At 68.9% G+C, this 45,242-nt stretch carries 49 protein-coding genes and 1 pseudogene; 19 read left to right on the top strand and 31 right to left on the bottom strand.

Annotated elements, in window-relative coordinates; translation table 11 throughout:
* Positions 1-186: 186 nt before the first annotated feature.
* The 3 genes from A5648_RS02120 to A5648_RS02110 all read left to right on the top strand — a co-directional run bounded on the left by A5648_RS02120 (position 187) and on the right by A5648_RS02110 (position 2,758).
* Positions 187-1,518 carry a DUF349 domain-containing protein gene (locus A5648_RS02120; RefSeq protein WP_082966285.1) on the top strand — a complete coding sequence of 444 codons (1,332 nt, stop codon included), beginning with the start codon at positions 187-189 and terminating at the stop codon, positions 1,516-1,518.
* Positions 1,519-1,607: 89 nt separating this feature from the next.
* Positions 1,608-2,066, top strand: a complete 459-nt coding sequence (locus A5648_RS02115) for an SRPBCC family protein (RefSeq protein WP_065022962.1) — start codon at positions 1,608-1,610, stop codon at positions 2,064-2,066.
* Positions 2,066-2,758: a phosphodiesterase gene (locus A5648_RS02110; RefSeq protein ID WP_065022961.1), complete on the top strand. Its 693-nt coding sequence runs from the start codon at positions 2,066-2,068 to the stop codon at positions 2,756-2,758. The genes A5648_RS02115 and A5648_RS02110 overlap by 1 nt, the downstream gene beginning before the upstream one ends.
* Here A5648_RS02110 and A5648_RS02105 read toward each other — a convergent pair.
* Both A5648_RS02105 and miaB read right to left on the bottom strand, forming a co-directional pair.
* On the bottom strand, positions 2,724-3,329 hold the full coding sequence (locus tag A5648_RS02105; RefSeq protein ID WP_065022960.1) for an Rv2732c family membrane protein: 606 nt from the start codon (positions 3,327-3,329) through the stop codon (positions 2,724-2,726). The two genes, A5648_RS02110 and A5648_RS02105, sit on opposite strands and share 35 nt — an antisense overlap.
* Positions 3,326-4,819, bottom strand: a complete 1,494-nt coding sequence (gene miaB, locus A5648_RS02100; RefSeq protein WP_065022969.1) for a tRNA (N6-isopentenyl adenosine(37)-C2)-methylthiotransferase MiaB — start codon at positions 4,817-4,819, stop codon at positions 3,326-3,328. The genes A5648_RS02105 and miaB overlap by 4 nt, the downstream gene beginning before the upstream one ends.
* Positions 4,820-4,887: 68 nt before the next feature.
* Between miaB and A5648_RS02095 the strand changes: the two genes are divergently transcribed.
* The 5 genes from A5648_RS02095 (at position 4,888) to A5648_RS02075 (ending at position 8,277) form a co-directional block, all read left to right on the top strand.
* Entirely contained in the window at positions 4,888-5,637 is a 750-nt protein-coding gene (locus tag A5648_RS02095) for an amino acid ABC transporter ATP-binding protein (protein ID WP_065022959.1), read from the top strand.
* Positions 5,637-6,437, top strand: a complete 801-nt coding sequence (locus tag A5648_RS02090; protein WP_065022958.1) for a glutamate ABC transporter substrate-binding protein — start codon at positions 5,637-5,639, stop codon at positions 6,435-6,437. The genes A5648_RS02095 and A5648_RS02090 overlap by 1 nt, the downstream gene beginning before the upstream one ends.
* Positions 6,434-7,111: an amino acid ABC transporter permease gene (locus tag A5648_RS02085; RefSeq protein ID WP_065022957.1), complete on the top strand. Its 678-nt coding sequence runs from the start codon at positions 6,434-6,436 to the stop codon at positions 7,109-7,111. Before A5648_RS02090 ends, A5648_RS02085 begins: the two co-directional genes overlap by 4 nt.
* Complete coding sequence (locus tag A5648_RS02080; protein WP_065022956.1) at positions 7,108-7,992, top strand: amino acid ABC transporter permease; 885 nt, start codon at positions 7,108-7,110, stop codon at positions 7,990-7,992. The genes A5648_RS02085 and A5648_RS02080 overlap by 4 nt, the downstream gene beginning before the upstream one ends.
* Before the next feature lie 63 nt (positions 7,993-8,055).
* Positions 8,056-8,277, top strand: a complete 222-nt coding sequence (locus A5648_RS02075) for a hypothetical protein (protein WP_065022955.1) — start codon at positions 8,056-8,058, stop codon at positions 8,275-8,277.
* Positions 8,278-8,280: 3 nt separating this feature from the next.
* On the opposite strand, the gene recX is transcribed toward A5648_RS02075, so the two are convergent.
* The 3 genes from recX to A5648_RS02060 all read right to left on the bottom strand — a co-directional run bounded on the left by recX (position 8,281) and on the right by A5648_RS02060 (position 11,223).
* Entirely contained in the window at positions 8,281-8,811 is a 531-nt protein-coding gene (gene recX, locus A5648_RS02070; RefSeq protein WP_109470654.1) for a recombination regulator RecX, read from the bottom strand.
* Positions 8,777-9,829, bottom strand: a complete 1,053-nt coding sequence (gene recA, locus A5648_RS02065; RefSeq protein ID WP_207511577.1) for a recombinase RecA — start codon at positions 9,827-9,829, stop codon at positions 8,777-8,779. The genes recX and recA overlap by 35 nt, the downstream gene beginning before the upstream one ends.
* Before the next feature lie 161 nt (positions 9,830-9,990).
* Positions 9,991-11,223, bottom strand: coding sequence for an oxygenase MpaB family protein (locus A5648_RS02060; RefSeq protein ID WP_065022952.1), 1,233 nt, complete (start codon positions 11,221-11,223; stop codon positions 9,991-9,993).
* 72 nt (positions 11,224-11,295) lie between these two features.
* On the opposite strand from A5648_RS02060, the gene A5648_RS02055 reads away from it, so the two are divergent.
* Positions 11,296-11,946 carry a TetR/AcrR family transcriptional regulator gene (locus tag A5648_RS02055; protein WP_065022951.1) on the top strand — a complete coding sequence of 217 codons (651 nt, stop codon included), beginning with the start codon at positions 11,296-11,298 and terminating at the stop codon, positions 11,944-11,946.
* Here the strand turns inward: A5648_RS02055 and A5648_RS02050 are convergent.
* Positions 11,937-12,131 carry a DUF3046 domain-containing protein gene (locus tag A5648_RS02050; protein ID WP_064855124.1) on the bottom strand — a complete coding sequence of 65 codons (195 nt, stop codon included), beginning with the start codon at positions 12,129-12,131 and terminating at the stop codon, positions 11,937-11,939. The genes A5648_RS02055 and A5648_RS02050 overlap by 10 nt on opposite strands.
* A 10-nt stretch (positions 12,132-12,141) precedes the next feature.
* Positions 12,142-13,314, bottom strand: a complete 1,173-nt coding sequence (locus tag A5648_RS02045; RefSeq protein WP_065022950.1) for a glycosyltransferase — start codon at positions 13,312-13,314, stop codon at positions 12,142-12,144.
* 42 nt (positions 13,315-13,356) lie between these two features.
* Here A5648_RS02045 and A5648_RS02040 point away from each other — a divergent pair, with 42 nt between their 5' ends.
* The gene (locus tag A5648_RS02040; protein WP_065022949.1) at positions 13,357-13,797 is read left to right on the top strand and encodes a limonene-1,2-epoxide hydrolase family protein; all 441 of its coding nucleotides are present in this window, start codon (positions 13,357-13,359) and stop codon (positions 13,795-13,797) included.
* Between the two features lie 6 nt (positions 13,798-13,803).
* Positions 13,804-14,217: a DUF5313 domain-containing protein gene (locus A5648_RS02035; protein WP_065022948.1), complete on the top strand. Its 414-nt coding sequence runs from the start codon at positions 13,804-13,806 to the stop codon at positions 14,215-14,217.
* Here the strand turns inward: A5648_RS02035 and pspM are convergent.
* The 4 genes from pspM to pgsA form a co-directional block, all read right to left on the bottom strand.
* Positions 14,214-15,056 carry a phage shock envelope stress response protein PspM gene (gene pspM / locus A5648_RS02030; RefSeq protein WP_065022947.1) on the bottom strand — a complete coding sequence of 281 codons (843 nt, stop codon included), beginning with the start codon at positions 15,054-15,056 and terminating at the stop codon, positions 14,214-14,216. The genes A5648_RS02035 and pspM overlap by 4 nt on opposite strands.
* Positions 15,057-15,059: 3 nt before the next feature.
* Complete coding sequence (gene pspA / locus A5648_RS02025) at positions 15,060-15,884, bottom strand: phage shock protein PspA (protein ID WP_064855129.1); 825 nt, start codon at positions 15,882-15,884, stop codon at positions 15,060-15,062.
* Between the two features lie 82 nt (positions 15,885-15,966).
* Positions 15,967-16,290, bottom strand: coding sequence for a transcriptional regulator ClgR (clgR, locus tag A5648_RS02020; protein ID WP_065022946.1), 324 nt, complete (start codon positions 16,288-16,290; stop codon positions 15,967-15,969).
* 90 nt (positions 16,291-16,380) lie between these two features.
* Positions 16,381-16,974, bottom strand: a complete 594-nt coding sequence (gene pgsA, locus A5648_RS02015; protein WP_065022945.1) for a CDP-diacylglycerol--glycerol-3-phosphate 3-phosphatidyltransferase — start codon at positions 16,972-16,974, stop codon at positions 16,381-16,383.
* 55 nt (positions 16,975-17,029) lie between these two features.
* Here pgsA and A5648_RS02010 point away from each other — a divergent pair, with 55 nt between their 5' ends.
* Complete coding sequence (locus A5648_RS02010) at positions 17,030-17,554, top strand: amino-acid N-acetyltransferase (protein ID WP_065022944.1); 525 nt, start codon at positions 17,030-17,032, stop codon at positions 17,552-17,554.
* 63 nt (positions 17,555-17,617) lie between these two features.
* Here A5648_RS02010 and A5648_RS02005 read toward each other — a convergent pair whose 3' ends face one another.
* Positions 17,618-18,124, bottom strand: a complete 507-nt coding sequence (locus A5648_RS02005) for a DUF421 domain-containing protein (protein ID WP_065022943.1) — start codon at positions 18,122-18,124, stop codon at positions 17,618-17,620.
* Positions 18,125-18,286: 162 nt separating this feature from the next.
* Here A5648_RS02005 and A5648_RS02000 point away from each other — a divergent pair, with 162 nt between their 5' ends.
* Positions 18,287-19,642: a wax ester/triacylglycerol synthase family O-acyltransferase gene (locus A5648_RS02000; protein WP_065022942.1), complete on the top strand. Its 1,356-nt coding sequence runs from the start codon at positions 18,287-18,289 to the stop codon at positions 19,640-19,642.
* Here the strand turns inward: A5648_RS02000 and A5648_RS01995 are convergent.
* Entirely contained in the window at positions 19,639-22,137 is a 2,499-nt protein-coding gene (locus tag A5648_RS01995; RefSeq protein ID WP_207511575.1) for an FtsK/SpoIIIE family DNA translocase, read from the bottom strand. The two genes, A5648_RS02000 and A5648_RS01995, sit on opposite strands and share 4 nt — an antisense overlap.
* A gap of 150 nt (positions 22,138-22,287) precedes the next feature.
* Between A5648_RS01995 and A5648_RS01990 the strand changes: the two genes are divergently transcribed.
* Entirely contained in the window at positions 22,288-22,605 is a 318-nt protein-coding gene (locus A5648_RS01990) for a putative quinol monooxygenase (RefSeq protein ID WP_065022941.1), read from the top strand.
* Complete coding sequence (locus A5648_RS01985) at positions 22,605-23,414, top strand: mycofactocin-coupled SDR family oxidoreductase (protein ID WP_065022940.1); 810 nt, start codon at positions 22,605-22,607, stop codon at positions 23,412-23,414. Before A5648_RS01990 ends, A5648_RS01985 begins: the two co-directional genes overlap by 1 nt.
* Position 23,415: 1 nt before the next feature.
* Here the strand turns inward: A5648_RS01985 and A5648_RS01980 are convergent, their stop codons facing one another.
* The 4 genes from A5648_RS01980 to A5648_RS01965 all read right to left on the bottom strand — a co-directional run bounded on the left by A5648_RS01980 (position 23,416) and on the right by A5648_RS01965 (position 27,517).
* The gene (locus A5648_RS01980; RefSeq protein ID WP_065022939.1) at positions 23,416-25,092 is read right to left on the bottom strand and encodes a ribonuclease J; all 1,677 of its coding nucleotides are present in this window, start codon (positions 25,090-25,092) and stop codon (positions 23,416-23,418) included.
* A 7-nt stretch (positions 25,093-25,099) separates the two neighbouring features.
* Positions 25,100-25,948 (bottom strand): 4-hydroxy-tetrahydrodipicolinate synthase, encoded by an 849-nt coding sequence (dapA, locus tag A5648_RS01975; protein WP_428844298.1) that lies wholly within the window; start codon positions 25,946-25,948, stop codon positions 25,100-25,102.
* 86 nt (positions 25,949-26,034) lie between these two features.
* Positions 26,035-26,787 carry an FAD-dependent thymidylate synthase gene (gene thyX / locus A5648_RS01970; protein WP_065022937.1) on the bottom strand — a complete coding sequence of 251 codons (753 nt, stop codon included), beginning with the start codon at positions 26,785-26,787 and terminating at the stop codon, positions 26,035-26,037.
* Positions 26,788-26,818: 31 nt separating this feature from the next.
* A complete protein-coding gene (locus tag A5648_RS01965) occupies positions 26,819-27,517 on the bottom strand; it encodes a sensor domain-containing protein (protein WP_082966286.1) in 699 nt (232 codons plus the stop codon).
* 258 nt (positions 27,518-27,775) lie between these two features.
* Between A5648_RS01965 and A5648_RS01960 the strand changes: the two genes are divergently transcribed.
* Positions 27,776-28,012: a CsbD family protein gene (locus A5648_RS01960; protein ID WP_065022935.1), complete on the top strand. Its 237-nt coding sequence runs from the start codon at positions 27,776-27,778 to the stop codon at positions 28,010-28,012.
* Positions 28,013-28,102: 90 nt separating this feature from the next.
* Positions 28,103-28,825, top strand: a complete 723-nt coding sequence (locus tag A5648_RS01955) for a DoxX family protein (protein WP_065022967.1) — start codon at positions 28,103-28,105, stop codon at positions 28,823-28,825.
* A gap of 14 nt (positions 28,826-28,839) precedes the next feature.
* On the opposite strand, the gene A5648_RS01950 is transcribed toward A5648_RS01955, so the two are convergent.
* From A5648_RS01950 to A5648_RS01940, 3 genes are read right to left on the bottom strand one after another with little or no spacing between them, the layout of a single operon-like run.
* Positions 28,840-30,063 (bottom strand): winged helix-turn-helix domain-containing protein, encoded by a 1,224-nt coding sequence (locus A5648_RS01950; protein WP_065022934.1) that lies wholly within the window; start codon positions 30,061-30,063, stop codon positions 28,840-28,842.
* Positions 30,063-30,545: a dihydrofolate reductase gene (locus A5648_RS01945; RefSeq protein ID WP_065022933.1), complete on the bottom strand. Its 483-nt coding sequence runs from the start codon at positions 30,543-30,545 to the stop codon at positions 30,063-30,065. Before A5648_RS01945 ends, A5648_RS01950 begins: the two co-directional genes overlap by 1 nt.
* Positions 30,542-31,342: a thymidylate synthase gene (locus A5648_RS01940; RefSeq protein ID WP_065022966.1), complete on the bottom strand. Its 801-nt coding sequence runs from the start codon at positions 31,340-31,342 to the stop codon at positions 30,542-30,544. The genes A5648_RS01945 and A5648_RS01940 overlap by 4 nt, the downstream gene beginning before the upstream one ends.
* A gap of 23 nt (positions 31,343-31,365) precedes the next feature.
* Between A5648_RS01940 and A5648_RS01935 the strand changes: the two genes are divergently transcribed.
* Positions 31,366-32,106 (top strand): dienelactone hydrolase family protein, encoded by a 741-nt coding sequence (locus tag A5648_RS01935; protein WP_065022932.1) that lies wholly within the window; start codon positions 31,366-31,368, stop codon positions 32,104-32,106.
* Between the two features lie 14 nt (positions 32,107-32,120).
* Here the strand turns inward: A5648_RS01935 and A5648_RS01930 are convergent, their stop codons facing one another.
* The 11 genes from A5648_RS01930 to A5648_RS01880 form a co-directional block, all read right to left on the bottom strand.
* Complete coding sequence (locus tag A5648_RS01930) at positions 32,121-33,473, bottom strand: MFS transporter (protein ID WP_065022965.1); 1,353 nt, start codon at positions 33,471-33,473, stop codon at positions 32,121-32,123.
* Positions 33,470-34,543, bottom strand: a complete 1,074-nt coding sequence (locus A5648_RS01925) for a phosphotransferase family protein (RefSeq protein ID WP_065022931.1) — start codon at positions 34,541-34,543, stop codon at positions 33,470-33,472. Before A5648_RS01925 ends, A5648_RS01930 begins: the two co-directional genes overlap by 4 nt.
* Positions 34,488-35,264 carry an SDR family oxidoreductase gene (locus tag A5648_RS01920; protein ID WP_065022930.1) on the bottom strand — a complete coding sequence of 259 codons (777 nt, stop codon included), beginning with the start codon at positions 35,262-35,264 and terminating at the stop codon, positions 34,488-34,490. The genes A5648_RS01925 and A5648_RS01920 overlap by 56 nt, the downstream gene beginning before the upstream one ends.
* Positions 35,261-36,478, bottom strand: coding sequence for an acyl-CoA dehydrogenase family protein (locus A5648_RS01915; protein WP_065022929.1), 1,218 nt, complete (start codon positions 36,476-36,478; stop codon positions 35,261-35,263). Before A5648_RS01915 ends, A5648_RS01920 begins: the two co-directional genes overlap by 4 nt.
* Positions 36,479-36,500: 22 nt before the next feature.
* On the bottom strand, positions 36,501-37,316 hold the full coding sequence (locus A5648_RS01910; RefSeq protein WP_065022928.1) for an SDR family oxidoreductase: 816 nt from the start codon (positions 37,314-37,316) through the stop codon (positions 36,501-36,503).
* A gap of 61 nt (positions 37,317-37,377) precedes the next feature.
* Positions 37,378-38,028: a TetR/AcrR family transcriptional regulator gene (locus A5648_RS01905; protein WP_065022927.1), complete on the bottom strand. Its 651-nt coding sequence runs from the start codon at positions 38,026-38,028 to the stop codon at positions 37,378-37,380.
* Positions 38,029-38,037: 9 nt separating this feature from the next.
* Entirely contained in the window at positions 38,038-39,282 is a 1,245-nt protein-coding gene (locus A5648_RS01900; protein WP_065022964.1) for a DNA recombination protein RmuC, read from the bottom strand.
* A 29-nt stretch (positions 39,283-39,311) separates the two neighbouring features.
* The gene (locus A5648_RS01895; RefSeq protein WP_234787258.1) at positions 39,312-42,461 is read right to left on the bottom strand and encodes an acetyl-CoA carboxylase family protein; all 3,150 of its coding nucleotides are present in this window, start codon (positions 42,459-42,461) and stop codon (positions 39,312-39,314) included.
* Entirely contained in the window at positions 42,440-43,966 is a 1,527-nt protein-coding gene (locus A5648_RS01890; protein WP_065022926.1) for a class I adenylate-forming enzyme family protein, read from the bottom strand. Before A5648_RS01890 ends, A5648_RS01895 begins: the two co-directional genes overlap by 22 nt.
* Before the next feature lie 10 nt (positions 43,967-43,976).
* Positions 43,977-44,426, bottom strand: a complete 450-nt coding sequence (locus A5648_RS01885) for a hypothetical protein (protein WP_065022925.1) — start codon at positions 44,424-44,426, stop codon at positions 43,977-43,979.
* 47 nt (positions 44,427-44,473) lie between these two features.
* On the bottom strand, positions 44,474-44,902 hold the full coding sequence (locus A5648_RS01880) for a VOC family protein (protein WP_065022924.1): 429 nt from the start codon (positions 44,900-44,902) through the stop codon (positions 44,474-44,476).
* A gap of 152 nt (positions 44,903-45,054) precedes the next feature.
* On the opposite strand from A5648_RS01880, the pseudogene A5648_RS01875 reads away from it, so the two are divergent.
* A pseudogene (locus A5648_RS01875) lies at positions 45,055-45,242 on the top strand (hypothetical protein); the annotation flags it as partial.

The raw sequence follows: 45,242 nt of genomic DNA, 5'->3' as shown, positions 1-45,242 counted from the left end.
AAAGCGGCGGCCGCAGCGACGGTTGCGGCCGCCGCTTCCCCCTGCCCACTTGACAAGATGTCCCCCATATCAGCGGCACAGCGTGGCGGGTACCTGCTTGAATACGCTTGGATACTTCTAGAGGCAAGGCGCCGCGGTGCGCGGCAGGTGCGCGGGTCTCCCGCGAAGGGTGAGGTGACGACAGCGATGACCATCGACAGCGGTTCCTCCGCCCCCGCTCCCCGCCCGGGCCCGCGCCCGGGCCCGCGACCCGGTCCCAAGCCGGGTGCCCGCCCCGGCCCGGTGATCGCCGGCCCGCCGGCCAGCGATCCGCACCGCTTCGGACGGGTCGACGACGACGGCACGGTGTGGCTGATCACCTCCTCCGGCGAGCGGCAGATCGGCTCGTGGCAGGCCGGTGACCCCGAGGCCGCATTCGCGCACTTCGGCCGGCGGTTCGACGACCTGAGCACCGAGGTGACCCTGCTCGAGGAGCGGCTGACCTCCGGAAGCGGCGACGCCCGCAAGATCAAGGCGTCCGCGGCGGCGCTGGCCGAGACGTTGCCGACGGCAAGTGTTCTCGGTGACGTGGACGCGCTGGCGGCACGCATCACCACGGTCAGCGAGCGTGCCGGCGCCGCCGCCGCCGCCAACCGGGCACAGCGCGATGAGCAGCGGGCCGCCGCGACCGCCCGCAAGGAGGCACTGGCCGCCGAGGCCGAGGAGCTGGCCGCGAATTCGACGCAGTGGAAAGCCGCCGGCGACCGGCTGCGCACCATCCTCGAGGAGTGGCGCACGATCACCGGCCTGGACCGCAAGACCGACGACGCGCTGTGGAAGCGCTACGCGGCGGCCCGGGACGGCTTCAACCGGCGGCGCGGGTCGCACTTCGCCGACCTCGACCGCGGGCGTGCCGGGGCGCGCGAGGAGAAGGAACGGTTGTGCAAGCGCGCCGAGGAGCTGGCCGGCTCGACGGACTGGGCGGTCACCAGTGCCGCATTCCGGGAGCTGCTCAACACCTGGAAGGCGGCCGGGCGGGCCAGCAAGGATCTCGACGAGGCGCTGTGGCAGCGGTTCAAGGCCGCCCAGGACAGTTTCTTCAGCGCGCGCAATGCCGCCAACGCCGAACGCGACGCCGAGCTGGTGGCCAATGCCACGGCGAAAGAGGCGCTGCTGGCCGAGGCCGAGCGGATCGACCCGGCCAACCAGAATGCGGCACGCGCCGCGCTGCGGTCGATCGTCACCAAGTGGGACGCGACCGGCAAGGTGCCCCGGGAGCGCTCCGCCGAGCTGGAGCGGCGGTTGCGGGCGGTGGAGAAGAAGGTCCGGGATGCCGGCGCCGCCGCCGAGGCGTCCGTGGTGGATCCCGAGGCCGAGGCCCGCGCTGCCCAATTCCGTACCCGCGCCGAACAATTCGAACGTCAGGCGCAAAAGGCCCAGGCCGCCGGCCGGGACAAGGAGGCCGCGGAGGCCACCGCCAGCGCCGAGCAGTGGCGGCAATGGGCGCAGGCCGCCGAGCAGGCACTCAACCGACGCTGACCCGGCGATGTTTGGCGCTCGGGTGCACCGGGCTAACCCCACAGTGACAACAACCGTCTCACTGGCGACCATCTCACTTGGGGGTAACTATGGCCAGCAATATCACCGCCGCACTCGACGTCAAGCGACCGATCCGCACGGTCTATAACCAATGGACCCAGTTCGAGTCGTTCCCGCTGTTCATGGAGGGCGTTGAGCGGATCCAACAACGCGACGACACCCACCTGCACTGGACGATCAAGGTCGGGCCCGCGACCCGCGAGTTCGACGCGACGATCACCGAACAGCACCCCGAAGAACGGGTGTCCTGGCGATCCGACAGCGGCCCCCGGCACGGCGGCGTGGTCACATTCCACAAGATCGACGAGGACACCACCCGGGTGACCACCCAGATGGACATCGACCCGGACGGCGTCGTGGAGAACGTCGCCGACAAGCTGAACATCCTCGACCACCGTGTCCACGCGGATCTCAAACGGTTCAAGGACTTCATCGAGAACGTGCCCGCCGAAACCGGCTCGTGGCGCGGAGACGTGCCGCGCCGCTGATGGACCCGGCCGCGCAGGTGTTTCGCTGGGGCGCCGCGGCGCGGTCCCGGCGGGTGTTTCATCCCACCGGGGTGTTGGCGACCGGCTTTCTCGAGCGGATCGCACCCGCCGACGAGGGCCTTCCGCTGGCCTCTTCGGAGGTCGTCGCTCGGATCTCCAAGGGCGCGGGCACCCCGGGGCCGCTGCCCGATGCGATCGGACTGGCCCTGCGGGCGCTGGCGGCCCCGCACGACTACTGGGACATCCTGCTGGTGTCAGCGGGTTCGGGGGCCGTGGGCCGGGCGGTCGGGTTGCGGCCCGTCGTGTCGTGGGCGGGGCTGACGATGACCACGCTCATGCCGCTGGGCTACCGCGACAGCACGTGGTGGTTGCGGGCACGGCTGAGCACGCCGGTCCACGGCTTCGGAGTGGCGCTGGGCAGCATCGGCGATCAGATCGAGCGGGACCGGGTCTGCTTCGACCTCGACCAGGCCCGCGGCACCGCGGGATTTCGCCCGCTGGCCCGGCTGGTGCTCACCGGCCTCGATCACGGCGAGGACGTGTCGTTCGATCCGGTTGTCAACACCGCACCGGGGGTGCACCTGCGGCCCCGGTGGCTCGCCGAACTGCGGGCCCAGGCCTATCGCGGCAGCCGCGACGGCAGGGACGCGCCGGCGGCTAGTCGCGCGGCGGCTGGTCCTCAGGAGGCCTGAGCTCGTCGAGCAGGCCCAGGACCTGGCGCTGCGCGGTGTTGCGGCGGCGCTCCTCTTCGGCGGCCAACTGCAGCGCGGTGCGCGACCACACCACCCGGGCCCAATGAAACGTCAGCACGATCAGCGTGACCCAGGCCAGGATGAGCCCGAAACCGGGGCCCGGATGGCCTTGGGCCACGGTCTGCCGGGACCACACGGCCAGCAGGCCGGCCACGCTGCCCACCGCTGAGCCCGCCAGCGCCACCCACGCCACCGTCCAGCGGCGGGTCAGCAGGGCCAGCATCGAGAACCCGGCGCCGAACACCAGCGCGAGCCACATGAACAGGCGCGAAGGCAGCGACACCATTGCCTCGTCGGCGCCATTGGTGGCGAACAGCACGTCCCAGCCCCGCACCGCCCCGGTGTGCGGCAGCAGAAACGATCCCAGCAGCACGAACACGCCGATCGCGACGACCAGGCCCCTACCGCCGGGGTCGATTTCGCTGGCCACCCGGCGCTCCGCGGCTTCGATGTCGGCCCGGTAGGCCTCGAAGTCCCCGTGCTCCCCGGCGTTGTCGGCTCGGCCGTTCACCGCGCGGCTCCCGGCATCTTCGGCATGCCCAGCCCGACCCCGGGCGGGGGCCCGGCGGCGATGTCGCCCGCCCTGGTGCGGCGGTGGCTCAGCAGATCCCCGTCGGCCAGCAGGTGATGCGGTGCCGCGCCGGTCACGGTCGTGGTCACCACGTCACCGGGACGCACCTGCGCGCCGCCCGGGACGAAGTGCACCAGCCGGCCGTCGCGGGCCCGGCCGCTCATCCGCGCCGTCTGCGCGTCCTTGCGCCCCTCCCCGACCGCCACCAGCAGTTCGACGGTGCGGCCGATCTGCGCCTGGTTCTCTTCCAGCGAGATCTGCTCCTGCAGTTCGATCAGCCGGTCGTAGCGTTGCTGGACAACCTCTTTGGGGAGCTGATCCGGCAACTCGGCGGCCGGCGTGCCGGGACGCTTGGAGTACTGGAAGGTGAACGCGGCGGAGAATCGGGCCGCGGCCACCACCTCCAGGGTCTCGGCGAAGTCCTGCTCGGTCTCGCCCGGGAATCCGACGATCAGATCGGTGGTGATCGCTGCATCCGGAATGGCGGCCCTGACCCGGTCGAGGATGCCCAGGTAGCGCTCGGCCCGGTAGGAGCGGCGCATCGCCCGCAGCACCGCATCCGAGCCGGATTGCAGCGGCATGTGCAGCGCGGGACAGACGTTGCGGGTCTGCGCCATCGCCTCGATGACGTCGTCGGTGAACTCGGCCGGGTGTGGGGAGGTGAACCGGACCCGCTCCAAGCCCTCGATGTCGCCGCAGGCCCGCAGCAGCGACGCGAACGCGCCGCGGTCGCGGGGTAACTCCGGGTCGGCGAACGAGACACCGTAGGCGTTGACGTTCTGGCCCAGCAGCGTCACCTCGAGAACGCCCTGGTCGGCCAGTGCGGCGACTTCGGCGAGAATGTCGTCGGGGCTGCGGTCCACTTCGCGGCCCCGCAGCGACGGCACGATGCAAAAGGTGCAGCTGTTGTTGCAGCCCACCGAGATGGAAACCCAGGCCGCGTAAGCCGATTCCCGTGCCGCCGGCAGCGACGACGGGAACTCCCGCAGCGAGTCGATGATCTCGACCTGGGCTTGCCGGTTGTGCCGGGCCCGCTCCAGCAGCACCGGCAGTGAACCCAGGTTGTGGGTGCCGAACACGACGTCCACCCACGGCGCCCGGCTGAGCACGCCGTCCTTGTCTTTTTGGGCCAGGCAGCCCCCGACCGCGATCTGCATGTCCGGGTTGCTGCGCTTGTTCGGCGCCAGGTGGCTCAAGTTGCCGTACAGCTTGTTGTCGGCGTTCTCGCGCACCGCGCAGGTGTTAAACACCACCAGGTCGGCGTCGGAGCCCGCGGCGGCACGGCGGTAACCGGCCTGTTCGAGCATGCCGGCGATGCGTTCGGAGTCGTGAACATTCATCTGACAGCCGTAGGTACGCACCTCATAGGTGCGCAGCTGTTCGGAAATCACCGGCGAACTCACCCGGACTATGGTACGGCCGCCGGCGATGACCGGATCGATCGGATTGATCAAGACCGGGTACGGCGGCGGGCGCCTCCTGGGTAGGGTCGACTGCCATGACCAGCGGCGGGCCGCCCATGATCGCCATCCGGGACGTCAACAAGTACTTCGGCAACCTGCATGTGCTCGCCGACATCAGTCTCGACGTCGCCCGCGGCGAGGTGGTGGCGATCCTCGGCCCGTCGGGCTCGGGCAAGTCGACGCTGTGCCGCACCATCAACCGCCTAGAAACCGTCGACTCGGGCACCATCGCCATCGACGGTCAGCCGTTGCCGGCCGAGGGCGCCGCCCTGGCCCGGCTGCGCGCGCAGGTCGGGATGGTGTTCCAGGCGTTCAATCTGTTTCCGCACAAGACCATCCTCGACAACGTCACACTGGCACCGATGAAGGTGCACAAGACCCCGCGGGCCGAGGCCCAGCGCAGGGCGATGGCACTGCTGGAGCGGGTCGGCGTCGCCGATCAGGCCGGCAAACACCCCGCCCAGTTATCCGGCGGTCAGCAGCAGCGGGTGGCGATCGCCCGCTCGCTGGCGATGAACCCCAAGGTGATGCTGTTCGACGAGCCGACCAGTGCGCTGGACCCGGAGATGATCAGCGAGGTGCTGGCGGTGATGAGCTCACTGGCCGAGGACGGGATGACGATGGTGGTGGTGACCCACGAGATGGGTTTCGCCCGCCGCGCCGCCGATCGGGTGGTGTTCATGGCCGACGGCGCCATCGTCGAGGACGCCGCCCCGGCAGAGTTCTTCTCCGACCCGAAGTCCGCGCGCGCCAAAGACTTTCTCACCAGAATTCTCGACCACTGATGCGCGCACCGCGGCTGTTGCATGTGCTGGCCGCCGCTGTGGCGGTGGCGTCGTTGTCGGTCGCGTGCACCGCCCACGACAGCGGCAAGATCACCATCGGGGTCAAGTTCGACCAGCCCGGGTTGAGCGTCAAGAAGCCGGACGGCACGCTCGGCGGGTTCGACGTGGACGTGGCCCGTTACGTCGCGGGCCGGTTGGGCTACCCGCCGCAGCGCATCGCCTGGCTGGAAGCCCCGTCCGGCCAACGCGAGATGCTGCTGCGCAACGGCCAGGTCGACTATGTGGTCGCCACCTATTCGATCACCGATTCGCGACGGCAAAAAGTCGACTTCGCCGGTCCCTACCTGCTGGCCGGGCAGTCCCTGCTGGTGCGCGCCGACAACACCGACATCACCGGCACCGCGTCGCTGCAACGCCACAAGAAGCTGTGCTCGGTGTCGGGATCCACTCCGGCCCAGCGGATCAAGGACCGCTATCCCGGCGTGCAGTTGCAGCGCTATGACACCTACTCGGCGTGCGTGGAGGCGTTGCGCAACAATGCGATCGACGCGGTGACCACCGACGACGTGATCCTGGCCGGGTACGCCGCCCAGAGCCCCGGGGCGTTCAAGCTGGTCGGTGGGCGGTTCTCGGAAGAGAAGTACGGGATCGGCGTGGGTAAGGGCAACGACGTTCTGCGGCAGCGGATCAATGACGCGCTCGAGCAGATGGAACGCGACGGATCCTGGCGGGCGGCGTTCGTCGACAACTTCGGCGCCGCCGGGTTCGCGGTGCCCGATCCGCCGCCGATCGAGCGATGATGTTCGCCGAGTATCGCGGCCAGATTTTTCAGGCCTTCACCGTCACCGTCGAGTTGGCGGTGCTGTCCGGGGTCTTCGCCCTGATCCTGGGCACCGGGCTGGCCGCGATGCGACTGGCTCCGGTGCCGGCGCTGCGGTGGCTCGGCGCCGGCTACGTCCACCTGGTGCGCAGCACCCCGCTGACGCTGCTGTTGCTGCTGTGTTCGTTCGGCCTCGCCCAGACGTTGGGGGTGACGCTGACCGACCCGCGGTCGCCGACGTCGATCGATGACAGCAACTTTCGGCTCGCGGTGCTCGGACTAGGGGTGTACACGGCGTCGTTCGTGTGCGAGGCGGTGCGTGCCGGCGTCAACACCGTCGGGATCGGACAGGCCGAGGCGGCCCGGTCGCTCGGACTGAGCTTCGGGCAGAATCTTCGAATCATCTTGTTGCCCCAGGCGTTTCGGGCGGTGATCATTCCGCTGGGCTCGGTGCTGATCGCGTTGACGAAGAACACCACCCTGGCTTCGGCGATCGGGGTCGCCGAGGCGGCACTGCTGATGAAGTCGATGACCGAGAACACCGCGGCGCTGATCGCGGTGGGCGCCATCTTCGCGGCCGGATTCGTCGTGCTCACCTTGCCGCTGGGCCTGCTTTTCGGGTACCTGGGCCGGCGCTGGGCGGTGACGCGATGAGCGCGGCCGCGTCGTCAACGGTGCTGTTCGACGCGCCCGGGCCGCGCGCCCGCGTTCGCCACCGCGCCATGTCGGTGGCCACGGTGCTGGCCGCGGCGTTGCTGGCCTGGCTGGTGTTTTCGCGACTGTCCGCCAAGGGCCAGCTGACCGCCGAGAAGTGGGCGCCGTTTTTGACCGCCGATCTGTGGCGGACCTACGTGCTGCCCGGGGTGGTGGGCACGCTGACCGCAGCGGCCTGGTCGATCGGGCTGGCGCTGGTCCTGGGCGTCGGCCTCGGCGTTGGCCGGTTGTCGGGGGTGCGGCCGCTGCGCTGGAGTTGTGCGGTGGTGGTGGAGTTCTTCCGGGCGATTCCGGTGCTGATCATGATGATCTTCGCCTACTTCGTCTATGGCGTGCTGGACGTGTTCCCGCCGCAGCAGCTCGCCCTGGCCGGAGTGGTCACCGGCCTGACGCTCTACAACGGCGCTGTCATCGCCGAGATCGTGCGCGCCGGGGTGCACGCCCTGCCCGCCGGACAATCCGAGGCGGCCGCCGCGCTGGGCCTGAGCTGGGGCCGCTCCATGCGGCTGGTGCTGTTGCCGCAGGCCGTCACCACCATGCTGCCGGTGCTGGTCTCCCAACTGGTGGTGGCGCTCAAAGACACCGCGATCGGCTACCAGATCACGTTCGTGGAAATGGTGCGTCAGGGCACGGTGGTCGGTTCTCAGTACAGCAATTACCTCCCGGCGCTGTTGGTGATCGCGGCGCTGATGATCACCGGAAACCTGGCGTTGTCGGCCGGCGCCATCGCACTGGAGCGCCGGCTGCGCCGCTCGCGGCACAACCCGTTGGAGGCGGCCACGATCGAGCCGGAGGGCACCCCGGGAGCTCAGGTCGTCTAGGCACTGCGCGGGCTTGGCTGGGCGTCTAGAGTCGGACCCACCAGCTAGCGACAGGAGACTCTGATGGCTCTCACCCCCAAGGACGCCTTCAATGCCGCCCGCGACATCGCCACCCACGCTGTCGAGAAGGCCTCCGACATCGTCGAGGACGCCGGCGACATCATCCGCGGGGACGTCTCCGGCGGCGTCAGTGCGATCGTCCAGGATTCCATGGAGATCGCCACTCATGCGGTCGAGCGGACCAAGGAAGTCTTCACCGACAAAAACGAGGTCGACGAGGTCTGAGTTTCAGACCCGCCGGCGCTCCCGCTCGGCAGCCAGCTCGTCACGGACCACGTCGTAGGCCATCGACGGGCTGTAGCCGCGGCGGGCCAGCATCGCCACCAGCCGCCGGGTGACGCGCATGTCGTCCTCACCGAGGGTTTCCCGACGGAGTTTGCCAACCACCAGCTGTTCAGCCCGCACGCGCTCGGCGCCGGCGTCGATATCGGCCAGCGCCCCGGCGATGACGTCTTCGGCGACGCCCTTGGTGCGCAGTTCGGCAGCCAGCACCTTTTTGCCCTTGCCCGCGTGTTCGCGCCGGGAGCGCACCCACTGCTCGGCGAAATCAGCGTCATCGATCAGGTCGGCTTTGGCCAGCCGATCGAGCACCCGGGCGCTGACGTCGTCGGGGTAACCGCGTTTGCTGAGCTGACCGGCGAGCTCGGCGCGGGTGCGAGCCCGCGCGGTGAGCAGGCGAAGGCACAGTGACTTCGCCTGCTCCTCACGCTTGGGTTCGGCCGGCTCAGAAGTCGACGGGAGCGGGCAGGACGTCATCAGCCAAACCATCGGTCAGCACGGCACCGATGCCGAGCTTCTCTTTGATCTTCTTCTCGATCTCGTTGGCCACGTCGACGTTCTCCAGCAGGTAATTACGGGCGTTCTCCTTGCCCTGCCCGAGCTGTTCACCGTCGTAGGTGAACCAGGAACCGGACTTGCGGATGAAGCCCTGATCCACACCCATGTCGATCAGCGAGCCCTCACGGCTGATGCCCCGGCCATACAGGATGTCGAACTCAGCCTGCTTGAACGGCGGGCTGACCTTGTTCTTGACCACCTTGACCCGGGTGCGGTTGCCGACCGCGTCGGTGCCGTCTTTGAGCGTTTCGATCCGCCGGACGTCCAGGCGCACCGAGGCGTAGAACTTCAAAGCCTTTCCGCCCGTGGTCGTTTCGGGAGAGCCGAACATCACACCGATTTTTTCCCGCAGCTGGTTGATGAAGATCGCGGTGGTGCCCGAATTGTTCAGCGCGCCAGTCATCTTCCGCAGCGCCTGGCTCATCAGCCGGGCCTGCAGACCGACGTGGCTGTCCCCCATCTCGCCCTCGATCTCCGCGCGCGGCACCAGGGCGGCCACCGAGTCGATGACCAGGATGTCCAGCGCGCCGGAGCGGATCAGCGTGTCAGCGATCTCCAGCGCCTGCTCACCGGTGTCGGGCTGAGACACCAGCAGTGAATCGGTGTCCACACCGAGCTTCTTGGCGTACTCGGGGTCCAGCGCGTGCTCGGCGTCGATGAACGCCGCGATCCCGCCGGCCGCCTGGGCGTTGGCCACCGCGTGCAGCGCCACCGTGGTCTTACCGGAGGACTCCGGTCCGTAGATCTCGACGACCCGGCCGCGGGGCAGACCACCGATGCCCAGCGCTACGTCCAGGGCGATCGACCCGGTCGGGATGACCGAGATCGGTTGACGCACCTCGTCGCCGAGGCGCATCACCGAGCCTTTGCCGAAGTTCTTGTCGATCTGGGCCATCGCCAGTTCGAGTGCTTTCTCGCGGTCAGGTGCTTGCGCCATGATGTCTCTCCTGTGGTTCGGTGTTCGGTTGACCGGTTCTCGGTCGGTTGGCCGTGACGCTAGCGATAGGGTCCGACAACCCGGCGAACTCTCTCCACAGTAGGCGAACGGGTGTTCGAATCAAGTCAGACACGCGGTGTGTCGGCGTGTCGAATTCCGACGGCTTACGCCACCCGCATCACGTGCGCCGAGGCCCCGATGGCGGTGTCCTCATCGCCCACCATGGTGCGCATGAACTCCACCTGCTCACGGCGCCCGCGCAGCGCCGCGCGGTCCAGCCCACCGGGCAGGATCAGCGCCGCAAGACTGCGAGCCAGGTTCACCGGCATCCGCACCAGCGGATACCACGGCAACACGAACACCGGCAAGCCCAGCTTGTGCATCGCGCGCGGCCCCAAAAAGCTGCTGGTCATCGAGAGGTGCTGGGCCCGTGCGATCCGGCGCCGCAGGCCGGGCAGGGCGCTGAAGTGCCATTGCAGCGGGTCGTCGGCCATCGGGCCGGCCAGCTGCTTGGTGGTCTCGTCGGGCGCGGAGAGCGCACCCAGGGTCTGGTAGAGGATGCGGACGCCGTCGCGGAAGCTGCCCGGCAGCCAGTCGTCGCGGACGCCCATCAGCCAGCCGACGTAGCGGGTCAGGTGGGCGATGTCCTCGAGTTCGCTCGGCGACAACACGATTCCCAGTCCCAGTCCGGCCGCGGGTGGTGCGATCAACGCGCCCACCAGGGTGGCGGCCATGTCGGTCTGGTTGACCGGCAGCCCCCATTCGTCGCTGCGCCAGTCCGGCAGGGCGGCCACGTGCCGGCGCACGTACTCGTGGATCAGCCGGACCCGGATGGTGGCCTGATAGCCGACGCCGAGCGGCTCCAATCCCCCGTCACCGGTGACGTCCATCGCCCACTGCAGGGTCTCGGCGAACCGCTTGTTCGAGCCCTTCTCCAGCACGCCGGTGCGCAGCAGGGTCTTGTTGAACGAGGAGAACTGGTAGCCGCCCAGGAAGGACACGTCGCGGGCGATGTAGGTGCCGTCGGCACCGCCTCGGCGCAGGGCCCGCTGGCCCCGGCGCACCCGCGCCATGTCGACCCAGTCCGGGATCGGCTCGAACTCCCCGAAGAACTCGCGCAGCGGCTGCGGGGCGTCGGGCACCGAAGCCAGCCCGTCGGCGAGGATCCGATCGAAGACCGCCCGCGCCTCCTTGACCCCGGACATCCACTCGACCAGCCGTTGCATCGGCTCGTCCCCGGCGGTCAGGTCCGCACCGATCTGGCGCCACCGTTCCGGCGTGGGCTTGGCGATCGCCAACACCCCGGCCAGCATCCGGATGCTGGCCGGGATCGCACCCGGCGCGTCCGGATGGCGGGTCGGGATAGCCACGACGGGCCCCACTACGGGTGACGTCATCGGCTAAGCCTCCTGCGCACATTTTGGATAACAGCCGTGTTCCAAACTTAAGCCGCAGGTAGGGTGATGTCAATGAAACGCCCGGGCGTGGTGCGCGACTACGGCGGCATCAGCGCGGTCGACCGCCGCGCCGAACGCCGGGGCAAACTGCTGGCCGCGGGCCGCCGGATCTGGGGTGAATCCGGCCTCAGCGAAGTCACCGTCCGCGGCGTCTGTACCGCCGCGGGGCTGATCCCGCGCTACTTCTACGAACAATTCAGTAATCGGGACGCGTTGCTGTTCGCCGTCTCCGACGACGTCCGTGACCAGCTGCTCGAAGCGATGGTCACCGCCGGCGTCGGTGATCCCGGCACGCTCACCGACAAGCTGCGGTCGGCGCTGACGGCCTTCCTCGACCTCATCGCCGCGGACCCCTACATTCACCGCATCGCCACCAGCGACCTGTCCGCCGTCCCCGGACTCAACGAGCACCGCGCGCGCATCCTGGATCTGATCACCGATTCGATCGTCGAGCACGCTCCCGGCGTCCTCGACGGCAAACCTCCACCGCCTGCGGAGTTACGCCGCGGCGCCTTATTCATCGTCGGCGGCGTCAATCAGATCATCGAAGCCTGGCTGGCCGACCCCGTCGAGTCCCCCGCCGAACTGGCTGCCCTCTGCTCGGACCTGTCCGTGGCCCTGGTCCGCAGCATCGTGGCACCGCACGACCACTCTCACCATTGATCGCGGGGGACGTCGAAGTCCGCGCACAGCGCCCACCACACATCGCGGGGCTCCACCCCGTCCTCGATCGCCTGCGCAGCGGTCCGGCCACCCACCGCGGCCAGCACGTGGTCGGTCAGCACCGTGGCGCCGTAGGCCGCACCGAAACGCAGCGTTACCCGCTCGTGGAATTCGGTCAGGCGCACGCGTCCCAACCTACTCAGCGCGCGAAAGTATCTCGTGACACACCTGCACCGGGTCGGCCACCTCGGCGGCGCCCTCGGCGGCCCGTCGTGCGGCGTCGCGGTAACTAGGTGAGGCCAGCACGGCACGCACCGCCTCGGCCAGTGCGGCCGGGCTCAGTGGCCGGATCAGCCGGCCGCTGCCCTGGCGCACGATGCGGTTGGCGATCTCCCATTGGTCGCCCCCGCCCGGCACCACCACCAGCGGCAGTCCGGCCAGCAGCGACTTGGCCACCATGCCGTGCCCGCCGCCGCAGATCACCAGATCGGCGCGGCTGAGCAGCTCGTCCTGGCGCCCCAGACCGGCCACGGCCCACGGCGGCAGGGGCAACTCGGGGCCGTTCAGCCGCGACACCGCGATCCGGGCGTCCGCCGGCAGCGCGTCGCCGGGCACCAGGTGCTGCACCGCCAGCTCGGCCAGCCCGGCGGCACCGGTCGACGCCGTGGACGGCGCCACCACCACCAGCGGGCCCGAGCCCGGCGGCACCGCGAGCAGCTCTTCGGTCGGCTCGAAGTGCAGCGGCCCGACCACGACGGCCTCGGCGGGCCAGTCCGGCCGGGGCACCTCGAGGGCCGGCAGCGTGGCGATCAGGCGCCGCACCGGCCCGGGATCGCGCTCCGGCAGGCCGATGCCCGCCCGGGCCTCGGCGCGCTGGCGCAGACCGGTTCGCACCGATCGTGCGGTCAGCGACCGCATCACCGCGTCGCGCAGCCGGCCCCGCACCCCGCGGCCGGGAGCCAGCCCGCTGCCGATCGGCGGCAGGCCCTTGGACGGCAGGTACAGCGGATGCGGACTGAGCTCGACCCACGGGATGCCGAGCAGTTCGGCGGCCATTCCGCCGCAGGCGGTGATCACGTCGGAGACCACCAGGTCCGGGGCCAGGTCCCGCAGCTGCTCGCGGTTCTGCTGCGCCATGCGGGCCGCCCGCCGGTGCAGCTTCTCCCCGTCGTCGGCGTCGTCGTCGTCGCTAGTGGCATCGAGGCCGAGCAGCTCGGCGGCGTCCACCCCGGCGGCGCGCGCGGTGTCGAGCCACTGCACCCCGGTCAGCAGCGTCGGCGCGTCCCCAGCCGCGACGAAGCGCCGGCACAACGCGATCGCCGGGAACGCGTGGCCGGGGTCGGGCCCGGCGACTACCACGATGCGCATCGGCCTACCGTGCCACAGGCCGGCGGGCCTAGGCTGGGAGGCATGACCGAACCGAGTGTCCAGCAGACCGCGACGGCCGACAATGTCCGCACGGTGGAGACGTTCCTCGATGCCCTCGCCGACGATGATCTCGACACCGCGGCGGCCGCACTCGCCGAGGACGTGGTGTATCAGAATGTCGGGTTGCCGACCATCTACGGCCGCAGCGCCACCATCGGGGTGTTCCGCCGGATGGCGGGCCGGGCGGCCTTCGACGTGAAAATCCACCGCATCGCTGCTGACGGCGCGGCGGTGCTCACCGAGCGCACCGATGCGCTGACCTTCGGTCCGCTGCGTCTGCAATTCTGGGTGTGCGGGGTGTTCGAGGTCCACAACGGGCGTATCACGTTGTGGCGCGACTACTTCGACTTCTTCGATATGTTCAAGGCGACGCTGCGGGCGGTGGCGGCGACCGTCTTTCCCGCGCTACGCCCGACCTTGTAGGCCGTATTGACCACCCGCCGACGACCCAACGCAATCCAATATCTCCGGTACTGCTACGGCCGCCCGCTGCCGCCGGAGATGCGGGACTGGGTTCGCAACGACCTGGCCGGCCCCGGCGCCACCATCCGGATGATCATGCGCGCCGTCGTGCCGACGACGCTGATCCTGATCCCGTTCTGGCTGTTGCCGACAGACTTCATGACGCACGTGAGCATGACGTTTCCGATCTGGTTCATGGCGATCCTGTTCTCGCATGCGCTCAACAAGGTGTGGCGCAAGCACATGCTGCGGATGCACGGCCTCGACCCGGAGCTCGCCGACGCACGCAAGCGCGAGCGCGACGCCCACATCCACCGGTCCTACGCCGAACGCTACGGCGCGCGGCCGGAATCAGTCGATCAGCGAAGCGACGACATCTAGATTCGGGGCAGCTCGGCGAGCTCGTCGAACGCCTGCGCCCAGCCCAGCATGCGGTCGGTCGCGGTGGTCAGCTCCTCGCGGTAACGCTGCTGCGACATCGGCGAATTCATTGGATCGCCGGTCGGCGTGGATGAGCTGTCGTTCGCCGATGCGACCAGTTGCGCTGCGGCGGTCACCATTTCGTTGTACTGGCGAACGCCGGCACTCAACTGTGCGGTGAACGCATTGATCGTCGGCACCAGGTATTCGCGCGATTGCGCGCTGTGTTGCACGGCGCGCTCCATCGACACCACCTGGGCGGCGGTGGCCGCCATCGTCGACGCGGCCCCGTTGACGGCGGCGGTCAGTTCGGTGATCTCACCGGCGGGCAGCAACCGGCCGCGCTCCAGTACGCCCAGCAGCGACACCATGCCGCGCTCGGAGGCGCCCAGCGCATACATCGCCGGTCGCGCCGCCGACCCGGGCGGCGGCAGGCGCCGCGCGGTGACGGTGCGCGCCGCGGGCAGTGGCACCGAGCGCAGCCAGCGGTACCGCAGCAACAGCAGCGTTGCCGGCGCGGCCGCACCCGCGGCGACCAGCCCGGTGATCAGCAGCACCCACCACGGGGTGGCCCAGGACGCCAGGACAGCCGTCACAGCCAACCAGAACCCGCAGGCGGCACCGAAGAGCACTCCCAAACGCAGCGCCCACCGACGCTTGCGCAGCAATCTGGCCCGTGGGTCGGCGATCGCACCCAGCTTGTCGGCCAGGACGTCGGCAGCTTCGCTGGCACGGTCGACAGCGCGCTGAAGTAGGGCGCCCCGGCTCCGGCCTCGCAGCCCTCCGACTCTCACGGCCATCGACTACCGGTCCAGCGGATTCTCGGGAGTGAGGTCGGCGCCCGACTGCGGAGCCGCCGGGGTGGGCGGGGCCGGTGCGGCGGCGGTGCCGCCGGCCGGTAGCGACTCACCGCGCATCGACGCGCGGATCTGCTCCAACCGGGAGTGGCCGGCCATCTGCACGCCGGCCTGTTCCACCTCGAGCATCCGGCCCTGCACCGACCCTCTCGCCAGTTCCGCTTCGCCGAGTGCGTTGGCGTAACGCCGTTCGATCTTGTCGCGCACCTCATCGAGGCTGGGGGTGGTGCCCGGCGCGGCGATCTCGCTCATCGACCGCAGCGACGCGCTCACCTGCTCCTGCATCTTGGCCTGTTCGAGCTGGCTGAGCAGCTTGGTGCGCTCAGCGATCTTCTGCTGCAACACCATCGCGTTCTGCTCGACGGCCTTCTTGGCCTGACCGGCAGCGGTCAGCGCTTGGTCATGCAGCGCCTTGAGGTCTTCCACGCTCTGCTCGGCAGTCACCAACTGAGCCGCGAACGCCTCGGCGGCGTTGTTGTATTCGGTGGCCTTGGCGCTGTCTCCCGACGCGGTGGCCTGGTCGGCCAGCGTCAGCGCCTGGCGCACGTTGACCTGAAGCTTCTCGATGTCGGCCAGCTGCCGGTTCAGTCGCATCTCCAGCTGCCGCTGGTTGCCGATGACCTGGGCGGCCTGCTGGGTGAGTGCCTGGTGTTGCCGCTGCGCCTCTTCGATCGCCTGCTGGATCTGCACCTTCGGATCGGCGTGCTCGTCGATCTTGGCGTTGAACAGCGCCATCACGTACTTCCACGCCTTGACGAACGGGTTGGCCATCAGTCAGCTCCGTCTGGTTGTTTGCGATGCGGTCTGCCGCTAACTTATCGGTTCGGTGGTACCCGGGTGAAGCTTCGACACGTCACGCCGAGGCCATCGCCCGGATCGGCGGGATGACGACCTTGGTACCGGCATCGATACGGCTGACCCCGAGGTTCCGCTCGGCCCGCTCGGCCCGCGCCAACCGGTTGCCGGCATCGAAGAGCACCGCCGACAACGGGATCCGCAACGCCGCGCAGATCGCGTTGAGCAACTCGCTGGACGCCTCCTTGCGGCCGCGCTCGACCTCTGAGAGGTAACCCAGACTGACCCGCGCCGAATCCGACACCTCGCGCAGGGTGCGCCCCTGCTCCGTTCGGGCCTGGCGCAACACCTCGCCGACCGATTCCCGCAGCAAAGCCGTCATCGTGTACTCCTTAATCGGGTCAACCCTGCAAAACCGACAGTCACCAAGGTCAACGCCCGCGACGCCCCTGCGGGTTCCCGGATCGCCGGTTTAGCTGCGGGCGGGCCGGCCGAGATCCGCGAGCGCCGACCTGAGGTAGTCCACGCCGGTCACCACCGTCAGCACCACGGCAGCGGCCATCACCACCCAGGCCGTCACCAGCCAGGGACCGGTCAGCGGCAGAACGAGCAACCCGATCCCGACCGCCTGCACCAGCGTCTTGAGTTTCCCGCCACGACTGGCCGGGATCACGCCCCGATGCAGCACCGCGAACCGCAGCACGGTGATCCCGATCTCGCGGACCAGCACCAGCACCGTCACCCACCACCACAGGTCGCCGAGCATCGACAGGCCGATCAACGCCGCACCGATCAGTGCCTTGTCGGCGATCGGATCGGCCAAGGTGCCGAATTCGGTGACCATCCCGTAGTTGCGGGCCAGGGCGCCATCGAGCCGGTCGGTGACGATGGCCACCACGAAAATCACGAAGGCCGCGACGCGGGTCTTGGCGTCATGGCCGTCTTCGGCGAACAGCGCCAGCAGAAAGACGGGGACCAACAGCATCCGCATGACGGTCAACGCGTTGGCGAGATTGATCACGGGGACGCGCGTCACCGCCGGACCGGTTTGAGGTTGCCCCGACACGGCAGACAGAATATCCGTTACTCAGCCAGAAGTGAGAAACCGATACTGTGCATCTGTGCACCACGCGGGTGATCCACCGGTCCAGCGGCCCCTGATCCGGCGTGCGCGGGCATCCGACGTCCCGGCGATCAAGAAGCTGGTGGACATCTACGCCGGCAAAATCCTGCTGGAGAAGAACCTGGTGACGCTGTACGAGGCGGTCCAGGAGTTCTGGGTGGCCGAGGACTCCGAGCAGGGCGTGGTGGGCTGCGGCGCCCTGCACGTGTTGTGGTCGGACCTCGGTGAGGTGCGCACCATCGCGGTGGATCCGGCCCAGACCGGTCGCGGTATCGGGTACGCGCTCGTCGACCGCCTTCTGCAGGTCGCCCGCGAGCTGCAGTTGCAGCGACTGTTCGTGCTGACCTTCGAGACCGCTTTCTTCGCCCGCCACGGCTTCACCGAGATCGACGGCACCCCGGTCACCGCCGAGGTGTACGAGGAGATGCAACGCTCCTACGACGTCGGTGTGGCCGAATTCCTCGACCTGAGCTACGTCAAGCCGAACACCTTGGGCAACACCCGGATGCTGCTCGTGCTGTAGCGCCCGGCGGTTCAGCGAGGCTCGACGAAAAAGAGGCGAAGCTGGGACCGCCGCAGCAAGCGCTTACGCGGTCGAGGCGAGGAAGCCGGGGGCCGCCCCGATGATGAAGCTGAACTGACCGTCGGACTCCATCCGGCCTTCGCGCACCACGCTGAGATCCACGATGCCCTGCTTGCGTCCCTGCTCGCGCAGCTGGCTCTCGGTGATCATCTCTTTACGCATGTTGTTGTACAGCAGTTCGCCGTCGCGAATCAGCAGGAGCGAACCCGGCCGGAGGATCCGCGCCGCCCAGGTCCACCGATGTGCCGCCCAGTTCAGCAGGAACGACCAGCCGATGATCACGGTAACCAGCAAGATGCCGTCGCTGATCGACCGATACCCGCCGGCCATGCCGTTCTGCGCCGCGTCGGCGATCAATACCACCACGATCAGATCCGTAATGCCGTTGGTGCCGGATTCCCGCTTGAGGACCACCCGCAACAGCGCATAGATGGTTACGTAGATGACCGTTCCGCGGATCACGATCTCGGCAGGCGGCGTATCGAAACTGAACAATTTCGCCCAATCCATCCGGTGATTATCTCCGCCGACTCAGCCTGTTGTCATCTTCTTCCCCGGGCGTGCCCCCAAACTCGTCGCGGGCGTCCGTGTCATTCGGGACTTCCGGCCCTGCCGCGGCCGGCCCCGAAACGAGATAGTGGTACTGACAGTTGCACATACCCGGAGGCTGCCATGACCGAACACCTGAGGCCGCTGGACACGAGTCTGCTGCACGTGGAAGACGCCGACCGGCACACGCATCTGGGCATGGGCGCCCTGGCGGTGCTGGACGGGCCGATCCCCGATCACGAGTCACTGATCTCGACACTGGGTGAGCGGATCTCGGCCTGCCCCCGGTTCGCCCAGCGCTTGCGGCGCCGGGTCTTCGACCTAGGCGCGCCCGAGTGGGTGCACGACGGCAACTTCAGCCTGGCCCGCCATGTCTGCCGCGTCGCGGTCCCGAGACCCGGCAGCGACGATGAGTTGTTCGCCGTCGTGGCCGAATTGATGTCCTGGCGGCTGGACCGGGACCGGCCGCTGTGGGAGATCTGGGCGATCGAGGGCCTGTCCGGCGGCCGCTGGGCGCTGCTGGTCAAAGTTCACCCGTGCATCGCCGACGCGGTGGCCACCGTCCACATCCTGGCCGGACTGTCCGATGAGGGGGTGGCGCACGGCAGCGGGCCGGGCACTGCGAGTCCCGCCAAGAGCGCCGGGCAGCGCACCGGGTGGCACGGCGCGCTGTCGACCGCGACCTCGATCGCCGTCGACGCGATGATGGGGGTCGTGCAGGCCGAGCAAATGCTGCGCGGCGCTGCGGAATTCGCCACCGGCCTGCTGCGGCCGGTCGGCCCGCTCAACGGCCCGCTGACGAGCCGGCGGTGCTACACCGCGGCTCGGGTCCGCGCCGCCGAGGTGGACCAGATCTGCCGCGCCTTCGAAGTCACCGTCGACGACGTGGCACTGGCGGCGATCACCGAGAGCTACCGCAACATCTTGATCCGCCGCGGCCAGTGCCCGCAGCCCGGTTCGCTGCGGACCCTGGTGCCGACTCGGCAGGAGGTGCTGCTGCCTCGGCTGCCGGTCGACGAGGACAACCCGGTGGTCCGGTTACGGATGGTGCACGCCCGGCTGGCCGAGGCCGCCGTTGCCGCCGAGCGCAGCACCGCCGTGCGGGCGGTGGCGCGCGCGCTCCCGGCCCCGGTAACCGCGTGGGCGACCAACCTGTTGTCCCGGTTGCCGCAACGCAGCGTGGTGGCGCTGGCGGCCACGGTTCCCGGCCCGAAGTTGCCGCTGCACATCATGGGGCGCACCGTGTCCGCGGTCTTTCCGATTCCGCCGATCGCGCTGCAGTTGCGCACCGGCGCGGCGATTCTGCGCTACGCCGATGAGCTGTTCTTCGGCATCCTGGCCGACTACGACGCCGTCGCCGGCGCCGACGAACTCGCGCGCGGCATCGAAGCCGCGGTCGCCCGCCTGCTGGCCCGCAGCAAGCGGCCCAGGCGGTCGGGCCGGGACCGGCACGGGTTGGCGCTGGTGGTCAACGTCTAGTCGTCGGCGTCATCGGCGTCGTCGTCCGATTCGCCGCCGCCGCGGATGGCCATCAGGGTCGCGGCCAGCTCGTCGGGTTTGACCAGCACCTGGCGGGCCTTGGAGCCCTCGGATGGGCCGACGATGCTGCGGGTCTCCATCAGGTCCATCAGCCGGCCCGCTTTGGCGAAGCCGACCCGCAGCTTGCGCTGCAGCATCGAGGTCGAGCCGAACTGGCTGGACACCACCAGCTCAACGGCCTGCAGGAAGACTTCCATGTCGTCGCCGATGTCGGGGTCGACGTCGGTACGCTCCCCCGTCGACTTGGCGGTGGTGACGCCCTCGGTGTACTCGGGCTCGGCCTGGTCCTTGGCCGCGGTGACGACGGCGTGGATCTCCTCGTCGGTGATGAACGCGCCCTGCAGCCGGACCGGCTTGTTGGCACCCATCGGCAAAAACAGTCCGTCGCCCATCCCGATCAGCTTCTCCGCGCCGGCCTGGTCGAGGATGACCCGCGAGTCGGTCAGCGAGGAGGTGGCGAACGCCAGCCGGGACGGCACGTTGGTCTTGATCAGGCCGGTGACGACGTCCACCGAGGGACGCTGGGTGGCCAGCACCAGGTGAATGCCGGCGGCCCGGGCCTTCTGGGTGATCCGCACGATGGCGTCCTCGACGTCGCGCGGTGCGGTCATCATCAAGTCGGCGAGCTCGTCGACGATCGCGAGGATGTAGGGGTAGGGCCGGTAGACCCGTTCGCTGCCGAGCGGCGTAGTGATCTCCCCGGAACGCACCTTCTCGTTGAAGACGTCGATGTGGCGCACCCGGGACGCCTGCATGTCCTGGTAGCGCTGCTCCATCTCCTCGACCAGCCAGGCCAGCGCGGCCGCCGCCTTCTTCGGCGACGTGATGATCGGGGTGATCAGGTGCGGAATCCCCTCATACGGCGTGAGCTCCACCATCTTCGGGTCGATCAGGATCATCCTGACCTCTTCGGGGGTGGCCCGCGCCAAGAGCGACACCAGCATCGAGTTGACGAAGCTGGACTTGCCCGAGCCGGTGGAGCCGGCCACCAGCAGGTGCGGCATCTTCGCCAGGTTGGCGCTGATGAAATCGCCCTCGATGTCCTTGCCCAGGCCGATCACCAGCGGGTGGTGGTCGCGGCGGGTGGACGGCGCGGTCAGCACGTCGGCCAGCCGCACCATCTCCCGGTCGGTATTGGGCACCTCGATGCCGACCGCGGACTTACCCGGGATCGGTGCGAGCATCCGCACGCTTTCGGTGGCCACCGCGTAGGCGATGTTGCGCTGCAGGGCGGTGATCTTCTCGACCTTGACCCCGGGCCCCAGCTCCACCTCGTAGCGGGTGACGGTGGGGCCGCGGGTGCAGCCGGTGACCGCGGCGTCGACCTTGAACTGCTCGAGCACCGACGTGATCGCGTCGGTCATCGCCTCGTTGGCGGCGGTGCGGGTCTTCGGCGGATCGCCGGCGATCAGCAGGCTCAGCGGCGGCAGCGTGTAGGGCCCCTCCACCACCCGGTCCAGCACGACGGTGGTGTCGGTCGGTTTGGCCGTCTTGGGCTTGGGCTTACGGCGGGCGGGCTTGGGTACATCGGCGGGCGCTACGTCCGTTTCGGAGAGCGGGTAGTTGTCCAGCGGGGTGCGCGACTGCCAGTCCGGGGCATCGTCGGCGAGCGCCCCATCGTCGTTGTCGGCGACGGCGGCGTCGTCATAGGCGTAGCCGTCGTCGTAATCATCTTCGTAGTAGTCGTCGTCGGAATACCCGCGCGCGGTGAACAGATCACGCAACGCCTCGGGCGCCTCGCGCAGGGTCGTTCCGGTCAGCAACAGCACCCCGAACAGCACGGCGATGCACAGCAGCGGCGCGGCGATGAAGGCGGTCAGCCCGTCGGCCAGCGGCCCGCCGATCGCGAACCCGACGAAACCGGCGCCGTGCAGCCGGCCTTCCGGGGTCGGCGGGGAGCCGGACCACAGATGCCACAGGCCCAGGATCGGCAGGGCCACCATCGCCGACCCGAGGATCAGCCGGGGCCGGTTCTCCGGGTCGGGTTCGGTGCGCATCAACAGCACGGCGCCGACGCCGGCGAGCACCGGAAGCAACACCACCGCCCCGCCGATCACGGCGCGCAGCCCGGTGTCGATCCATGCCCCGACCGGCCGCGCGGCGTCCAGCCAGCAACTGGCGGCGGTCACCACGGCCAGGCCCAACAGTGCCAGCGCGATGCCGTCCCGGCGATGGCCCGGGTCGATGTCGTGGGCGCGGCCGACCGATCGCGCAGTGCCGCCGGCGGCCTTGGCGACCATCAGCCAGCCCGCCCGGGCGGCCCGGCCGCAGGCCAGCCCGGCCCCGGCCAGCCCCGAGCGTTGCCGACGCGGTGCCGGTTTGCGACGCGCCGCCGCAGCGCGGGCCGGCCGGGAGTTGGCCCGCGAACCAGCCTTTGACCTGCTAGTTCGCGTTCCCGATCGAGCTCCGGTCCCACTAGCCGTCTTACTAGCCATAGCCGCAAGCCTAACCGCAATACCCTCATTCGCACCATCTGCCACACTGGTCACTGGCGGGGCCGCGTCGGAGTCACCCGCGTGGCACCGGTCACATCGTGCCTGCGTACGGTGACAGAGCCACACGTAAGCCTGTCTAAGGAGACCTTCATGCCGGTAATCGTCGTCGCCGCCTTCCCCGTCAAGCCGGAGTCGGTGGACCTCGCCCGGGAGATCTGCACCAAAGCAGTCGGGCAGGTGCACGAGGAGCCGGGTTGTCAGCTGTACTCGGTGCACGAAGCCGACGGCTCGTTCGTGTTCATCGAGCAGTGGGCGGACGCCGAGGCACTGCAGGCACACTCGGCGGCGCCGGCGGTCGCCGAGCTGTTCGGCAACCTCAAGGAGCACCTGGCCGGGGCGCCCGATATCAAGATGCTGCAGCCGCTGCCGGCCGGCGACCCGGCCAAGGGCCAGCTCCGGGGCCAGTGATGGGAGCCCTGGACGGCAAAGTCGCCTTCATCACCGGCGCCGCCCGCGGCCAGGGCCGGGCCCACGCACTGCGGTTGGCCGGCGAGGGCGCCGACATCATCGCGGTCGACCTGTGCCAACAGATCTCCAGCGTGCCGTATCCGCTGGCCACCGCCGACGATCTGGCGGAGACGGTCAAGCTGGTCGAAGAGACCGGTGCGCGCATCGTGGCCCGGGAAGCCGACGTCCGCGATCGCGCCGCGCTGGGCACCGCCCTGCAGGCCGGCCTCGACGAACTCGGGCGGCTCGATTTCGTGATCGCCAACGCCGGAATTGCGCCGATGGCGGGCGAGGACGCCTGGCAGGACGTGATCGACGTCAACCTCACCGGTATCTACCACACCGTCGATGTGGCGATGAAGCCGATGATCGCCCAAGGTGACGGCGGGTCGATCGTGCTGGTCAGCTCGGTGGCCGGGCTGGTCGGTCTGGCCGCTCCTGCGGCGGGATCCCTGGGTTACGCCGCCGCCAAGCACGGCATCGTCGGGCTGATGCGGGTATACGCCAATCTACTTGCGCCACATAGCATTCGGGTCAACTCCCTGCATCCCGCCGGTGTGCAGACGCCGATGATCGACAACGAGTTCACCCGGAAATGGCTGGAGGGCATCGACACCCAGGGCGGACCGGACATGGGCAACGCGTTGCCGGTGCAGGTGCTGCAACCGGAGGACGTCGCCAACGCCGCATTCTGGCTGGTATCCGATGCGGCCCGCTACATCACCGGTGTGACGCTGCCGGTGGACGCCGGCTACATCAACAAGAGGTAGCTCAGATCTCGATAACGGTCGGCACGATCATCGGCTGCCGCCGGTAGACCTCGCCTACCCACTTGCCCACCGTGCGGCGCACCGCCTGGGCGATTCGGGCCGGGTCGGTAACCCGCTCGGCGGCAAGGGATTCCAGTTCCGCCTCGACCTTGCGCGCCGCCGGTTCCAACGCCTTGGGGTCTTCGGAGAAACCGCGCGAATGCAGATGCGGCGGCGCGACGACCTTGCCGGTGCCGCGGCGCACCACCACGGTGACCGCGACGAAACCCGACGACAGGATCAGGCGCTCCCCCAGTGTCGCATCGCCGACGTCGCCGTCGACCAGCCCGTCGACGAACATCTTGCCGGTCGGCACCGCCCCGGCGATGCTCGCCTGCCCGGCGACCAGGTCGACACTGACCCCGTTCTCGGCCAACAGGATTGACTCCTGTGGCACCCCGGTGCGTGCGGCCAGCGCGGCATTGGCGCGCATCATCCGCCAGGTGCCGTGAACCGGCATCACGTTACGGGGCCGAATCCCGTTGTAGAGGAACAGCAGTTCGCCCGCATAGGCGTGCCCGGAAACATGCACGCGCGCCTGGGCATTGGTGACCACCCGGGCGCCGATCTTGGCCAGCGCGTCCATCACGCCGTAGACGGCTTCTTCGTTGCCGGGGATCAGCGACGACGACAGCACCACCAGATCGCCTGCGGTCAGCGTGATGGACCGATGCTCGCCGCGCGACATCCGCGACAGTGCCGACAGCGGCTCACCCTGGGTTCCGGTGGTGACCAGCACCACCTTCTCCGGGGGCATCATCTCGGCGGCGCCGATGTCGACCAGGTCGGAGTCCGCGACTCGCAAAAAGCCCAGGTCCTTGGCGATGCCCATGTTGCGGACCATCGACCGGCCGACGAACGACACCCGCCGGCCCAGCGCGACCGCGGCGTCGACGATCTGCTGGACCCGGTCGACGTTCGAGGCGAAGCACGCCACGATCACCCGACCCTCGGCGCCCCGGATCAGCCGGTGCAGGGTGGGGCCGACCTCACTCTCACTGGGGCCCACACCGGGCACCTCGGCGTTGGTCGAGTCGCACAGGAACAGGTCCACTCCCCGGTCGCCCAGCCGTGACATGCCGGGCAGGTCGGTGGGGCGCCCGTCCGGCGGTAACTGGTCGAGTTTGATGTCGCCGGTGTGCAGCACGGTGCCGGCCCCGGTGTGCACCGCGATCGCCAGCGCATCCGGAATGGAGTGGTTCACCGCGAAGTATTCGCATTCGAACACCCCGTGGGTGCTGCGCTGGCCTTCGGCGACCTGGACAAACACCGGCTTGATGCGGTGTTCGCGGCACTTGGCGGCAACCAGCGCGCACGTGAACTTCGATCCGACCACCGGGATGTCGGCCCGCAGTTTGAGTAGGAAGGGAATGGCGCCGATGTGGTCCTCGTGGGCGTGGGTCAGCACCAGCGCTTCGACGTCGTCGAGCCGGTCGGCGATGTGCCGGATATCGGGCAGGATCAGGTCGACGCCGGGTTCGTCGTGGCCCGGGAACAGTACCCCGCAGTCGATGATCAGCAGCCGGCCCAGGTGCTCGAAAACGGTCATGTTGCGGCCGATTTCGCTGATGCCGCCGAGCGCGGTGACGCGCAGACCGCCGGCGGTCAGCGGGCCCGGCGGCTTGAGATCCTCATTCACTCGCACCTCACCCGAGGACGGACGCGGCGCGCATGTCGATGGCCAGTTCGTCGACCTCGGCCGCGGTGGCGGGGATCATCGGCAACCGCGGGTCACCGACGTCGATGCCCTGCAGCCGCAGGCCGGCCTTGACGAAAGTCACCCCGCCGGTGCGGCCCATCGCATTGGACAGCGGCGCGATCGAGACGTTGATCTTGCGGGCGGTGACGACGTCGCCGGCTTGGTAGGCGGCCAGCATGTCGCGCAGCTGGCCGGCGGCGAAGTGCGAGATCACGCTGACGAACCCGGTGGCCCCCATCGCCAGCCACGGCAGGTTGAGTGCGTCGTCGCCGGAGTAGTAGGCCAGCCCGGTTTCGGCCATGATCTGCGCGGCGGCGTGCAGATCGCCCTTGGCATCCTTGATGGCGACGATGTTCGGGTGCTCCGCCAGCTCGAAGATGGTGTCCGGGGCGATCGGCACCGCCGAGCGGGCCGGGATGTCATAGAGCATCACCGGCAGCCCGCTGGCGTCGGCGACGGCGGTGAAGTGCGCCAGCAGCCCGGACTGCGAGGGCCGCGAGTAGTACGGGGTGACCACCAGCAGGCCGTCGGCGCCGACCCCGGCGCAGGCCTCGGCCAGCCGGACACTGTGCTCGGTGTCATTGCTGCCGGCCCCGGCAATGATGCGGGCCCGGTCGCCGACCGCTTCGACCACGGCGCGCAGCAGGGTGAGCTTCTCGTAGTCGGCCGTGGTCGGCGACTCGCCGGTGGTCCCGGAAAGGACCAGGCCGTCGCAGCCGGCGTCGACCAGGCGGTTCGCCAGGCGTACGGCGGCGTCGGTGTCCACCGAGCCGTCCGCACTGAAGGGCGTCACCATCGCGGTCAGCACGGTGCCCAACTGCGCCTTGGCATCGAATACGCTGCTGCTCACGGGCCTAAGGGTACCTGGCGCCGCGGAGTTGCTCAGACCTCGGTGGCGAGCGGACTGGTGGCGACTTCGGTGCCGTCGGCCAGGGCGCTGATCTGGAAGTCTCCGAATGCCGCCGGGGCCACCCCGGTGAGCTGTCGCAGGCACTCCACGGCCAACCGGCGGATCTCGACATCGGCGTGCTCGCTGGCGCGCATCGCGACGAAATGCCGCCACGCCCGATAGTTGCCGGTCACCACGATGCGGGTCTCGGTGGCGTTGGGCAGCACGGCGCGGGCGGCCTGCCGGGCCTGTTTGCGCCGCAATACGGCATTGCTTTGACCAGCGAATTTGGCTTCCAGCCGGTCCAGCAGCGCGGTGTAGGCGGCCCGGCTGGCGTCGGCGGCCTGCGCCAGGATCTGCTGCAGTTCCGGGTCGTCCTCCAGGCCGGGGGGCACCACTATCCGGGAGTCCGGTTCCGGGACGTAGCGCTGGGACAGCTGGGAGAACGAGAAATGCCGGTGCCGGATCAGTTCGTGGGTGGCTGACCGGGAGATTCCGGTGATGTAGAAGCTCACGCCGGCGTGCTCGAGCACCGAGAAATGCCCGACGTCGATGACGTGCTGCAGGTAGGCGGCGTTGGTGGCGGTTTTGGGGTTGGGCTTGGACCAGCTCTGGTAGCAGGCCCGGCCGGCGAACTCGACCAGCGCCGGCCCGCCGTCGGCGTCGGTGCTCCACGCCACGTCCGGCGGCGGGAGGAACTCGGTCTTGGCAATCAGTTGCACGCGCAGCGGCGCTGTGTCGGCCACGGCACTCACCTTAAGGTGTGCCGGCCCGAGGTCAGCCCTTCGGCACTTTCGCGGCGATTTGCCGGGCGATGACGACCGCGGAATCCTTCGGGTCGGTGCTGCAGGTGTTGACGTCGACGATGACGTTGTTGGCCACGGCAAGTGCCCGCCCGCAGGCCTGCCACGCCGATTCGCCGGCGTTTTGCTGGGTCGCGACGGCGCTCAGCACGCCCTCGGCGTTCGAGATCCGCCCGGCGCTCCACTCCGAACCACTCTGGGTGTGGGTGTACTCGTGACATTGCGGCCACTGCTTGGCCGAGGCCTCGAAGAAAGCCATCGCCTGCTTGGCGGTCGGGAACAGCACCACCGCCTGATCGACAAAGTGGGCGTTGTCTTCGCCGTCGCTGACACTCTGCTCACGCACCGCGCTGAAACCGCTGCTCGCGTACACCTGTTCCTGCGCGACTCCGTCGACGGCCAGGCACTCCCGCGGCTCCATCGTGGTGCTGTCGTCGGGCAGCACATCGTGGGGAGCGTGTGCCTTCATCTCGGTGACGCCCATGACCGGGCTGATCTCGTCGGGATTGAGCAGCAGTGCCCGCAGGCCTTCTTCGGCCACCGGTGCGACGGTGACGGTCGTGGTGGTAGTTGTCGGCGCGCTGGCGGTGGGCTTGGCCGCACCTCCGCTACTGCCGCAGCCGGCGAGCAGAATGCAGCCGACACCGAAAACCAACGAAACCGAACCCCGCACGCGATCACATCCCGTGTTTCCGACCATTGGGATCCGCACGCCAGTTGAGGGCGTCACCGATCAGTTAACGGCCAGATTAGCGAAATCCGGTGCCGGGGCGCACTACCCGAGGGAGGCAATCCGGCGGCGCGCGAAGTTTACGTTGTAAGTCCAGCGGGTATCCCGGCGTATCAGCGGCCACCGGAGCCGCCTGCTGGGCGGACGGCCAGCACTACGCGGAGGTCCGCCCAGGCTTGACCGAGAGGAGAAGCGCACCACATGAGTGACAAGGACAGTGGACCCGAAGCCGGCATCAAGGGCGTCGTCGAAGACGTCAAGGGCAAGGTCAAAGAGGCTGCCGGCACGGTGACCGGTGACGATTCGCTCAAGCGGGAAGGCCAAGCGCAGCAGGACAAGGCCGAGGCTCAACGCGAGGTCGCGACCAAAGAGGCCGAGGCCGAAAAGGCCCGGGCCAAAGCCGAAGCTGATGAGGCTCGCGAGCGTGCCGAACAGTAATCCCACCGGCGGTGCGGCGCCGGCGAGTTTTGGCTCGCCGGCGCCGCAGCAAAGGCGCCGGATCTGCGTTCCCCAGGAGGCCGTGTGTTGATGCGCAGGATCGCTCGTCCGCTGCTCGCGGCAGCGTTTGTCGGTCAGGGTGTGGAGTCGTTGCGCCGGCCGCAGCAAGCCGGCCAGACGGCCCGCCCGGCGTTCGACGGACTCAAGCAGTTACCGGACGAGGTAGCGGCCAAGGTGCCCTCCGACGTCGAAACGTTCGCCAGAGTCAACGCGCTGGTGCAGATCGGTGGTGGTCTCCTCCTGGCCAGCGGCAGGATGCCGCGGATTGCGGCGGCGGCACTGGCATGCACGGTCATTCCGGGCAGCGCAGGCGGCCACATGTTCTGGGCGGAGCCCGACCCGCAGCGCAGGGCCCAACAGCGCCAAGCATTATTGACCGACGTCAGCCTGATCGGCGGGTTGATGATCGCGGCCTCGGATACCGAAGGAAAACCCTCGCTGGGCTGGCGGGCGCGCCGTGCCGCACGGCACGCCTACGAACGGGCGGCCACGGCGCTACCCACCACCTCCGGTGATGCGGTGCTCGAGACGGTCGGCGAACGGGTCAGCGCAGGCTTGCAGTCCGGCGCCGAACACGGACGCGAACTCGCCGAGCTGGTCGGCGAGAAGGCCGGACCGTTACTGGAAGCGGCCGGTGAGCGGGGCTCGCAGCTCGCCGAAGTCGCCGCCGACCGCGGAACCGAATGGGTGCACGCGGCCCGGGAAAACGCCACCACACTCGCCGAAAGCGCCCGCCGGCGCCTGCACCGCTGAGCCGGTGCTGCGGTTTACCGCCGTGGCCGGGTGCGGCGCAGCGCGGCGACCAGATCCCCGCGCTCTCCCACGCTGACATCGCTCAGCCCCAGCCAGGACGCCATCGACTCCAGCTCAGCGAGCAGCGCGATCGCCACCCGCTCCCGGTCCCGGCCGTCTTCGGTGAACGCCGCGACGACGTGCAGGGCGTCGCGGGTCCGGTCGGCTTTGAGGTCCACCCGGGCGACCAGTTCCCCGTCCAGCAGGAACGGCCACACGTAGTAGCCGAATCGGCGCTTGTGCGCCGGGGTATAGATCTCCAGCCGATAGTGAAAGCCGAACAGTCGCTGCACCCGGGGCCGGAAGAAGATCAGCGGGTCGAACGGGCACAGCAGCGCGCTACCCCGATCGGCCCGCGGAATCGTTTGCCCGGCAAGAAGATAGGCCGGCGCATCCCAACCGGTCACCGCCACCGGCTCCAGCTCACCGGTAGCCACCAGCGTCGCGATCGCCGGTTTGGCTAGGTCGGCTGAGAGCCGAAAGTAGTCGCGCAGATCGGCCTCGGTGCCCACGCCCAGTGCTGTTGCCGCCCGCAGCACCAGCTCCCGCACCGCCTCGTCGTCGTCGACCTGTCGGGCGAGCACGTCGGGCGGGAGCACGTTCTGCGCCAGGTCGTAGTGACGGGCGAACCCGACCCGGGTGGCAGTGGTCAGTACCCCGGCGGCGAACAGCGCCTCGGCCACCCACTTGGTGTCGCTGCGATTCCACCAGCTGCCCTTGCCGCGGCTGGGCCTGGCGGCCAGGTGGTCCTCGATCCGCCCGGCGGTGCTCGGGCCCAGCTCGGCGATCGCGGCGACGATGGCGTCGGCCAACTCGGGGTTGGGCGCTACGTTGCCCCACCGGCCGTGGGTGTATTGCCCCATCCGCCAGCGCATCAGCGGCCAGTCGTCGACGGCCATCAGCGCCGCCTCGTGCGCCCAGTATTCGACCAGCAGCCGCGGGGACCGCGCGCTGTGACTCCACGCGGCCCGATCCAGCACGCTGCGGTCATAGGGCCCCAGCCGGCTGAACACCGGGGCGTAGTGCGCGCGCACCGCGACCGACACCGAGTCCAGTTGCAGCACCTGGATGCGGGAGATCAGTCGCTTCAGGTGGGCCCGGGTCGCTGCGCCGCGTGGCTTGGCCTCGCTGAAACCCTGTGCGGCAACGGCGATCCGGCGTGCCTGCAAAGCCGTGAGCCCAGCACGGGACACAGCCATCAGCGATGGTAGCTGTGGAACCGGTAGCGCAAGCCGCTGTCGCTGCTGAGCCACGGCCCCGAGGTGCCGCGCCAGGATTCGTCGAGAACCGGCGCTACAGCGTCCGCGTCTTGTCGGGGAAGGTCGATCTCGACCTCGGTCACCTCGCAGCGGGTGGCCAGCGGCAGCGTCAGCGCGTAGATCTGCGCACCGCCGATCACCCAGGTCTCGGTCTCGGTCAGGGCCGCGTCGATCGTGCCCACCACCTCGGCGCCGTCGGCGCGGTAGTCCGGGTCGCGGGTCACCACCACGTTGGTGCGTCCCGGCAGTGGCCGCACGGAGGCCGGCAGGGATTCCCAGGTCAGCCGGCCCATCACCACCCGATGCCCCAGCGTGAGTTCCTTGAAGCGCGCCTGGTCCTCGGGCAGCCGCCACGGGATGCCGCCGGCCCGGCCGATGACTCCGGACACCGACTGCGCCCAGATCAACGCGAGCGCGCTCATACCGCCACGGGCGCTTTGATCGCCGGATGCGGATCGTAGTCGACGATCCCGATATCGTCGAAGGTGTAGTCGAAGATCGAATCCCGATGCGCCAAAACCAGTTTCGGATAGTCGCGGGGTTCTCGGGACAGCTGCTGGCGCACCTGCTCGACGTGGTTGTCGTAGATGTGGCAGTCCCCGCCGGTCCAGACGAACTCCCCGACGTCCAGCCCCGCCTGAGCGGCCATCATGTGGGTGAGCAGCGCATAGCTGGCGATGTTGAACGGCACCCCGAGGAACAGGTCGGCGCTGCGCTGATACAGCTGGCAGGACAGCCGCCCGTCGGCGACGTAGAACTGGAACAGGGCGTGGCACGGCGCCAGCGCCATCTTGTCCAGTTCGCTGACATTCCACGCCGAGACGATGATGCGGCGCGAATTCGGGTCGGTGCGCAATAACTCGACCGCGCGCGCGATCTGGTCGATGTGCTCCCCGGTCGGGGCCGGCCAGGAGCGCCACTGCACCCCGTACACCGGACCGAGATCACCGGTCGCCGAAGCCCATTCGTCCCAGATGGTAACGCCGTGTTCGTTCAGCCAGGCGATGTTGGAGTCGCCGCGCAGAAACCACAGCAGCTCGTAGACCACCGAGCGCACGTGCACCTTTTTGGTGGTGATCAGCGGGAAGCCCGCGGACAGGTCGTAGCGCAGCTGGTGGCCGAACAGGCTGCGGGTGCCGGTGCCGGTCCGGTCAGCCTTGGGCGTGCCCCTTTCGAGCACCAGCCGCAACAAATCCTCATAGGGTGTGGCGATCGGCACCTCCATAGCTTAGAACGGAAGTCATGGCCCACGTCAGCGACACGATCACCACGCCCGACGGCAGCTGCCCGGTGCAGCTGTTCACCCCGGAGGGCCCCGGCCCCTGGCCCGGGGTGGTGATGTATCCCGACGCGGGCGGAGTGCGACAGACCTTCAATCACATGGCCGCCGAACTGGCCGGTTACGGGTACGCCGTGCTGCTGCCGGACGTGTATTACCGGAGCCCCGGCTGGGCGCCGTTCGACATGGCCACGGTGTTCGGCGACGCCAAAGAGCGTGGCCGGCTGTTCTCGATGATTGGCAAGGTCACCCCGGACGTGATGGCGACCGACGCCGCGGCGTTCTTCGACTACCTGGCCGGCCGGCCGGAAGTTCGCGGTGAGAAGTTCGGCGTGTGCGGCTACTGCATGGGTGGGCGTACCTCGGTGGTGGTGGCCGGGCGCCTCCCGGATCGGGTCGCCGCCGTGGCGTCGTTCCATGGCGGCGGCCTGGTGACCGATACCCCGGACAGCCCGCACCTGGCGGCCGATCGGATGCGCGCCACCATCTATGTGGCCGGGGCCGAGAACGACGCCTCTTTCACCAAAGCCCATGCCGCGACGCTGGCCGACGCGCTGGCCGCCGCCGGTGTCGAGCACACGGTCGAGTTCTATCCGGCCGCGCACGGTTTCGCCGTCCCCGACAATGCGCCCTATGACGCCGACGCCGCGGCCCGGCACTGGGCGGCGATGCGGCAGGTGTTCGGCAGCGCGCTCGGGGGTTAGGCGTACCGGCCCGATCAGCCGGGATGCAGCGCATCACCGACGTGATCGGCGATCGCGACGTCACCTAGTGCGGTGTCGCGGGTCTCGCGCATCACCAACAACGCCACGAAGGAGCACGCGGCCGCGGCCGACAAATACCCACCCACCCAACGCACGCCATGTTCGGTGGCCAGCCAGGTGGCGATGAACGGCGCCACCGCCGCCCCCAGAATGCTCGCCGCGTTGTAGGAGACACCGGAGCCGGTATAGCGGACGTTGGTCGGGAACAACTCCGGCAGCACCGCACTCATCGGGCCGAATGCCAGCCCCATCAACGTCATTCCGATGATCAGGAACGTCAGTATCGCCCCCGCGGATCGGTGCGGGTCCAAAAAAGCGCCGAACGTGGTTCCGTACAGCATGATTCCGGTGGTGAAGACCAGCAGGACCGGGCGCCGGCCAAAGCGGTCGGCCAGCGCCCCCGACAGCGGCAGCACGCCCACGAAGAAGAGCACCGCGATCAGTTGCAACCCCAGGAAGTCGGCGTAGCTGTAGCCCAACCCGGCGCCCTCGGGCGGCCGCTGGCCGGTGCCGTAGCTCAGCGTCCAGGTGGTCACGGTGTAGAACAGCGTGTAGGTCGCCACCATCACCAGCGTGCCGATGATCAGCTGGCGCCAGCTGCCGCGAACCACCTCGGCGATCGGCGCACCGACGCGCTGGCCGGTTTCGATGGCCTGCGCGAAAACCGGGGTCTCGGTAAGCCGTACCCGGACATACAGCCCGACGGCCACCATCACGGCGCTCAGCAGGAACGGAACCCGCCACCCCCAGGTGAGGAACTGCTCCGGCCATCGCAGCAAAACCAGGAAGATCGCGGTGGCGAGCAGAAAACCCAACGGCGCACCCAGCTGCGGCCAGATTCCCGCCGAGGCCCGTCTGCCCGGTTTGGCGGTCTCGGTGGCCAGCAACGCCGCACCGCTCCATTCCCCACCGAGGGCCAGCCCCTGACAGAACCGCAGGACGGCCAGCAGTACCGGTGCCACCAGGCCGATGTGGTGATAGGTCGGCAGCAGCCCGATCAGGAAGGTGGCCACGCCCATGACCAGCAGGGAGGCGACCAGCGTGGTCTTGCGGCCGCGCCGATCGCCGAAGTGGCCGAACAGGATCGACCCCACCGGCCGGGCCACGAATGCCAGTCCGAACGTCGCCAGCGAGGCCAGCAGTGCCGCGCCAGCGTTTCCCGACGGGAAGAACAGGTGCGGGAAGACGGTGACGGCCGCGGCCGCGTAGACGTAGAAGTCGTAGAACTCGATGGTGGTGCCGACCAGCGACGCCACCGCGATCCTGCGGCGCGGCACACCGTCGACCAGGTCGGGCTCCGGTCTCAGATGCCCGCTTGCTCGGCCACCTCGCGGGCCTTGTCCACAAGCGCATCGATCCACGCGGTGATCGGGGTGCCCGCAGCGGCTTTGTTCTCCGGGTTGTCCAGCACCCGACGTACGATCCCCTCGGCGATGATCGCGACCTTCCACAGTCCCAGAGCATGCCAGTACTGCAGGGTCGCCGCGTCGCGCCCGGTCTGCTCCAGGTAGACCCGGGCCAGCTCGGCGCGGTCCGGGAAGCCGTCCAGCGTGCTGATGATGAACTCCCCGGCGATGTGCTCCTCGCCGGGCTGCGGCCAGTACGCCAGCAGACTGCCCATATCGGCCAGCGGGTCGCCGAGGGTGGACAGCTCCCAGTCCAGCACGGCGACCACCTTCCCGCTCTGCGGTGAGGTGATCACGTTGCGCAGATGAAAGTCGCCGTGCACCAAGGTGAGTTCCTGCTGCGGCGGGGCCGCCGCGACCAGCCGCCGGGTCAGGTCGTCGAGCGCCGGCAGCTCCCGCGTCTTGGATTTCTCCCATTGACCGGACCAGCGCTTGAGCTGACGCTGAGCGTACGGCTTGTGGCTGGCCAGATCAGCGAGACCGACGGCGTTGATGTCCACGGCGTGAATCTTGGCCAGGGTCTTGGGCATTGACAGCCCGATCTCCCGGCGCCGCTGCGGTGTCAGCGACTCGGCCACCGACATCCGGTCGGCCACCACGCCGTCGACGAACTCCATCAACAGCAGCGGCGTGTCATCCGGATCGCGCATCAGCCCGTACACCCGCGGCGTGGGCACGTCGGTGCCCTCCAGGGCCGCGAGAATCCGCGCCTCCCGGGCAACGTCGTGGGCCGACGCCAGCAACGTGCCCACCGGCGGGCGGCGCAGCACCCACCGGTGGTCGGCCGCATCGGAAACCAGGTAGGTCAGGTTCGACTGCCCGATCCCGATCCGCTCGAATTTCACCGGACGGGTGACGGGGATCCCCAGCTGCGCGATCCAGCGTGCGACCATCGGCGGGTCGACACCGAGCACTTCAGCCACCGAAGCCCGCCCGGAAACCGCTTGCGTCGCCGAGGATTTGGCCGCCATCGATCACCAGAGTCTGCCCGGTGATCCAGCTCGCGGCATCCGACACCAGGAACGCCACCGCGCCGGCCACGTCGAGGGGCTCACCGATCCGGCCCAGCGGTGTCGTCGTCGACAGTGCCTGCTCGTGTTCTTTCCAGAGCACCTCGGCCATCTTGGTGCGCACCACGCCGGGGCAGATGGCGTTGACCCGCACTCCGGGCGAGAGTTCCAGCGCCAATTGCTTGGTGACGTGGATCAGCGCAGCTTTGGTGGCGTTGTACATACCCATCAGCGGCGCGAAGCTCAGCCCGCCGATGGAGGCGGTGTTGACCACGGCGCCGCCGTGTTCACCCATCCACGCCTTGACCGCGCACGACGTCCACAGCAGCGGTCCCCATAAGTTGATGTCGAAGATCTTGGCGAACCGGGCGTGGTCCTGGTCGAGCAATGGGCCGAACGCGGGATTGGTGCCGGCGTTGTTGACCAGGATGTCGATGCTGCCGAACCGCTCCAGCGTGAGATCGATGCACCGCTGCGCGGCATCGTCTTGGGCGACGTGGGCGGCCACCCCGAGCACGTTGCCGTCGACCTGGGCCGCCGCCGCGTCGGCGCTGTCCTGATCGCGTGAGGTCAAAACCACGTTGGCGCCCGCCTCGGCCAGGCGCTGGCCGATCGCCAGCCCGATGCCGCGGGACCCGCCGGTGATGATCGCGGTGCGTCCCTGCAGATCCGGTGTGGTCATCGTGCCTCCTTGTACTTGGCCAGTTCCTGGCGGGCGATCGCGCGCTTGTGCACCTCGTCGGGGCCGTCGGCGAGTCGCAGGGTCCGCAGGTGCGCCCAGAAGGCTGCCAGCGGGAAGTCGTCGGTGACGCCGCCGGCGCCGTGCACCTGGATGGCCCGGTCGACGATCTTCAGCGCGATTTCGGGTGCGGCGACCTTGATCGCCGCGATCTCGACCTGCGCCGCCTTGTTTCCGACGGTGTCCATCAGGTAGGCGGCCTTGAGGGTGAGCAGGCGGATCATCTCGATGTCGATGCGCGCCTCGGCGATCCAGTCGCGGATGTTGGCGTTGTCGGAGATCGGCTTGCCGAACGTGACCCGGGACTGGGCGCGCTTGCACAGCAACTCCAGCGCCCGCTCGGCCATGCCGATGGCCCGCATGCAGTGGTGGATGCGGCCCGGCCCGAGCCGGGCCTGGGCGATCGCGAACCCCTCGCCTTCGCCTTTGAGCACGTCTTTGGCCGGTACCCGAACGTCACGGAAGTCGATCTCGGCGTGGCCCTCCCGGTCCTGGTAGCCGAAGACCGGCAGACCCCGCATGATGGTGACGCCCGGGGCGTCGATGGGCACCACCATCATCGACTGCTGTCGATGGGTCGCCGTGTCGGGGTCGGTCTTGCCCATCACGATCATGACTTTGCAGTTGGCGTGCAATGCGTTGGAGGCAAACCACTTACGGCCGTTGAGGATGTAGTCATCGCCCTCTTTGGCCATCGACATCTGGACGTTGGTGGCGTCCGAGCTGGCCACCTGCGGTTCGGTCATCACGAACGCCGACCGGATGGTGCCCTCCAGCAACGGCTTGAGGTACTTCTCCTTGTGCTCGTCACTGCCGAAGAGGGTGAACACCTCCATGTTGCCGGTGTCGGGAGCACTGCAGTTGCAGGCTTCCGGCGCCAGATGCGGACTGCGGCCCATGATCTCGGCCAGCGGAGCGTATTCGAGGTTGGTCAGTCCCGGCCCCCATTCCGGGTGGGGATGAAACAGATTCCACAGACCGCGTTCGCGCGCCTGCGCCTTCAGCTCCTCAAGGATGGGGGGCTGAAAATGCGGGTCGCCGGCCTCGGCCATCTGCGTCTCGTAGACCGACTCGGCCGGATACACCGCGGAGTCCATGAACTCCAGCAGATCGGACCGGTATTTCGCTGCGCGCTCCGAGACATCGAACAGGGACATGCAGACTCCTCACCTAGGACACTTACGTATTGAGCAGGCCGCTCTGGTAGCGGCGCATGCCGCGCAGCCAGCGGTCGTAATCGGTTCCCTTGAACCGATACATCTCCAGCACCGCCGGATGCGGCAGGATCAGGAAGCGCTCGTCGTCGAGGGCGGCGAGCACCTCGTCGGCGACGGCGGCCGGTTCGAGCACCTCGCCGGCCGCGGTGACCGCCCGGGTGGCCAGATCGCCCAGCGCCTCGCCGGATTGCTCACCGGCATAGAGCAGCTTGGTGTTGACGCCCATCGGGCACAGGCAGCTGACCCGCACCCCCTGGTCGCCATAGGTGATGTTGAGCCATTCGGCGAATCCGACGGCCGCGTGCTTGGTGACCGCGTAGGCGGCCCCGCCCAGTTGGGTGAGCAGACCGGCCGCCGACGCGGTGGACACGAAATACCCCTCACCGCGCTGCACCCAACCGGGAACCAACAACTGCGCGGCGCGGATGTGGGCGCGCAGATTGACGTCGATGGCCTGGTCCCAGTCGGCTTCGCCGGCATCCAGGCCGGGCGCGCCGGTGATGCCGGCGTTGGCGAAGTACATCTCGACCGGCCCGAACTGGCGCTCGGCCGTGGCGATCAGCTCGCGGATCACGTCGGTGTCGGCGACGTCGCCGCCGCAACCCACCGCCGCGCCCGGCTGCTCGGTGTTGATCGCCTCTGCCACCGCGGTTGCGGCCTCGGCATCCAGGTCGGCCACCACCACCCGCGCCCCGGCCTTGGCGAGCGCCGCCGCCAGCGCGCCGCCGATGCCGCCGCCGCCACCGGTGACGATGGCGACCCGTTCCGCAACCTTCATGGGCAATCCTTGCTCTTGGAGTTCGCAGCGACAGTGACCCTAGTTGAATCCGGCTTCATACTCAATTGCCGTTCGAGCGGAACTGCAGGGCATTCGCCCACAGCCGGGTGACGGTGCTGACCAGGACCTCGAAGTCCGCACCGGCGTCCTCGGTGGCCTCCTCGAGCACGAAGACGCTGTACGCCAGCCGGCTGACCATCGCCGAGAGCGCCCGGGATGCCAGCAGCGGATCGACGTCGGCGGCGGCGAACCCGCGCTCCTGCAGGTCGGCGATTCCGGCGGCATTGCGCTGAATGAACGCATCGGCGCGCTGGGACCGGAAGGCGCGGAACTTCGGATCGATCTGGGCCACCTGCTCCAGCAGCCCCATCAGCCGCGCGTTGCGCCGGTATGCCTCCAGGTAGGCGCGATTGCTCGCCTCGAGTACCGCGTAGGGATCATCGGCTCCGCCGACCCGGCCCATGCCCGGATGCATCATGTCCCGCTGCGCCTGCTCGAGGACGGCGGCGAAGATCTCTTCCTTGTTCGCGAAGTAGGTGTAGAACGACCCGGTGGCGCAGCCGGCCGCTTTGGTGATGTCGATCAGTTTGGCGTCGAGATAGCCGTCCCGCTCGAACACCTTGCGCGCCGCCGCGACCAGTGCCGCCCGGGTCCGCGCCCCGCGCACCGTCGCCGGAAGCTGGCGGGCCGGTGCGACCGGAACGGCGTCCATCGGAATATCCTAACTGAATCCGACGTCAAGTTCGCCCATTGAGCCGGCGCACTCGGCTAGGTCGCCCAGCATGGCGTCGGCCTCCGGTTCGGGCAGTGATTCCACTCCGCGCAGTTTGCGCTCGATGGCTCGGGTACGGACGCCGGCGGTGTCGATGGTGTTGCGGGCGCTGTCGAGTTGCTTGCGGGTCTTCTCCAGTACGGCCGCGAATTTGCCGAACTCGGTCTTGACGGCGCCGAGCACTTGCCACACCTCGCTGCTGCGCTGTTCGATCGCCAGCGTGCGAAAGCCCATCCGAAGGCTGTTGAGCAGGGCCGCCAGCGTCGTGGGCCCGGCCAGGGTGACGTTGTACTTGGCCTGAATCCGCTCGAACAGCCCCGGCTGGCGCAGCACTTCGGCGTAGAGGCTCTCGGTGGCCAGGAACAGGATCGCGAAGTCGGTGGTGTGCGGCGGCGCGAGGTACTTGTCACAGATGTCTCCGGCTTCGGCTTCGATCCGCCGGACCAACGCCTGCCGAGCGGCCGCCTCCCCCGCCGCGTCGGCGTTCTCCTGCGCATCGAGCAGGCGCTCGAAGTCCTCACGCGGGAACTTGGCGTCGATCGGCAGCAGCACCTCGCCGGCACCGGTCCCACCGGGCAACCGGATCGCGAACTCCACCCGTGCAGTCGATCCCGGCACCGTGGCCACGTTGGTGGCGTACTGCTCGGGTGTCAACGTCTCGGCCAGCACCGCGGCCAGTTGCGCCTCCCCGAAGATGCCACGGGTCTTGACGTTGGTCAGCACCCGCTTCAAATCGCCCACCCCGGTGGCCAGCGTCTGCATCTCACCGAGACCCCGCTGCACGGCTTCCAGGCGTTCCGAGATCTGCGTGAACGATTGAGCCAGCCGGGTTTCCAGGGTCGCCTGCAGCTTCTCGTCGACCGTCGCGCGCATCTTCTCCAGTTGCGCACTGTTGTCGGTCTGCAGGCTCTTGAGCTGCCGATCCAGGGTGGAGCCCAGCTTCTCCAGGGTGTCCTGCTGGGCCGTACCGAACCGGTGCAGCGTCGTCTGCCAATGGTGGAAGGCCTGGGCGAGTTCGGCCCGCCCGGCATGTTGCTCCTCGCGCAGCGTTCGCTCCACCCGTTCACTGTCGCCGCGCAGCGCGGTGAGTTGCTCGGGCGCGATCGCCCCGCCGGGACGCAGCAGCGCTACGACCTGCAGGATCACCGCCAGCAACGCGAGTGACGTCAGGAGGATCAACAGGGCCGTGTCCATGGGCGCACCGTAGCGCGGGGCACCGACATTCAGCCGTCGGACAGCCTCGCGATCCACGCCCGGGAGTGCGCCGGGTCGATCACATCGTCGAGTTCGAAGGTCATCGCCGCGCTCAGTGCCCGCCCGCGCCGGTAGGCCGCCTGCACCAGCTGGTCGAAGAGCTGTTGGCGCTGATCGGCATCGGCGGCGTCGGCGAGTTCCTTACGGAACCCCAGCCGCACCGCACCTTCCAGTCCCATCCCGCCGATCTCGCCGGTCGGCCACGCGACGGTGAACTGCGGGGCGTGAAACGAACCGCCCGCCATCGCCATCGCGCCCAAGCCATAGCCCTTGCGCAGCACGATCATTCCCATCGGCACCGTCAGACGCGCTCCGGCGATGAACATCCGGCTGAACCGGCGCACGGTGGCCTCCCGTTCGGCATCCGGGCCGACCATGAATCCCGGTGTGTCGCACAACGTCACCACCGGCAACCGGAACGATTCGCAGAGCGCAAAGAAATCGGCGGTTTTGTCGGCGGCCTCCGCGTCGATCGCGCCGCCGAGGTGGTGGCTGTTGTTGGCCACCAGCCCGTAGGCGATGCCGTGCACCCGCACCAGCGCCGTCACGATCCCGACCCCGTAATCCGGTCGCAGTTCCAGCACCGAATCGGCGTCGACGATCGCCTCGATCGCTCGGCGCACGTCGTAGGCCCGTAACCGGTTCTGCGGCACCACGTGCCGGGCCAGCCTGGGATCGGGTTCGGCCCAGTCGGTCACCGACCTACCGAAGTAGGACAGGTAGCGTTTCGCCAGCGCTACCGCGTCCGGCTCATCGCGTGCCGCCAGCGCAACCACCCCGTTGCGGCGCTGCACCTCGATCGGCCCGATCTGCTCGGGCCGGTACACGCCCAGCCCACCGCCTTCGATCATCGCCGGGCCGCCCATGCCGATGTTGGCATCCGGAGTCGCGATGATCACGTCGCACGCCCCGGCCAACGCCGCGTTGCCGGCAAAACAGCGGCCGGAGACGACCGCCACCAGGGGCACGCGGCCGTTCAGCGCCGCCAGCGCGCGAAACGTCATGAGGTCCAGCCCGGCCATGCCCGCGACATCGGTGTCCCCGGGACGCCCGCCGCCGCCCTCGGCGAACAGCACCAGCGGAAGTCCCCGGCGGGCAGCCACTTCGAAGAGCCGGTCGGTCTTGGCGTGGTTGCGCATGCCCTGGGTACCGGCCAGCACGGTGTAGTCGTACGAGGCCACCGCCACCGGCGCCGCGCCGATCGTCGCCAACCCGGCGACCAGTCCGTCGGCGGGCGTGTTGGTGATCAGGTCCTCCTCCGAGCGCCGGCTGCGCTGAGCCGCCACCGCCAGCGCCCCGTATTCGACGAAGCTGCCGGGATCGACCAGATCGGCGATGTTCTCCCGCGCGGTGCGGCGGCCCTGCCGGTGCCGTTTGGCGACGGCCTCCAGGCGACCTTCGTCGCGGGTGAGCCGGTGCCGCTCGATGACCTCGTCGAGATCGGCGCGAGGGGAATCCAGCTCCGGGCCGGTACCGGGGCCTTTAGTGTCGTCGTCGCCTGCCGAAACGAACACCAGCAGTGGGTCTCCGGCGCCGACAACCTGCCCGACGGTGACCAGGGTGCGCACCGTCGCGCCGGGAGCAGCAAGCACGTGCTGCATCTTCATCGCCTCCAGCACGACGTCGGGCGCCAGCTCGACAACGGTGCCGGCCATCGGCGCGTACAGCACCTGTTCGCCCGTGTCGAGAACCGTTGTGTGCGGCCGACGCTCGTCGCGTCTCGGCGCCAAGTCCGCCACCAGCGCGGGCAGTCGGCGGTCCAGCCAACCGGTCGTCACGACGCCGTCCCGCAGCGCCTCGTCGGCCAGCACCGCGTCCAGCAACCCGACATTGGTGCCGACGCCGACGATGGCCAGCTCCGCGAGCGCGGTACGCGCCTTGCGCAACGCCGCTGCGAACGAGTCGCCATGCACGTGGGTGATCACCTTGGCCAGCAGCGAGTCATAGCGCGGGCCGATGGTCAGGCCCGGCCGGGCGTAGGTGTCGACCCGGATCCCGGGCCCGCTCGGCGGGGTGAACGCCGTCACGGTGCCGACGCAGGGTTGCACCGTGCCGTCGGCGGCGACCGTTTCGGCGTTGACTCGGCATTCGATCGCGATCCCGTGCGCGCCGGTCGGCAGCTCCAAGTCGTCGAGCGTCGCGCCCTCGGCGATCCGGAATTGGACCGCCACCAGGTCCAGCCCCGTGACGGCCTCGGTGACCGGGTGCTCCACTTGGATGCGCGGGTTGACTTCGAGGAAGACGAAATCGTCTCCGGCAACCAGGAATTCCACGGTCGCCAGCCCCCGGTACCCGACTGTTGAGCACAGTCGCGCGGCTGCCCGGTGTAGCTCGGTACGCAATTCGGCGGAGATCCCCGGAGCGGGTGCGATCTCGATCAGCTTCTGATAGCGGCGCTGGATGCTGCAGTCGCGATCACCCACCGCCAATGCCCGCACGCCGTCGGCGACGATCTGCACCTCGATGTGGCGTGCGCCCTCGATGAGTTCTTCGGCGAACACTGCCGGCGCACCGAACCCGGCTCGCGCCTCGGCGGCGCACCACCGATAGGCGTCCTCGAGCTGGTCGGCAGCACGGACCGTGCGTATCCCCCGGCCGCCGCCTCCGGCTAAGGCTTTCACCATGATTCCGCCGGGATGGGCGCCGAAGAACTCCCGGATCTGCTCGGCGCCGGCGGCACCGTCGGTGGCCGCCGGCACCGGCAGCCCGGCGCTGATCGCGGCGCGGCGCGCGGCGGACTTGTCGCCGAAGATTTCGAGCAGTTCCGGGGCGGGGCCGACGAAGGTGCTTCCCGCCGCCGCAACGGTTCGAGCGAATGCCGCACTCTCCGAGAGGAATCCGTAGCCGGGATGGATCAGCTCAGCGTCAGACTTCTCGGCGGCGGCCAGGATGGCGGCCTGGTCAAGGTAGGACGAAGGGCTTGCGCCGGGCAGCGCGATCGCGTCATCGGCGGCGTGTACGTGTGGGCTGCCGGCGTCGTCCTCGGCGTAGACGGCCACCGTGCGATAGCCCGATTCGGTTGCGGTGCGAATGATCCGCAGCGCGATCTCTCCGCGGTTGGCGATCAGCACCGTCTTGGGCGCCGGGACCGGGGCCGTCACCGCAGCGGGTCGCCCCACTGCACCTGCGCGCGCAGCTGCCCCTTGAGTAGTTTGCCGCTGGCGGTGCGCGGCAGTTCCTCTGCCACCACCGTGATGTATTGCGGCACCTTGAAGTCCGCCAATTGACCGCGGCAGTAGTCGAGCACCGCGGCGACGTCGATGTCGTCTCCGAGCAGGACGGCGCCGACTTTCTCGCCCATCACGTCGTCGGGCACCGCCAGCACGCAGGCGTCGGCGACGCCGGGTGCCGACAGCAGCGCGGCTTCCACCTCGACGCTCGAGACGTTCTCGCCGCCGCGGATGATGATGTCTTTGAGCCGGTCGATGATGTGCACCCGGCCGGCGTCGTCAACGCGGACCACATCACCAGTGTGCAGCCATCCGTCGATGATGGCCGCTGCGGTGGCGTCGGGCCGATTCCAATACCCGCTCATCACATTCGCGCCGCGCACCACCAGCTCGCCGGTGGTGCGATCGTCATCGAGCGGAACGACACCGATGTCTCCCGACGGCACCGCGTAGCCGACCGAGTCCGCGTGGGCGACCGCGTCGGAGTCCGGCAGCACCGTCATCAGCGACGCCGTCTCGGTCATGCCGTATCCGTTGAACACTGTTGCCGCACCGAACGCCTCGCGTAGCGAGCGCACCAGCGCCGGCGCTGTCGGGGCGCCCCCGTAGCCGACCCAGCGCACCCCGGTCACGTCGACGCGGGCGAACTCCGGATGCCGCAGCAACAGTGCGTAGACCGCAGGCACGGTCACCATCGACGAAATGCGTTGCGCCGGAAGCGCCGTGATCAGCTCGGGAAGGCTCAGCGCCGGCATGATCACCGCCGCACCCCCGGCGTAGGCGGCGGCCAACAGCTGGGAGTTGCATCCGGTCACGTGAAACAGCGGCACCGAGATCAAGGTGCGCAGCTCCTCGCCGAGCTCGCGGGACTGGCCCATGGAGCGCATCATGTTCTCGGCGTTGGTCAAGAACGCCTCATGGGTGGTGGGCACCCCCTTGGGCCGACCGGTGGTGCCGGAGGTGTAGAACAGCGCCGCGGTATCGGTGGGTTCGAGCCCGTCGGCCACATACGGTTGACCGTCGGGCAGCTTGGTTCCGGGCGCCAGGTCCACTTGCGCCCCGGCGTCGGCGAGCACGAAGTCGACCTCCGGTGCGGCCGAGCGGGTGTTGACGGCCACCGGTATGCCACCGGCCATCACGGTTCCCCAGAACGCCAGCACCCAGTGCAGCCCAGCGGGATAGCGCACGCCGACCCGGTCACCGCGCCCAAGGCCCTCAGCGCGCAGCCCGCCGGCCACCCGCGCCGCCTGCTGCCACAGCTGCCGATAGGTCAGCGAGCCGAAACCGAGCTCCGCCACGGCCTCGCTGTCGGGCCGGCGCTCAGCCTGCTCGGTCAGCAGATCGATCAGGGTGGCCGGCAGCCGCTCGTAGTGTGGGACACCGTTGCGATCGCGGATCACCCCGGTCGCCGGAAAAGGGTTGTGCCGCCGCGAAATCTCGATGACGTTCGTCATGAGCGGCTCCTCATCGCCGGCTCCGACGGCGGTGCGCCAGGCTGCGCAGCGTCCCGCGCAACGCGTAGACCGCGGACGTGACGCATGCGACGAGCAGCACCACGAACATGGGCAGCCAGTTGCCGCGCTCATGGTTGATGTGCCACCAGACGTAGGTGAACAACACCGAGCACACGAACAGCACCACGTCGCGCCAGTTGCCCTGATAGGACAGCGCCGCGGCGCGCAGGGCCCGGCTCCTGTCGGACGCGGCGACCAGGTCGTCGATCCGCTCGTCGATGGTGCGTTGCAGCTCGGTGCGCCGCGTGGTCTGCTCCGCCGGGATCCGGTCGAGCAGGTCGAGATCCTGTTTGATCAGCCCGCGCAGATCCGGGCCCTTGAGCTGCCCGGCCGCCGCGGTCAGCAGCGCTCCACCGAAGATCGGCGCCGCGCCCAGCGCCATGCTCAGCAGAGTGGGCATCGTTGTGCCGTTCCTTTCGCGCTACCTACCCGCGCAACCCTACGACGTCAGCCGAGTTTTACCGTGCCGTCGGGCTCGATTCGCCAGTTCGGGTTGTGGGCGATCTCCCAGATCAGTCCGTTGGGGTCTTGGACATGCGCGTGGAACACGCCGCCGAACTGGCCCGGTTGCGGCGCCTTGAGGACGGTGCCGCCCGCGGCGGCCATGGCCTCGGTCAGCGCGGTCACGTCCTGCGGGCTGCTGACGTTGTGCGCCAGGGTGACCCCGGAGACCCGGGAATGGTCGCCGGGCAGTGCCAGATCTTCGTTGAACTTGTCGGCGTCGAAAAAGCCCAGCAGCTGCCCCGGCGCGCTCTGGTAGAAGATGATCTCGCCCTCGACGTCCAGCAGCGGGCTCCAACCCAGGGCAGCGTAGAACCGTCGGGTGGCATTCAGGTCGGTTGCAGCGACAGTGACGAAATGCACCTGCTGATCCATGCCGCGAAGCCTAGACGGTATGGGGTGACGCCCAGCTGCAGCGGCCGGGCCCGCGCTCTTGACAACCACCCTCCCAGCCGACGCCGCCAGTTCTCCACAACTCGCGACCATGCCAAAAGCGCGAGTCAGTGGAACCGCGTACAATCGAACACATGTTCGATAATGGGTTGCCGGGGCCGGAGGCGTTGGAGGGTGCCGACGACACCCTGCTGGTGGCGGCCATTGCCGGGTGGTCTCAGGTGGAGGCTGCGGCCTCGGCGCGCCGGTTGGCCGCGATCGGTGAGTTGGTCGCGCGGCGCACCCGCGGGCGCGATGCGGTGAACCGGTCGCGCTGGTCCTG

The organism is Mycolicibacter sinensis, from assembly GCF_001673565.1.
Lineage (GTDB): Bacteria > Actinomycetota > Actinomycetes > Mycobacteriales > Mycobacteriaceae > Mycobacterium > Mycobacterium sinense_C.
Note: the sequence above shows the minus strand (reverse complement) of the source record. Positions and strands in the feature narration are given on the sequence as shown.

Excerpts from the sequence above, each read along its gene's own strand:
- A5648_RS01890 (WP_065022926.1), bottom strand. The coding sequence starts at position 43,966 with ATGACGAACGTCATCGAGATTTCGCGGCGGCACAACCCTTTTCCGGCG.
- A5648_RS01945 (WP_065022933.1), bottom strand. The coding sequence starts at position 30,545 with ATGAGCGCGCTCGCGTTGATCTGGGCGCAGTCGGTGTCCGGAGTCATC.
- A5648_RS01885 (WP_065022925.1), bottom strand. The coding sequence starts at position 44,426 with ATGCCCACTCTGCTGAGCATGGCGCTGGGCGCGGCGCCGATCTTCGGT.
- A5648_RS02095 (WP_065022959.1), top strand. The coding sequence starts at position 4,888 with ATGACCAGCGGCGGGCCGCCCATGATCGCCATCCGGGACGTCAACAAG.
- A5648_RS01880 (WP_065022924.1), bottom strand. The coding sequence starts at position 44,902 with ATGGATCAGCAGGTGCATTTCGTCACTGTCGCTGCAACCGACCTGAAT.
- A5648_RS02060 (WP_065022952.1), bottom strand. The coding sequence starts at position 11,223 with ATGACGTCACCCGTAGTGGGGCCCGTCGTGGCTATCCCGACCCGCCAT.
- A5648_RS01910 (WP_065022928.1), bottom strand. The coding sequence starts at position 37,316 with ATGAAGGTTGCGGAACGGGTCGCCATCGTCACCGGTGGCGGCGGCGGC.
- A5648_RS01985 (WP_065022940.1), top strand. The coding sequence starts at position 22,605 with ATGGGAGCCCTGGACGGCAAAGTCGCCTTCATCACCGGCGCCGCCCGC.
- A5648_RS01920 (WP_065022930.1), bottom strand. The coding sequence starts at position 35,264 with ATGACCACACCGGATCTGCAGGGACGCACCGCGATCATCACCGGCGGG.
- A5648_RS02005 (WP_065022943.1), bottom strand. The coding sequence starts at position 18,124 with ATGGATTGGGCGAAATTGTTCAGTTTCGATACGCCGCCTGCCGAGATC.
- A5648_RS02115 (WP_065022962.1), top strand. The coding sequence starts at position 1,608 with ATGGCCAGCAATATCACCGCCGCACTCGACGTCAAGCGACCGATCCGC.
- A5648_RS02110 (WP_065022961.1), top strand. The coding sequence starts at position 2,066 with ATGGACCCGGCCGCGCAGGTGTTTCGCTGGGGCGCCGCGGCGCGGTCC.
- A5648_RS01900 (WP_065022964.1), bottom strand. The coding sequence starts at position 39,282 with ATGGACACGGCCCTGTTGATCCTCCTGACGTCACTCGCGTTGCTGGCG.
- A5648_RS01935 (WP_065022932.1), top strand. The coding sequence starts at position 31,366 with ATGGCCCACGTCAGCGACACGATCACCACGCCCGACGGCAGCTGCCCG.
- A5648_RS02120 (WP_082966285.1), top strand. The coding sequence starts at position 187 with ATGACCATCGACAGCGGTTCCTCCGCCCCCGCTCCCCGCCCGGGCCCG.
- A5648_RS02000 (WP_065022942.1), top strand. The coding sequence starts at position 18,287 with ATGACCGAACACCTGAGGCCGCTGGACACGAGTCTGCTGCACGTGGAA.
- A5648_RS02040 (WP_065022949.1), top strand. The coding sequence starts at position 13,357 with ATGACCGAACCGAGTGTCCAGCAGACCGCGACGGCCGACAATGTCCGC.
- pspA (WP_064855129.1), bottom strand. The coding sequence starts at position 15,884 with ATGGCCAACCCGTTCGTCAAGGCGTGGAAGTACGTGATGGCGCTGTTC.
- A5648_RS01990 (WP_065022941.1), top strand. The coding sequence starts at position 22,288 with ATGCCGGTAATCGTCGTCGCCGCCTTCCCCGTCAAGCCGGAGTCGGTG.
- A5648_RS01915 (WP_065022929.1), bottom strand. The coding sequence starts at position 36,478 with ATGTCCCTGTTCGATGTCTCGGAGCGCGCAGCGAAATACCGGTCCGAT.
- A5648_RS01955 (WP_065022967.1), top strand. The coding sequence starts at position 28,103 with ATGCGCAGGATCGCTCGTCCGCTGCTCGCGGCAGCGTTTGTCGGTCAG.
- A5648_RS01905 (WP_065022927.1), bottom strand. The coding sequence starts at position 38,028 with ATGGACGCCGTTCCGGTCGCACCGGCCCGCCAGCTTCCGGCGACGGTG.
- A5648_RS02045 (WP_065022950.1), bottom strand. The coding sequence starts at position 13,314 with ATGCGCATCGTGGTAGTCGCCGGGCCCGACCCCGGCCACGCGTTCCCG.
- dapA (WP_428844298.1), bottom strand. The coding sequence starts at position 25,948 with ATGGTGACGCCCTTCAGTGCGGACGGCTCGGTGGACACCGACGCCGCC.
- A5648_RS01995 (WP_207511575.1), bottom strand. The coding sequence starts at position 22,137 with ATGGCTAGTAAGACGGCTAGTGGGACCGGAGCTCGATCGGGAACGCGA.
- pspM (WP_065022947.1), bottom strand. The coding sequence starts at position 15,056 with ATGGCCGTGAGAGTCGGAGGGCTGCGAGGCCGGAGCCGGGGCGCCCTA.
- A5648_RS02080 (WP_065022956.1), top strand. The coding sequence starts at position 7,108 with ATGAGCGCGGCCGCGTCGTCAACGGTGCTGTTCGACGCGCCCGGGCCG.
- clgR (WP_065022946.1), bottom strand. The coding sequence starts at position 16,290 with ATGACGGCTTTGCTGCGGGAATCGGTCGGCGAGGTGTTGCGCCAGGCC.
- A5648_RS01960 (WP_065022935.1), top strand. The coding sequence starts at position 27,776 with ATGAGTGACAAGGACAGTGGACCCGAAGCCGGCATCAAGGGCGTCGTC.
- A5648_RS02055 (WP_065022951.1), top strand. The coding sequence starts at position 11,296 with ATGAAACGCCCGGGCGTGGTGCGCGACTACGGCGGCATCAGCGCGGTC.
- A5648_RS02090 (WP_065022958.1), top strand. The coding sequence starts at position 5,637 with ATGCGCGCACCGCGGCTGTTGCATGTGCTGGCCGCCGCTGTGGCGGTG.
- A5648_RS02075 (WP_065022955.1), top strand. The coding sequence starts at position 8,056 with ATGGCTCTCACCCCCAAGGACGCCTTCAATGCCGCCCGCGACATCGCC.
- A5648_RS01950 (WP_065022934.1), bottom strand. The coding sequence starts at position 30,063 with ATGGCTGTGTCCCGTGCTGGGCTCACGGCTTTGCAGGCACGCCGGATC.
- A5648_RS01925 (WP_065022931.1), bottom strand. The coding sequence starts at position 34,543 with ATGGCGGCCAAATCCTCGGCGACGCAAGCGGTTTCCGGGCGGGCTTCG.
- A5648_RS02085 (WP_065022957.1), top strand. The coding sequence starts at position 6,434 with ATGATGTTCGCCGAGTATCGCGGCCAGATTTTTCAGGCCTTCACCGTC.